Genomic DNA, 57,671 nt, shown 5'->3' on the forward strand with positions numbered 1-57,671 from the left:
CTGGCCGGACGCGATCACACTCTCGATTACCGAGTCATTACCGCTGATGGGCGCTGCCTGTGGGTGCGCGATATCGTCAGCCTGATCGAGCATGGTCATGAACCGGTGATGCGCGGGCTGATGATCGACATCAGCGAGACCAAGCGCACCGAAGAAGCGCTGCGCCTGTCGGAACAGAAATTTGCCTCGGTATTCCAGCAATGCCCGGACATTCTGGTGATCGCGCGACTTTCGGACGGCTGCCTGCTGGAGGTCAACGAAGCGTTCGAGGAACAGATTGGCCTGCGAGCCGAAGATGTCATCGGCCAGACCGCCACCGTACTCAACATCTGGGGCATTCCCGGCGTGGGGCCGGGCCTGTTGCAGCGGTTGCAGGCCGGCAGCATCCGCAACCTGGAGATGCCCTTTCGCCGCAGCAACGGTCAGGTGTTTACCGGCCTGATCTCGGCTGAACCGTTCGACCTCGACACAACCCCGGCACTGGTGGTCGTAGTGCGCGACATCACGCAACTCAAGGAAACCCAGCAGCAACTGCAAACCTCCGAAGAGAAGTTCGCCAAGGCCTTCCATGCCTCGCCGGACGGCTTGTTGCTGTCGCGGCAGAGTGACGGGTTGCTGTTGGAGGTTAACGAGGGTTTCAGCCGCATTACCGGCTTCAACAGCGCGATGTCGGTGGATCGCTCGGCCCTGGACCTGGGGATCTGGGTCAATCTCAACGAACGCAAACAGATGCTCGATCTGCTGCACCGCGACGGTTTTGTCCGCGACTTCAGTTGCCATATTCGCCGCAGCGACGGACAGATCCGCCTATGCGAGGTGTCCAGCCGTCCGCTGCCGATCGGCGACGAGGACTGCATGCTGACCATTGCCCGGGACATCACCGAGCGCCACATGATGCAGGAAAAACTGCAACAGGCTGCCACCGTGTTCGAGAGCACCGCAGAAGGCGTGCTGATCACCGATACCCAGCAACACATCAGCGCGGTCAACCGTGCGTTCACCGAGATCACCGGCTACAGCGAAAGCGAGGCCTTGGGCCACACGCCGCGCCTGCTTGCCTCGGGTCTGCATGACAGCGCGTTCTACGCGGCCATGTGGCACCAACTGACTGCTGAAGGTCACTGGCAAGGCGAGATTTCCAATCGACGCAAGAACGGCGAGCTGTACCCGAGCTGGCTGACCATCAGCGCCGTGCGCAACCGGGATAAATTCATCACCCACTTCGTGGCCGTGTTCGCTGACATTTCCAGCCTCAAACACGCCCAGGCCAAGCTCGATTATCAGGCACACCACGACCCATTGACCGGCCTGCCAAACCGCACGCTTTTCGAAAGTCGCTTGCAGACAGCGCTCAATATCCAGAGGGAAAACGGCGGCCAGGGCGCGGTGCTGTTCCTCGACCTGGATCGCTTCAAACACATCAATGACAGCCTCGGTCACCCGGTCGGCGACCTGCTGCTCAAGGGCATTGCCGTGCGCCTCAAAGAGCAGCTGCGTGATATCGACACCGTAGCGCGCCTGGGTGGCGATGAGTTCATCATCCTGTTACCGGGCCTGCAGCAACCCAGCGACGCCGACAACATCGCCACCAAGCTGCTCAATTGCTTCACCGCACCGTTCCAGGCCGGTGAACATGAGTTTTTCATCAGCTCCAGTATTGGCACCAGCCTTTATCCACAGGACGGCGGCGACGTCGCCACCCTGATCAAAAACGCCGACGCGGCGATGTACCGCTCCAAAGCCAAGGGTCGCAACCGGGTGGAAAGCTATACCCGGGACCTCACCGCGCAAGCCAGTGAACGTGTAGCGCTGGAACATGAGCTACGACGCGCTATCGAGCGCAATGAATTGCACCTCTACTACCAACCGAAAATCAGCCTTAACGACTATCGCCTGGTGGGCGCCGAAGCATTGATTCGCTGGCGCCATCCGACCCTGGGCGACATTCCACCGGAACGTTTCATCTCCCTGGCCGAAGAAAACGGCATGATTCTGCAAATCGGCGACTGGGTGCTCGAGACCGCCTGCCGGCAAATGCGTGAGTGGAGTTCGACCTACGAGGGCCTCGGCCCGCTGTCCGTCAATCTTGCAGGTGCTCAACTGCGCCAACCCAACCTGCTCGGCCGAATCGAACAATTGCTCAAGGACAACCGCCTCAAACCGGACTTCCTGCAACTGGAAATCACCGAAAACTTCATCATGAGCCAGGCTGAGGAAGCATTGGCGGTGCTGCATCAACTCAAGCAACTGGGCGTACAACTGGCGATCGACGACTTCGGCACCGGCTACTCGTCACTGAGTTACCTCAAGCGTCTGCCGCTGGACATTCTCAAGATCGATCAGTCCTTCGTTCGCGGCCTGCCGGATGACCCCCACGATGCCGCCATCGTTCGCGCCATCATCGCCCTTGGCCGCAGCATGCAATTCACCGTGATCGCCGAAGGCGTGGAGACTCATGCGCAACAGCAATTCCTCGCCGACGAAGGTTGTGAGCAAATCCAGGGCTACATCGTCAGCGTGCCCCTGCCCCCCGACGAATTTGCCGCGACGTTTCTTCGTATAACAGTTTCAGACTTTTCGGATAGCACAGCCGCGAAACCGTCGCTATAATCCGCGGCCTACTGAGGGCCTATAGCTCAGTTGGTTAGAGCAGAGGACTCATAATCCTTTGGTCCACGGTTCAAGTCCGTGTGGGCCCACCATTAAAATCAAGGGGTTGTGTTCGCAACCCTTTTCTCAAAAACCCAGCCGTCAATCACCGGTCAATCACCTCGACCTTGAGCAGCAGCTGTGCCGCACGTCCTTGCATCCCGATTTCTCTCAAAACGCCAGCTAGTATCCCGATTAGCTCCTGCTGAGACGTCTTTGCTTTTCCGGGGAGGAGTACGTTTGGCAACTGGCCATGTGCATATCATTACGGTAACTTTCGTAAAGCTAGGCGTAATTTCATTCATGGCCAGTGGCATAAGGCTTTCGCGAAGGATCGACGATGACCACAAGCAGTAACTTTGCCTTCCTCCAAGAACACGACCCAGTATTGTTTCAGCTCGCCAATACGGCCGAGCACGTGTTCTCCAGCGACCCCAACACCACGCTGATAAAGCTCCGGCAACTGGGAGAAGCGTTGGCACAGGATCTGGCCAGTCGCGCTGGCATCGAATTCGACTCCAACACTACGCAGGCTGACTTGCTCTACAAGATCGGCCGCGATATCCAGCTCGATCGCAACATCGTCAGCCTGTTCCACACTCTGCGCATCGAAGGCAACAAGGCCACCCACGGTTTCCACACGCTCCACCGCGATGCTCTGGATGGCCTCAAGGTGGCACGTGAGCTTTGCGTGTGGTTTCACAAGGCGTTAGGCAAAGCAGGCAGCGCCTTCAAACCAGGCCCCTTCGCTACACCGGCAGACCCCAGTGTTCCGCTGCGCGACCTGCAAAGCCAGATCGAACTACTCAAAGCCCAACTCAACGAATCCAATCAACAACTGGAATCGAACCAGCAACTCACCGAGCTGAAAAAGCGCGAGGCCGAGGAGTATGCCGTTCTTGCCGAGCAGATGGATGCAGAGTCACGTGGCCACAAGCAACTCGCCGAGGCACACGAAGCCGAACTAACCAACTTGCGCGATGAGTTTGAACAGCGCGTCAAAGCACTACAGCAGGAGCTTGCAGCCAAACCGCAGACCACGCAGTTGGTCAAGCACAAGACTCAGCAGGCCAGCAGCAGCTTTGACCTCAACGAGGACCTCACCCGCATCCTGATCGATCAGCAACTGATTGAAGCCGGATGGGAGGCGGATTCGCTGGATCTCAAGTACAGCAAGGGTGCACGTCCAGAGAAGGGCAAGAACAAGGCCATCGCCGAATGGCCTACCAGTAAGCCGGGGGAGGATGCCGATTATGTGCTGTTCGCTGGGCTCACACCCGTGGCCGTGGTCGAAGCCAAACGCAAACGCATCAATATTGCCAATCGCATACCCCAGGCAGAGCGCTACTCCCGCCAATTTGTCCTCGCGGGTGAACATCAAAAAGGCTGGCAGCTTTCGGGTCTGAATCAGCCATGGCTCGATGGTCAAGGCGGGAGCTTCCACATCCCCTTCGCCTTCGCCTGCAACGGCCGGCCCTATATCAAACAACTGGCAGAACAATCGGGCATCTGGTTTCGCGATCTGCGCAGCCCGGCATACCTGCGCCGACCACTGCAGGACTTCCATACTCCGGCCGGCCTGCTCGACTTGCTCAAGCGCAGCCGCGAAGAAGCCGAGGCGCAGCTGCAACAGGAAGGTTTCGCCTATCTCAAGCTACGTGACTATCAGGAAAATGCTATCCGTGCAGTAGAGCAGGCGCTAGCTGACAACCAGCGCGACTGTCTGCTCGCCATGGCCACAGGCACCGGCAAGACACGCACCATCATTGGTCTGATGTATCGTTTCCTTAAAGCCGAACGCTTCAAGCGCATTCTGTTTCTGGTCGACCGTAGCGCTCTTGGCCAACAGGCTATCGACGCGTTCAACGAAGCACCACTGGAGCAGAACCACACCCTGGCGCAGATCTACGACATCAAGGAGCCCGGCGACATGGCCGCCGAAGCGGAAACCCGCATTCAAGTAGCCACAGTACAGGCCATGGTGCGACGCATCTTCCAGTCCGACACGCCTCCACCCATTGATGAGTTTGACTGCATCATCGTCGACGAAGCCCACCGCGGTTACACCCTCGACCAGGAAATGACCGAAGGCGAATTGGCCGTGCGCGATCACGGCCAGTACCTCTCCCAATACCGCCGCGTACTTGATTACTTCGACGCCTGCAAGGTCGGCCTCACCGCCACCCCGGCCAAACACACCAGCGAAATCTTCGGCAAACCGGTATTCACCTACAGCTACCGTGAAGCCGTGGCTGAGGACTGGCTGATCGACCACGAACCGCCCATCCGCTATGAAACCCTGTTGAGCCAGAACGGTATTCATTTCGCCAAGGGCGACAGCGTCAGCGTGATCAACACCCAGACCGGGGAAGTCGATGTAGCCGAGCTGGAAGACGAACTCGACTTCAACATCGAATCCTTCAACCGACGGGTCATCACCCCAGGTTTCGACAAGGTGATCTGTGAGCAGCTGGCTCAGGAGCTGGACCCGCAGGGCGAAGAGAAGACCATGATCTTCTGTGTCAACCAGGCTCATGCAGAGCGAGTCAAAAACCTGCTGGACGACGCCTTTAAGGATCTGCACGGCGACCAGTACAACCAAGCGAGCGTGGAAATCATCACCGGACAGAGTGACAAGGTCGAACAACTCATCCGCCGCTACAAGAACGAACGCACCCCGAACATCGCCATTACTGTCGACCTGCTCACCACTGGCATCGACGTGCCGGCGATCTGCAACTTGGTGTTCATGCGCCGCGTGCGCTCACGCATCCTCTACGAGCAGATGAAAGGCCGCGCGACCCGTCGCTGTGACGACATCGGTAAGACCGTGTTCCGCATCTACGACCCCGTCGATCTCTACGCCAGTCTGGAAGAGGTCGACACCATGAAGCCGTTGGTGAAGAACCCCAACGTAACGCTGGAGCAACTGGTCAGCGAGCTGACCCATGGCAGCAGTTTCGATGCCCCCGGCAACGTGGAAGGCAGCAGTCACGCCCATGACGTGCTCGACCAACTCAGCCAACGTGTCATGCGCATCCTGCGCAAGGCCAGCCACAAGGCTGAAACCAAGCCAACACTGCAGAAAAAACTCAATGAACTGGAGGACGCCTGGGGCGTTGCGCCGGCACAATTGCACAGGCACCTGCAGGACCTCGGCCCGCAGCAAGCTGCCAACTTCGTGCGCCAGCACAGCCACCTGCTTGGCCAACTGGCCGAGGTCAGCGCCCTACTGGGCTCGGAAAACTGTCCGGTGATCGCCACTCACAGCGACGAGCTGATGTTGCGCGAGCAAAACTATGGCAGTAACCAGAAACCGCAGGATTACCTGGAGAGCTTCCACCAGTTCATTCACAACCAGCTCAACCAGTCCGTCGCGCTCGGCGTGGTAGTCAATCGCCCCAAAGACCTCACCCGTGAACAGCTTCGCGAGGTCCGCCTACTGCTGGACCAGAACGGCTACAGCGAGGCGAACCTGAGCAGCGCCTGGCGCAACCAGACCAACCAGGAAATCGCCGCCAGCATCGTCGGCTACATTCGCCAAGCTGCCATCGGCGAAGCACTCCTGCCATTTGAGCAGCGTGTTAACAATGCGATGCAGAAAATCTACGGCCTGCATTCCTGGACGCCAGTGCAGCGCAAATGGCTGGACCGCCTGGCCAAGCAACTGACTCATGAAGTGGTGCTCGACCATGAAGTGCTCAACCGAAACTTTGCCCAGGATGGCGGCGCCAAGCGGCTGGATAAGCTACTCGCTGGCCACCTCAGTCACGTCATCGAAGCGCTGAACGACAACCTTTGGCCGCAGACGGGTTGAGCATCCTCGACGACTGCGGCAGTTATTAGTGCACGGCTGCCACCATTGCGAATGAATTCGCGCCTACACCAGCTCATTCAATTTCTACGAGAACCCCATGACCAACAGCGATATCGTCCAAAAACTCTGGAACCTTTGCGACGTCCTCCGCGACGACGGCATCAACTACAGCGACTACGTCACCGAGCTGGTGCTGCTGCTGTTCATCAAGATGGAATACGAGCAGGTGCAGAACAACGCTGACTTCGCCCACAAGTTGCCCGTCGGTGCCCGCTGGCCCGACCTCGAAGGGAAGTCAGGGCTTACCCTGCTCAACCACTACCGGCAGATGCTGCTGGATTTGGGTAAGAACAGCGACCCGCTGATCGCCGCCATATACGCCGACGCTCAGACCCGACTGAAGGAACCGCGACACCTTGAGCAACTGATCAAGAGTCTCGACGGCATCGACTGGTTCAGCGCCCGTGAAGACGGCCTTGGTGACCTCTACGAAGGCCTTCTGGAAAAGAACGCCAGCGAAACCAAATCTGGCGCCGGCCAATACTTCACCCCGCGCCCGCTGATCGACAGCATCATCCGCTGCATCCGCCCGCAGCCCGGCGAAACCATCCAGGACCCCGCCGCCGGCACCGCCGGCTTCCTGATTGCCGCCGACGCCTACATCAAGAATCACACCGACGACCTCTATACGCTCGATGAGAAGGACCGCCGCTTCCAGCGCAGTCGCGCCTTTGTTGGCGTCGAGTTGGTGCCCGGTACCCGCCGTTTGGCGCTGATGAACACCCTGCTACACGGTATGGAAGGAGATGACGAGGGCGTCGTCCACCTGGGCAACGCCCTCGGCCAGGTGGGCGCGGGCCTGCCCAGGGTCGATGTAATTCTCTCCAATCCACCGTTCGGCACCGCCAAGGGCGGCGGAGGACCGACCCGTGACGACCTTACTTACCGCACCAGCAACAAGCAGCTGGCCTTCCTCCAGCATATCTATCGCGGCCTCAAACCCGGCGGCCGCGCGGCCGTGGTACTGCCCGACAACGTACTGTTCGAAGCCGGCATCGGCACAGACGTGCGCCGCGACCTGTTGGACAAGTGCAATCTGCACACCATCCTGCGCCTACCCACTGGCATCTTCTACGCCCAGGGCGTGAAGACAAACGTGCTGTTCTTCCAGAAAGGCAGCCCTGATAACCCGCAACAGGATGAAGGCTGCACCAAGCGTGTATGGGTCTACGACCTGCGCAGCAATATGCCTAGCTTCGGCAAGCGCACCCCTTTCGGCGCCGCCCATCTCAAGTCATTCGAGGATGCCTACGGGAATGATCCGAATGGGAATAGTCCGCGCGCCGAGAACGTTGAAGGCCTCAGCGAATTCAGCCGCTTCCGCGTATTCACCCGTGATCAGATTCGCGAGCGCGGCGACTCACTGGATATTAGCTGGCTCAAGGACGCCGACAGTCTCGACGCCAACGACCTGCCCGCGCCGGAAGTTCTGGCCGGCGAGGCCATGGCCGAACTGACCGAAGCCCTGCATGAGCTAGAAGAGCTGATGAAGGCGCTGGGCGCCAACGATGAAGTGGCGGCGCAAAAGCAACTGATGGCGGAGGTGATGGGTCTGGCGGTGGCTCAGGAGGTTTGCGATGAGTGAGTTGCCAACAAGTTGGGCCTCAGTCCCACTGGAGCTAATTGGCTCATGGGGCAGCGGCGGTACCCCTCCCAAAGGAAATCAGGCGTACTACGATGGCGGAATACCGTGGGCCGTTATAGGTGATCTGCGCGACGGTCCGTTGACATCAACACGTAACTCCCTAAGCGAGTTAGGACTGGCAAATAGTTCAGCCAAAATTGTCCCAGCGGGGACAATTTTGATTGCCATGTACGGTTCAATCGGGAAATTAGCTATAACCAAGATTGAGTGTTGCACGAATCAAGCAATCGCTTTTTGCTATGAAAATGAAAATATCGCAGACAAAAAATATCTATTTTACGCATTGAAACTGGCGAGACCTGAACTTATTGAATTAGGACAAGGAGCAAGTCAGCAAAACATTAGTCAGACCATTCTTAAGGCTTTTGAAATTCCGTTAGCTCCACGCGCCCAACAAACCCGCATCGCACATAAACTCGATGAGCTACTAGCCCAGGTCGCCCCCCTCAAAGCCCGCATCGATACCATCCCTGCCTTGCTTAAACGCTTCCGCCAATCAGTCCTTGCTGCTGCGGTATCTGGGCAATTGACAGAAGACTGGCGTGAGAAAAACACTACTTGCCCGGATATCGCCCTGAACCCCAAGGCGAAAGACCTTGGCATGAAAGAGCTGGCTGGAGCTGAGGAACTCTTGGGAGAACCATTGCCTTCCTTTTGGAGTAAATACGCCTTGGAACAGCTTGTTGAGCCAGAAAGAGGGATTCCTTACGGAATCGTTCAGACGGGTAACGCTGTCAGTAAAGGGGTTCCTACTGTTAGGTGTGGTGACGTAAAGAATCTATTTATTGATACTTCAGGCCTAAAGGTCGTTTCCCCAGATATCGAGCAAGGCTACAAAAGGACTCGACTTAAAGGTGGCGAGGTATTACTGGCGATTCGTGGCTCCGTGGGGAATGTTGGCGTAGCTCCGGAGTCTTTGCGTGACTGCAATATTAGTCGTGAAGTAGCAATGATTCCGACGCTTCCATCAGTTTTGCCATTCTATCTTGCAAGTCTTCTTCAGAGCCCACTTGGGCAGCGTTTACTGGTCGGCAAAGTCCGTGGTGTGGCGCAAAAAGGTATAAATCTGGCCGATGTGAAGAGGCTGCCAGTCGCCTTGCCACCATACGAGGAACAAATCGAAATCCTCCGCCGCGTCGAACAACTCTTAGCCTACGCCGACCAACTCGAAGCCAAAGTCGCCTCGGCCAAGAGCCGTATCGACAATCTGACCCACAGCATCCTGGTCAAGGCCTTCCGTGGTGAACTGGTACCCCAAGACCCCAACGACGAACCGGCCAGCGTGCTGCTGGAGCGCATTCAAGCCCAACACGCCGCCGCGCCCAAGGCCAAGCGAGGAAGAAAAAGCACATGAAGCGAGTGTTCATCGCCAATTTCGGCCGTGAAAACTACGAGTGGCCCAACTGCCTTCGTCGTTCGACCGTTGCCACCATGAACACCGAAAAGACCCATCGCTTTTGGGCTGCAGGCGACCGTGAAGGCTTTATCGAGACGACACTGAAACATGAGAAAACCGCTCGAGGCATGGTTCCGACACTGGGGGTGGCATCACGCTGGTTCAACTTGATGACCATCATTGCGCAAACATCCGGCGATATCTGGATTCACCGCGAGAAGAATGATCTGTGGTGGACCGAGTCGCTACCTGATGCTCCGGCCTTTGAACTTGGCGAAGACCCCAGCGGCAATCCTCCCAAGCCTGTCTACGTGTGCCATAAGCCCTGCAAACCTTGGGCAAAAGTCAGCTTGAGCGGTAGTCGGTTGGAATGGAGTGCACTGCATCCGAAGGCGTGGGACTTCCTTTCAACCGAAGCTACCCTTCAGCAGCTATCCCCCGATTATGCGGAGTACGCATTGGCGCTTGTCCAGGGGAACGACCTGACCCCATGGCATGAGCGCCGAGAGTGGCGAGAAAAAACGGCCGTGCGTAAAGCGGGACTTGTGAGCTCGTTTAGCAACCTCAAAGTTGCTGCATACCGGATGGCACGCACCGCGTGGGAAACAACACAACAGTCCAACGGCCAAGAAGTAGTCCGTTGGGCCAAGAACAAAGATTTCGGCTTCCCAGACGAAGAAGAACTACAGCTCTACATTGAAGAGCTGTACCACATGCAGGAAGGCCTATGCGCGCTCACGGGCATATCGATGCAGCTGGATCGGGCGCAGGACGATGACGAACAGCTGTGTTCTCTCGACCGAATCGACAGCGATGGCCACTATGCCCCCGGCAACCTGCAGATCGTCTGCCGCTTTGCCAACCGCTGGAAAAGCCACAGCAACAACGCTGACTTCATGCGCTTGATCAGACTGATCAGAAGCACCACCAACCTCTAGGCCTTATGCCGCAAAGGATTGCAATGGACACTTTAACCATTCTGCAACCCATACTCGACGCCCTGAAATGGCTGCTGGCCATGCTGCCGCTGGGTCTGCTCAAATCATCCTAGGCCAAGGGCCATATCGGCGACCTGGTACAACTACCAACGCCTCCCTGAACAGCAGTTCGCCCGTGAAGGGCCGTCGCTGGTGACCAGGGCTAGGTCGATCTGGCCGCGGTCGACCTTTGCCCAGAGGCTTTCGGAGTCTTCGCAGACCAATGTGACCTCGACCTCACTGAAGCGGGTCATGAAGCTGTACAGGGCCGACATCTGGTAGGTCAGGGCATAGTCATCCGGCTCACCCAGAGTAACGCGCCCGGAGACCGCGCGCCCGTGCATCGCATCAACCATCGTCGAGTGGGCTTCGAGCACCTTGAGGGCGTGGCCTAGCAGGTCATACCCGGCAGGGGTCAACGTCAGTTGCTTCGGCTCGCGCTTGAACAGCGGCCGATCGAGGCTGTCTTCCAGCTTCTTCAACTGCATGCTCACCGCGGACTGGGACCGGGCGACCTGACGCGCCGCCGCGGTCATAGATCCGGTATCCACGACTGCCAGTAACGTGCGCAACCAGTCGATCTGTAAATCCCTGGAATGAACCAGCGTCCTGTCACGAATGTCAGCTCGGTGCGGCAGACTGGGCAATGGCTATCCCGCGATAAAAGCGGTTACCGATGGTTAGTTTGTCTTCCCAGATCGACATGCCGATTTCTGCCTGCATCAACCGGGCCGGAAAGCTGCTGAAATCTCTAACCTTGATTGCATACGAGGCAGTCCATGCATTGCCGCTTGCGGGGACGGGAATCGTCCAGTCACTCCCATGAAATGACAGCACGGCACCATCAAACCGAATTGAAATCCTGTCGTCTGGGTCATCCTTGCTGACGTGCCCAGCCAGCGTTTTGAACAGCAGGCGCATCCATGAGCGTTCTACCCAGCAATGTGGGCGGGCTGCATGCGCAGCCTGCTGACGAACCCAAGGGAGCGTCGATTGATGTTGCAACCCCAGAATCACCAACTCTTGTTTCATGCTGGCAACAAGCCTTTCATCGCAAAGCTGGTGTTCAAGCGCCCATGCAATCCAAGCCGCACACTGTTCGGCGGAGTCAACCTGCAGTGGCATTTCGAATTCGATTTGTGCGATGGATCGTGATGTGGCGACCAGTCCGGAAAGATGCCAAGCCTCGCGCATCTGCAGGTTCATCATGCGGGCCGCTGTCAGTTGAAAGCTGCCAAAGTCATATGAAAGGCCAGTTTCTTGCTCGGAGTACACCTTCGGCTCAGACCTGAAGCCCAGCGCCTGCAAGGCTGCATGCGTTGAAACCGGATTGACATCCCGTGCGCTCATCCTTTCGCCCTCAGTTATGCCGGGGTGACGTTGCCCCAAGGGTATCCACGGAGTTGCCCCATGGCGGCGGACGCCAAGAAGTCGGACGTTAAGGCGTCCGCTTCAAACCCTTTGCATAGTCGTTTGGTGAACGATAGCCCAGGGGGAATATTGGAGCTGTCCATCGTTGCAGCCGAGGTCGCGGCCAAGCTTTCGCTGGCACCATTCGAGGAGCTGCTGTGGATCGAGGAAAACGTGGCGACCTGATCGAAAATTCCGTCCTCGCCCCTGGGAGCAGTCAGGCGACCCCATTGCTGCTTTTTCAGTCCCCACTAAAAGCTCAGTACTTACTAGCGGGGGATTTGCCGGCGCCGGTTTTGCCGGCGCCGGTTTTGCCGGCGCCGGATTATCCGTCTGCGGTGGAACTGGGATTTCATTGACGATGTAGGCCAGGCCGGAGAACTTACCGCTATCATTTCGGGCCTGGTCTGCTACCAGGTACCCATGGACAGCTCCAGTAGCTTGGCCCATATACTGGACCCTTCGCGCGCGCGCGCGTACTGCTCAAGAAATCATCAAAGTTCCCACGCTCTAGCGCTGACGAAAATCATCCAACTGTTGCAAATACGCTTAGGAGCTACTGAGGCGCGGTTCTGGAACAGAACCACGTCACGCTCCAGCTTCTCTTCGATAGCCAGACGCACGAACTCTGAACGGTTGGCGCTGGGATAACGGATCAGCCGATCAATCGCGGCCACGGTTTCAATTTCAACTGACACAATCAGCCGGGTCTTGGGTGTTTCCTTGAATATCCTGTTTTTGCTCATGGTTTTTAACCTAATCAGAGATGCTCGGCACGTCGTTTAATCATGTGTTTAGCGATGTGTGGATGTCCTCAGGTATGAGGAGATTAGTTGTGATCACTATCGGGTGGAAAGCACTCAGCCAGCCACTCTTCCACTGTTTGTTCTTGTGGTCGCTTGCGCGATTGGGTAGATACGTTGACTGCCGTGTACCCGTCTGTACTGATTACCGTTTTACCGTGGTTTTCAGTCCCCGTGGTTTGATTCCCTTGGAAACCTTGATTTTGCTGGGCTGGAGCAAAATCCTTGTCCGGCACTTTTGTCCGGCAGTTGTCCGTCGCTTGTCCGGCAGTTGTCCGGCAGTTGTCCGGCTGAAAGGCGTTACGCACCTCAGCAGAAGTGATGGAAAGGGGGCGGAGCGATGCGGTGTTCAGCCGGTTTTTTCGGCCGGCTACCATTTTTGCAGCGAACAGGATGCCCCGCAGGTTACCCAGATAGTCATGGAGCGACGAAAGGCGCTTTGGCGTGGGAAGGCCAGTTGACTGCCAGAAATGGTAGAGATGGCTGCGTTTGCCAATGCGAAAGTGCCCTTTCGGCAGATCAGAGCCTTTTGCCCCTGCCTTGGTAGTACGGTCACGATTCAGCTCCGCGTTGAAGATGGCGTGGGAATCCAGACCATCTACAAACGACGGAAGCTGGATCGCCACACCTGGTGCCTGCTGATGACCAAACTTGCCCGTCGAATAACCGCCATACTCATATGCATCGATACCGAGCGTGACCAGGATTTCGCGCAGAAGAGCTGGTTTATGTTTCTGCAACCACTCTTCAGGAACGTCCTTGTCACCGGACGGGCGGATGACAAGCTGACCAAGCTCGATACTGATTTCATCTCCTCGGCGGAGCAATTTCCCGACGGTAACGGTCATTGGAGCACCAAGGCTTTGGTCAGTTTATCCTCCAGTGCGAACAGACCAGCTACAGCGGCCAGCGTCACCAGCTCGACGGCCAGCGGTTGAAGGTGAATCGAAACAGTTACTTTCAACAGACAAGCCGGGACCGTCACCGCCTCTTGGCAGCGTTGAAAATCCTTCATGGTTTAAACCCCTGACTGAATGGCGTTGCGCTCGTTGCAAGCGGCGATATTGGTGTTGGCCTGGGCACCGAAGTAATAAAGCGCCACACCATGACGGGAGCGAGCGTGATCATCGATCAGCGTGATACGTGGGGTTTTGATGGAGGGCTCTTGCACACACAATGCCTTAACAAGCGCAGCAGGCATCGGAATGCTTTGCGCAATCTGGGTGATGACCGTGCCCGCCAGGGCAGTTTTCAGGCGAGTCAGAACGCGGGCGCTTTGTGCGTTAGGACCGGCATGAGTCAAGGTTTTTTTCTTTGGAACGGCCTGTTGGGCGGCCTTGTTTTCCTCCGTCATTTTAGGCGACCTCGCCGGTATGGCCTGCAGTGCGATCGTCCAGAAACTGCGCCAGATCATTTACGCGATAGCGCACCAGACGGCCAACTTTGACGAAGGGCAGGTTGTAGCGGCCAGTGGAGCGCCACACAGCGAGGGTAGTTTCCTTCACCGTCAGGACACAGGAGGCCTCCGAAGGGCCTACGTGAACAGGCGGATTTTTCGGGTCGTAGCCGAGCTGTGCGGCAATCTCGAGTTTGATCACGGCAATATTGGCGGCATGGCTGGTGGTCATGTGAATAGCTCCGTATTAGCTGGTAATGACGGAGTCAAGGATTACGGTCTGCAGTGGGTAAGGCTGACGTACCCAACCCACCACCCACTCACCCACTCACCCACTCACCCACTCACCCACTACAGTGAGGCTCTGCGAGACGCTTGCGGATCGTTTCCACGCTGTCTGGTAGATCGAGACAGTCCTTTACCAGCTCAGCTAGTTGGCGACGGCTGACCGGATTTTGTCTCCCTCGTTTAATCTCCTCCCCAGCGTCGCGCCAGCGTTGATGCTCTACCGCCCGGGCATCTCGTTCCTCGTGGACCCGCACTGAGAAAACTTGTTGTCGCTCGCGTATGTGGGCCCCAAGAGCCGCGTCGGACTCGTTGAATTTTCTTTTAGGATGGGGAGTAGTCAATGCTGATTGTGTCTTCTGAGCAGCAATCAACTGCTCCAGCGCATCCTCATCGATGGGTATGTCATGTCCAACCCGTGCAGCCCAATCAAAAAACACTTTGAGCTCCCGAGGAGTGAAGGGGAAGGCCAACGCTGGCTCTTTCAGGCGGCCCCTAGGGTGCCGGGTGATTGCAGCCCGCTCCTTCGGTGTCAGATCGATACCTTCTGGGGGCTTTTTGATATATATGCCATCGGCTTTGATTTCAAAGCCGTTGCCAAAGTTTTCGGGGTCAAGGTGGCCCGAGCGGTCCGCTTCGGCAAATTCCATGAACTCGGCATACCCCAGCTCCATGCCTTCCAACTCAATGCTATCCAAATCCATATCGTTCCTTCAGGCGTCCTACAAAAGGCAACCAGCCAGGCGGGCAGAAGGTCCGCTTTCGGCCCGTCGGGCTAGGCTGACCGTAACTTGATCATGCGGGGGCGATGCGCCCCATCGCTGCTGTGATCTTCTCCAATGCCTCGCGCACCGGATCAGTGGCTAAGTGGGCATAGCGGGCAGTGGTCACGGTCGTCGTGTGCCCCAACAGCTTGCCAACCATCGGAAGGCTCACGCCTTGGCCGACCAGCCAGCTTGCCGTGGTATGACGAAGGTCATGAATGTGAAGGTCTGGGATTTCAGGCAGCGCCAACTCAGCAGCAAAGGCCTTGAGCACGGCATGCCAGGTCTTGCGAATTTCACCCATATGACCTGCCTTGGTCGGTGCTGGAAAAACCCAATCCCGGCTCACACCGACACGCTGGCGCAGAATTTCCAGAGCAGGCGGTGGCACCGGTATCGTATGGATCAGCTTGTTCTTGTGATGACTGCTGGGTATCGTCCAAATAGCAGTATCCAGGTCCAACTGGTCCCAGCGCATCGCCTTGACGTTTCCAGAGCGTGCCCCCGTGAACAGGCACAACCTGATCATATCCGCTACGTCCCGGTTGCCCACGGCGTCGATGGCCTTGAACAAAGCCGGCATTTGCGAGGGTTTGATCCACTCTTCTCGCCGAACTTCGTGGTTGTCCTTGAGCGTTGACCAAGGATTACGCAGGTCCAGGCCATGATGCTTGATGGCATGGTTCCACATGGCACGGGCCAGCCGTTTCACGTGGTTCGCTTCTACAGGCCCGCTCGCAACTGTCACGTCGCGAAAAATCTTACCGGCCAGGGTGGAGGTGAGCTCGCTTACTCGACGCTTGGCTCGTTCTTTCAAGTGGCAGTCATACAGCCGCTGATCCTTCCTCCAACTGCGCTTGATCGGCTTGTCAGGGGTCGGCCCGACTGCACGCTCGCTTTTCCAGACACCCCATAGGTCGCCAACGGTCAGCTCTTCTTTTCTGGCAGTGGCAGCGGCGCGAACACTCTCGCCGGCATTCAGGCTCTTGAGCTTCTGCCGGGCTCCGACGCGGGCCTGTTCGACGGTCATGTCGGGAAACGTCCCCAGGCGTATGAATTCGTTATTGCCCTTGCGCCCCATGCCCGCGACGCGACGAATTACATAGAAGGCCTTGGAGCCTGCCGGAGTAACACAAAGGGAAAGCCCTAGGGTTTTTGCGTCCCGATACCAAGCACGCTTATCGGTCGGCTTGATTCCGTCCAAGGCAGTCTTGGTGAAACTGAAGGCGGTTTTTGTCGTGTTCACTGCATGCTTTCCGAACTGGGCTGTCAATCACCGGTCAATCACCGACGGTCGAAAACCGTTAAACTTCGTATAGCAAGATTATGACTAAGACCCAATAAATACAAGACTTTATCGATACTGGTAAAACTGGGTAAAACTAGGAAAAAGAGACTCATAATCCTTTGGTCCACGGTTCAAGTCCGTGTGGGCCCACCAAACAAGAAAGCCGCGCAATGCGCGGCTTTTTCGTGTCTGGAGGTTTTTATCGCTCAGTTGGCAAAGTTCTCGATCTTTACCTGGCCTTCGGGGAAGGTGGCAATGATTTCCAGCTCACCTCCCATGGCGCGGATGTAATTGCGCAGCGTGCTGATGTACATATCGGTTCGGCGCTCCATCTTGGAAATCGCCGCTTGGTTGACATGTAGCGTTTTGGCCAATGTGTCCTGGCTCAGTGCCTGAGCCTGCCGCAGTTCATGCAGCGGCATTTCTGCTCGTAGTTTCTGATGCAACGTGTTTACACGCGCTTGAGACTCAGGAGTACGCCGCTCCACTAAATCAGCAAATTTTTTAGCCATTGTCGTTGCCCTCTTTCTTCAATGCTTCCAAGTGCTCGTCGTACAGACGTTCGGCCAGCGGCACATATTCCTGATACCAACGATCTTGACCGCCTTTGTCACCACCGATCAGCAAGATCGCGCAGCGTCGCGGATCAAAGGCATACAGCACACGGTAAGGCCTGCCTGCGTGTTGCACTCGCAATTCACGGAGGTTGCCATGTCGAGCCCCCTTGATATCGCTGGTATGCGGAAAACCCAAGTGCGGTCCGTCATCGCTCAGCAGCATAACCGTGGCCTGGACTGAGTCCTGCTCAGCATCGTTGAGGCGATCCCACCAGGCCTCAAACTCATCGGTATATTCAACGTCCCACTTCATACAAATATGCCACCAAGGGAATATAACCTCAAAGGAATAAATGTATGAGCTTCAATGGCCGTCCGACCAGCCTGATTTGATTGGCAATTGTTAGCGTGAATTTCTGAAGCGTTTTTTGTGAATTCAACGGCGGCGTCGAGAAACTAGCGAAGAATTGGAAGGGGAATGAACCCGGAAAATTCGGGGTTTCAACATTCAAGGCGTGGCTTAAGCCCAACACTCATTGCGGGAATGGCCTGCACTGGACTCAACCGCTCCAGCATTTCACGCGTGAAAACGACCTCATATGTATCCGCCGCTCTTCCCCATTGCTCAACGAGCAGCATGCCGTCGACCAGCGTCGCAGCCAATTCGGCAATCGTTTCGGCCTGATCTTCTATGATTTTTTGCGTCCGAATCCACACGCCATCCGTCATCGCTTTTAGCTGCGAAGCTATGCACTCAGACGACGCCGGGTCAGTATCGGGGTAGATGACATTGCGCAGCAGATGCTGAAGCTCCCTGACTTTTGCGTAATCCTGTTCGGCCCCCTGCTCACCTTTGAGGATGGCTGTGGCTTTCGGCTTGTCGACGCGTTTTGCGGCTGAAGGTTTTGAAGGGAGTGTCTGAGCCATTGCGCCCGCAAGGAGCACCATGATCCGGGCTTCCAGATGCTCCTTCATGACTTCCATCGATGAAATTGGACGCACCAGCGTAATGCAAGCCCCTCCCTGGTGGCGCAGATCCATGGTCACCGTCAGGGTCACGCCGCCCGTGGCAAAGCCCAGCGCGCGGGCCACGACGTAGTGGCCCATTTCGTGATGGGCGATTTGCAATGCGCGTTCGCGTACTGCGGCCGGTAGCTTTGTTGTCATGTCCTTCGCCTCGCGCCCTCGACTGCCTCAATCCTAGCCGATTTCCACACACGCTTTTACGCCCAACGAAAAGCCTCAGCCCTCACTCGCGAGCGTCGTGCAGAAACTGCCTGTAACATGCTTGCGCATCGATCCATGCCCTGGAGACACCGCTTTGCCAGACACCCGCCCGCCCGTTCTTGATGAAATCGACCGCCAGTTGATTGCGGCCCTGCAGATCAACGCCCGGGAAAGCGTGGCCATGCTCGCCCGCCAATTGGGCATCGCCCGTACCACCGTCACTTCGCGCCTGGCACGGTTGGAAAAAGCCAAGGTGATTACCGGTTACGGCGTTCGACTGGGCCAGCGCGTGGTGGACGGTGGGTTGCAGGCATATGTGGGGATTACCGTGCAGCCGCGCTCCGGCAAAGAAGTGCTGCGACGGTTGAGCGCCATGGCTCAGGTGCAGCAGTTGTGTGCGGTGAGTGGCGAATTTGATTATGTGGCGTGGTTGCGCACGGACTCGCCGGAGCAGCTGGATCAACTGCTGGATCAGATTGGCAGCGTGGATGGGGTGGAGAAGACGACGACGTCGATCATCTTGAGTAGCAAGATTGATCGGGGGCAGCCGGTTTGATTGTTTGGCGCTGTTTTTGGTTGTCTGGGCTGACGCCGTCGCGAGCAAGCTTGCTCCTACAGAAGCCTCAATTGTCATATTGATTAGTACGCTCGTCATACCGATCAATTAATTAGCAAAACGACGACACTTTGCGTCTTATTAACGTGTTCTACGCTCTCTAGAATGGCTGGCATCTTTTCCTATACTCAGACGCGCACCCCGCGTCCGGTCGCCAGCAAGGTCAGCCATGAACAAGAACAATCGCCATCCTGCAGACGGTAAGAAACCAGTCACCATTTTTGGCCCGGACTTTCCTTTCGCCTTCGACGACTGGATCGAACACCCGGCGGGTCTGGGCAGTATTCCCGAGCACAATCACGGTGCCGAAGTAGCGATTGTCGGCGCGGGTATCGCCGGGTTGGTGGCGGCCTATGAGCTGATGAAGCTGGGCCTGAAGCCAGTCGTCTACGAAGCCTCGAAAATGGGCGGCCGTCTGCGTTCGCAAGCATTCAACGGGACGGATGGTATCGTCGCCGAGCTGGGCGGCATGCGTTTCCCGGTGTCGTCCACTGCGTTCTACCACTACGTCGACAAACTCGGTCTTGAGACCAAACCCTTCCCCAACCCGCTGACACCGGCCTCCGGCAGCACCGTGATCGATCTGGAAGGCAAGACCCATTACGCACAGAAACTGGCGGATCTTCCTGCACTGTTTCAGGAAGTCGCCGACGCCTGGGCTGACGCCCTGGAAGCTGGATCGCAGTTCTCTGACATCCAGCAAGCCATCCGCGACCGCGATGTGCCGCGCCTCAAAGAGCTGTGGAACACCCTCGTGCCCCTGTGGGACGACCGCACCTTCTACGACTTCGTCGCCACCTCCAAAGCCTTCGCCAAACTGTCGTTCCATCACCGCGAAGTGTTCGGCCAGGTCGGTTTTGGCACCGGCGGCTGGGACTCGGACTTCCCCAACTCGATGCTGGAAATCTTCCGCGTGGTGATGACCAACTGCGACGATCACCAGCACCTGGTGGTCGGTGGTGTAGAGCAAGTGCCACAAGGTATCTGGCGTCATGTGCCGGAGCGTTGTGTGCATTGGCCCAAAGGCACCAGCCTCAAATCCCTGCACCGGGGCGCTCCGCGTTCTGGCGTGAAAAAAATCGCCCACGCCGCCGATGGCCGTTTTGCAGTCACCGACAACAATGGCGACACCCGCGAGTACGCCGCGGTGCTGACCACTTGCCAGAGCTGGCTGCTGACCACCCAGATCGAATGCGACGAAACCCTGTTCTCGCAAAAGATGTGGATGGCCCTGGACCGCACCCGCTACATGCAATCGTCGAAAACCTTCGTGATGGTCGACCGCCCGTTCTGGAAAGACAAAGACCCGGAAACCGGCCGCGACCTGATGAGCATGACCCTCACCGATCGCCTGACCCGTGGAACTTACCTGTTCGACAACGGCGACGACAAACCGGGCGTGATTTGCCTGTCGTACTCGTGGATGAGCGACGCGCTGAAAATGCTCCCGCATCCAGTGGAAAAACGCGTGAAACTGGCGCTGGATGCACTGAAAAAGATCTACCCGAAAGTCGACATCGCCGCGCGCATCATCGGCGATCCGATTACCGTGTCGTGGGAAGCTGACCCGCATTTTCTCGGGGCTTTCAAAGGCGCCCTGCCCGGCCACTACCGCTACAACCAGCGCATGTACGCGCACTTCATGCAGGACGACATGCCGGCCGAACAGCGCGGTATCTTCATCGCCGGTGACGACGTTTCGTGGACACCGGCCTGGGTCGAAGGCGCGGTTCAGACTTCGCTCAACGCGGTGTGGGGCATCATGAAACACTTCGGCGGTGCAACTCACGCCGAGAATCCGGGTCCAGGTGATGTGTTCAACGAGATCGGACCGATCGCCCTGCCCGAGTAAGAGGAATCCGAAATGCGCGTAGCCCTTTACCAATGTCCACCGTTGCCTTTGGATGTCGCTGGCAATCTGCAACGCCTGCATCAGCTTGCACTGGAAGCCAAAGGTGCCGATTTGCTGGTGCTGCCGGAGATGTTCCTGACTGGCTACAACATCGGTGTCGATGCCGTCAGCGTGCTGGCGGAGGTGTACAACGGTGAGTCGGCGCAACAGATCGCGCGCATTGCCAAGTCTGCCGGGATCGCCATTTTGTATGGTTATCCCGAGCGCACCGAGGACGGGCAGATCTACAACGCCGTGCAGTTGATCGACGCCAATGGTGAGCGCCTGTGCAACTACCGCAAGACGCACCTGTTTGGCGACCTTGACCGTTCGATGTTCAGCCCCGGTACCAACGAATTTCCGGTCGTGGAGCTCAACGGCTGGAAACTCGGTTTCCTGGTCTGCTACGACCTGGAGTTCCCGGAGAACGCCCGGCGCCTGGCACTCGACGGCGCCGAACTGATCCTGGTGCCGACGGCCAACATGATCCCGTTTGACTTCATCGCCGACGTCACCGTCCGCGCCCGGGCCTATGAGAACCAGTGCTACGTGGCCTACGCCAACTACTGCGGGAACGAAGGCGATATCCACTACTGCGGCCAGAGCAGCATCGCCGCACCGGATGGCAGCCGTATCGCCCAGGCTGGCCTGGATGAAGCGCTGATCGTCGGTGAACTGGATCGCCAGCTAATGCTCGACTCCCGCGCCGCCAATCGCTACCTGATCGATCGTCGTCCAGAGCTTTACGGCGCGCTGAACAAGCGCTAATCCGCTAGCATTGGCACTTCACTGTTCTGGAAGTGCCCATGCTTGCGCTGAATCACCCTCGCCCCCACACTGAAACCCTGGCCAACGGTCTGCGGGTGACGCTGCGTCACGCGCCTGATTTGAAGCGCTGCGCGGCGGCATTGCGGGTCGCCGCCGGTAGTCATGACGTTCCATTGGCCTGGCCCGGCCTGGCGCACTTTCTTGAGCATCTGCTGTTTCTGGGGACCGAGCGTTTTCCTGCGGGCCAAGGGCTGATGGCCTACGTTCAGGGTCATGGCGGCCAGGTGAATGCGCGCACCAGCGAACGAACTACCGACTACTTTTTCGAGTTGCCGCTCCAGGCGTTTGCGGGTGGGCTGGAGCGTCTGTCAGACATGCTCGCCCATCCGCGTATGAATCTCGACGATCAGCAGCGGGAACGGGAAGTGCTGCACGCGGAATTTGTCGCTTGGTCCCAGGATGCAACGGCGCAACAGCGGTTAGCGCTGTTCGATGGCCTTTCTGAAACGCATCCGCTGCGGGGCTTTCACGCCGGCAACCGCGATAGCCTGCCGGTGACGCAACCTGAGTTTCAGCAGGCGTTACAGGATTTCTATCAGCGCTTTTATCAAACCGGGCAGATGACCCTGAGCCTGGCAGGCCCGCAAAGTCTCGAAGAGCTGAAGGCGCTGGCCCAGGCATTCGCTGATTCCGTGCCTGTGGGCAACACGATCGCTCAGCAAGCGCCTACACGGTTGATGGATTCTTCTGACAACACTTATCAACAGGCGAGCAAGCGCCGCCTGGATCTTCTGTTCGCCTTCGAAGCGCTACCAGACTCATCGCCTGAAACACTGGCATTTCTGTGCCATTGGCTGAACACCTCCAAACCGGGGGGGGTGCTGGCTGGCTTGCGTGCGCATCGTTTGGCAGACCATCTGAAGGCCGAGCCGCTGTATCAGTTCGCCGGGCAGGCCTTACTGCACATCGAGTTCACAGTGCCAACCGATACGCCGGCAAGCGGAATTCGCGAACAATTGCTGGATTGGCTGGGCTTCTTCGCCCGGCAAGACTGGAGCGGTTTGCGCGACGAATACGCCGCCCTGCTCCAACGCCAGCAGCAAGTCAGCGGCGCCCTGCAACTGGCTCGACTGGACATCGAACAGCGTGAGGCCGGGTTATCTGAACAAGGCGTCGCAGCCCTCAGTGAAATACTGCAACAACTCGGCGCTGTGGATAACTTCACAGGTCAATGGCAACTGCCGACGCCCAACCCGTTCTTGCGTTCTGAAACACCGGCGTCGAATGCCGGGTTGATTCGCGGCCAGACCAGCGCCCACCGTGGGCTGCGTACCTTTGCCCAGGATCGTTCACGCAGTCGCCGCGAGCGATCGCCGATGCACTTCAGCGAGGCGTTGCCGGGGAACAGCGCTGAAGGTGCGGTGTATTTGCGCTGGCGCCTCGTTGCAGCGCCGAGCACTCAACTGCAATCCAGTCTGGAAAAACATCTGCAACCGCTGCGCGAAGAGGCCCATCAGGCGGGTGTCGATTTTTCCTTCTGTGCATCGGGCAACGAATGGCTATTGAAGATGACCGGACTGCAGGAACCGATGCCCATGGTCCTGGAACATGCGCTGAAATGGCTGGCAAACCCCGATGTCGATTTTCCACAGGATGAACCGCCGCTGATGCCGATCCGGCAACTGCTCAAGGCATTACCTGCTCACTGCCTTGACCGCACCGCAGACTCGGACGACCTGCGACAAATCTGGTCGAGTGCACGCTGGGATGGGCTGGCAGTGAGTCTGTCCGCTCAAACCCAAGCCACAATGGGCCTGGCATTGAGCCGCATACCTGGCACGCCGGACAATCAGCTCACGTCTGCGCCCTCGATTCGCGAGCAACATCTCTGGAGCACCCTCGATACAGGCTCCACAGAACACGCGTTGTTGCTCTTTTGCCCTACAGCCTCCGCGGACATCGCCGACGAAGCCGCATGGCGTTTACTCGCGCACATCTGTCAGACGCCTTTCTACCAACGCCTGCGGGTGGAGTTGCAACTGGGTTATGCGGTGTTCAGCGCCCTGCGCCAGATGCACGGGCAAACCGGGCTGCTCTTTGGCGTACAGTCCCCGAACGTTGCGCCTCCGGAACTGCTGCAACAGATTGAGCAGTTTCTGAAGGGGTTGCCGGAACTGATCCGCACGATTGATGACGAGAGTTTCATCACCCTGCGCAACGCCTTGGCCGATCAATTCGCCAGTGCGGCAATGCCCACCGTCCAGGCCGCCGAACTGCTCTGGCAGGGCAAACTGGCTGGCCGCTCGTCGGATTATCTGACTCTGCTGCCAGAGGCGATCCTGCAAACAGATCGTTCGGCACTGATGGTCGCGGCCCAACGTTTGAATCAAGCCGAAGGCGGCTGGCGCTGCCTGTCCAACAGGGAGTGCCCCGGCGCACCTTGGCAAGTGACAAAATGATCATTACCGAGGCTGCAATTTACTTTCTCGAACATTTGCAGCCAATTAACCTGAAATTTTAAGTAACATAGCTGCCTAACTATCTGAACATCTCCCGCTGGAGGTGGACTATATGTATAGACCTCAACTGTCCCATCACCTGAAGGAGCGCTCCCATGTCCTGGTCCAAACCGGCTTACACCGACCTGCGTATCGGCTTTGAAGTCACCATGTACTTCGCAAGCCGCTAAGTTTGTCTTGTGGTTTCAACGCCTCGGTTATCCCGAGGCGTTTTTATTTTCAGCGTTGAAATGATGGTGCCCCCATGTATGTCCAGATTCTAGGTTCCGCCGCCGGCGGTGGTTTCCCGCAATGGAACTGCAACTGCGTGAACTGCGCAGGTTTTCGCGACGGCAGCCTGAATGCCAAGGCGCGTACCCAATCGTCCATCGCGATTTCCGATGACGGCGTGAATTGGGTGCTTTGCAACACTTCGCCGGACATCCGCGCCCAACTCCAGGGTTTCGCGCCGATGCAACCGGGCCGCGCGCTGCGTGATACGGGGATCAGCGCGATCATTCTGATGGACAGCCAGATCGACCACACCACTGGCCTGCTCATGCTGCGCGAAGGTTGTCCGCATCAGGTCTGGTGCACTGACATGGTCCACGAAGACCTGAGCACCGGGTTCCCGCTGTTCACCATGTTGACCCACTGGAACGGCGGCCTGAACTGGAACCGTATCGAACTCGACCAGAGCTTCAGCATTCCGGCCTGCCCGAACCTGCGTTTCACCCCGTTGCCCCTGCGCAGCGCCGCGCCGCCCTACTCGCCGCATCGGTTCGACCCGCATCCGGGCGATAACATCGGCCTGATCGTTGAAGACATCAACACCGGCGGCAAGCTGTTTTACGCACCGGGCCTGGGCAAGGTGGATGCGCCGTTGCTGGAAATCATGGCCGGCAGCGATTGCCTGCTGGTGGACGGCACGCTGTGGGACGATGACGAAATGCAGCGCCGCGGCGTGGGTACGCGCACCGGTCGGGAAATGGGTCACCTGGCGCAGAATGGCCCGGGCGGCATGCTTGAAGTGCTGGAGCAGTTGCCCGAACAGCGCAAGGTGCTTATCCACATCAACAACACCAACCCGATTCTTGATGAAGATTCGCCAGAGCGGGCGGAGCTGGATCGGCGCAAGGTTGAAGTGGCGTATGACGGCATGAGTATTGTGCTGTAGCGGATGCCCCCATCGCTGGCAAGCCAGCTCCCACAGTTTTTTGTAGTTCACAAAACCTGTAGGAGCTGGCTTGTCGGGTCTCCGCATCGCAGCGATGACGTCCGATCAGACACCAAAGAATCCACCGGTTTTACTCCGGAGAACCGCAATGACCGACACCCCAATGTCCCCCACCGAATTCGAAGCTGCCCTTCGCGCCAAGGGCGCCTATTACCATATTTATCACCCGTACCACGTGGCGATGTACGAAGGCCGGGCGACCCGCGAGCAGATCCAGGGCTGGGTCGCCAACCGTTTTTACTATCAGGTGAACATCCCGCTCAAGGACGCCGCGATCCTCGCCAATTGTCCGGACCGCGAAATCCGTCGCGAGTGGATTCAGCGTCTGCTCGATCATGACGGCGCTCCCGGCGAAGACGGCGGCATCGAAGCGTGGTTGCGTCTTGGTCAGGCGGTCGGTCTCGACCCCGATCAACTGCGCTCCCAGGAACTGGTGCTGCCCGGCGTACGTTTCGCCGTGGACGCCTACGTTAACTTCGCTCGCCGCGCCAGTTGGCAGGAAGCCGCCAGCAGCTCGCTGACCGAGTTGTTCGCGCCGCAGATCCACCAATCGCGCCTGGACAGCTGGCCGCAGCATTACCCGTGGATCGACCCGGCCGGCTACGAATATTTCCGCACCCGTTTGGGCCAGGCACGCCGCGATGTCGAGCACGGCCTGGCGATCACCTTGCAGCACTACACGACGCGGGAAGGCCAGGAGCGCATGCTGGAAATTCTCCAGTTCAAACTGGACATTCTTTGGAGCATGCTCGATGCCATGAGCATGGCCTACGAACTCAACCGCCCGCCGTATCACAGCGTGACCGAACAACGGGTCTGGCATAAAGGAATCACCTTATGAGTTTCGATCGCAACAAGACCCCGACCTGGCGTCCCGGCTACCGCTTCCAATACGAACCGGCGCAAAAAGGCCACGTGCTGCTGTACCCGGAAGGCATGATTAAACTCAACGAAAGCGCCGCGCTGATCGGCGGTTTGATCGATGGCGAACGGGATGTCGCGGCCATCATCACCGAACTCGATCAGCAATTCCCCGGCGTACCGGAGCTCGGTGACGACATCGAGCAATTCATGGAGGTCGCCCGTGCTCAGCACTGGATCGAACTTGCCTGATCACGCGTCAGACAAGTTACCGCCCAAACCGGAAATCGGCCTGCCGCTGTGGCTGCTCGCCGAGCTGACGTATCGCTGCCCGCTGCAATGCCCGTATTGCTCCAACCCGTTGGACTTCGCCGAGCAGGGTAAAGAACTCAGCACCGAACAATGGATCAAGGTTTTTCGCGAAGCGCGGGAGATGGGCGCAGCGCAGTTGGGCTTTTCCGGTGGTGAGCCATTGGTGCGCCAAGACCTCGCCGAGCTGATCTTCGAAGCGCGCAAACTGGGTTTCTACACCAACCTGATCACCTCCGGCATTGGCCTCACCGAACAGAAAATCAGCGACTTCAAAAAGGCGGGACTGGACCACATCCAGATCAGTTTCCAGGCCAGCGACGAGCAAGTGAACAACCTGCTGGCCGGCTCGAAAAAGGCCTTCGCGCAGAAACTGGAAATGGCCCGTGCGGTGAAAGCCCACGGTTATCCGATGGTGCTGAACTTCGTGACCCATCGGCACAACATCGACAAGATCGACCGCATTATCGAGTTGTGCATCGCCCTTGAGGCCGACTTCGTCGAGCTCGCCACTTGCCAGTTCTATGGATGGGCGCAGCTCAATCGTGTCGGGTTGTTGCCGACCAAAGAACAACTGGTGCGCGCCGAACGCATCACCAATGAATACCGCGCCAAACTCGAAGCCGAAGGGCATCCCTGCAAGCTGATTTTCGTCACGCCGGATTATTACGAAGAGCGCCCGAAAGCCTGCATGAATGGCTGGGGCAGTATTTTTCTGACAGTTACGCCAGACGGAACCGCACTGCCCTGTCACGGTGCCCGACAGATGCCGGTGAAGTTTCCCAATGTGCGCGACCACAGCATGCAGCACATCTGGTACGACTCGTTCGGCTTCAACCGTTTTCGTGGCTACGACTGGATGCCCGAACCGTGCCGCTCTTGTGACGAGAAGGAAAAAGATTTCGGCGGCTGTCGCTGCCAGGCGTTCATGCTCACCGGCGATGCGAGCAACGCGGACCCGGTGTGCAGCAAGTCGCACCATCACGGCGTGATTCTCAAGGCCCGCGAAGAAGCCGAACACGCGACTCAGACCATCGAACAACTGGCCTTTCGCAATGAACGAAACTCACGACTCATCGCTAAAAGCTGAACCTTTCAGCGCCGCCAAAGCCGTCGCGGCCGGCATCGACTTTGCCGAATTGCAGGCCGGTGCCCATGGCCTGTTCTGGAATGAATACCGACCGGAGGATGCCGCTTGCCGTATCTGGCATTGGGGTGATGGCGTAGCGAATTGTCTGACGCCAACTGGCTTCAGTGTGCGCAGTCGGGTGTACGAATACGGCGGTGGCGCGTTTTGTCTGACCGATGACGGGGTGGTTTTCGTCAACGAGGCAGACCAGCAGCTGTATCGCCAATCGCTGCACGGCGAAACACCCGAGGCGCTGACTTCGGGGCGGTGCCGTTACGGCGATTTGCAGTTCGCCAATGGGCAGGCGCTGGCGGTCGAGGAAAACCGCGATCAGCATCGATTGGTGGCGTTCAATCTGGCTGATGGCGCGCGTCACGTACTGGCCGAAGGTGCGGATTTTTACGCGGCACCGACACTGAGTCCGGATGCCCGGCGCTTGGCCTGGATTGAATGGAGTCGCCCGGAACAGCCATGGACCGCGACCCGCTTGATGGTTGCTGAACGCCAGGACGATGGCCACTTTGCCCCTCCCCGCTGTGTCGCCGGTGATGAAGCTCAAGAGTCTCTGCAACAATCTCGGTTCGATGACAGCGGCCGTTTGTTTTGCCTGACGGATCGCGGCGGCTATTGGCAGCCCTGGGCGGAGTCCGAAAAAGGTTTAAGCCCTCTACCAAGCGCCGCCGCCGACCACGGCCCCGCACCCTGGCAGCTCGGTGGCTGCACTTGGTTGCCGCTAAACGACGGCAGTTATCTGGCCAGTTGGACGGAAGGCGGTTTTGGCCGACTGGGCTTGTGCGGCGCCTCGTGCGAAGACTTCACCGGGGACTACAGCCGTTTCCGCCATCTCGCCCTGGATGAGCAATTCATTTACTGCATCGCCGCGTCGCCGATCAGTTCATCGGCCGTTATCGCCATCGACCGCCAGACTCGTCAGGTCAAGGTACTGGCCGGCGGCATTGCGCCATTGCCTGCAGAACAGATCAGCCGCCCGCAAACCCTGCGCTATCCAAGCGGCACGGGCGAAGCTCACGGCTTCTTCTATCCGGCGATGACCGGCGAGGTGAAACCGCCACTGGTGGTGTTCATCCACGGCGGTCCGACCTCGGCGTGCTATCCGATGCTCGACCCGCGCATTCAGTACTGGGCGCAACGAGGTTTCGCCGTCGCAGACCTCAACTATCGCGGCAGCAGCGGCTATGGCCGGGCTTATCGCCAAGCGTTGCATTTGAGCTGGGGCGACGTCGATGTCGAAGACGCTTGCGCGGTGGTCAGCCACCTCGCCGAGCGCGGACTGATCGACGGAGACAAAGCGTTCATTCGCGGCGGCAGTGCCGGCGGTTACACCACGCTGTGCGCGCTGGCGTTCCACAAGGTTTTCCGAGCTGGCGCCAGCCTTTATGGAGTCAGCGACCCCGTCGCCCTGGGTCGGGCGACTCACAAGTTCGAGGGCGATTATCTGGATTGGCTGATCGGCGATCCGGTACAGGATGCCGAGCGGTATGCCGATCGAACGCCCCTACTGCATGCGAGCAACATCAGCGTGCCGGTGATCTTCTTTCAAGGGGAACTGGACGCCGTGGTCGTGCCGCAACAGACTCGCGACATGGTCGAGGCATTGCAAAACAACGGCATTCTGGTCGAAGCGCATTACTACGCGGACGAGCGTCATGGCTTCCGCAAGGCTGGCAATCAGGCACATGCGCTGGAGCAGGAATGGTTGTTTTATCGGCGGGTGATGGGGAATGCCGGCTGAAACCGGTGGTGATCCAATCGCTAGCAAGCCAGCTCCTACAAAACGGTGATTCCCTGTAGGAGCTGGCTTGCCAGCGATCGCTATCTATCTGACGCTACAAAACTCAGCGCTTGGCGATGATATATACCGCATGCACGATCCCCGGAATGTAACCGCACAACGTCAGCAGAATATTCAGCCAGAACGCCCCGCCAAACCCCACCTGCAAAAACACTCCCAGCGGCGGCAACAGAATGGCGATGATGATGCGAAAGAAATCCATGGGGTCAGCTCCTGATTGAGGTCGGCTCGTGCGAGCCTTACAAACAATCGACCTGTGCCGCTGGTCAGGGTTCAGCCAAACTTATCTAGGCCAATATTTCCAAGCCATGTTTCTGGACAATGCTCAGCAGCTTCAATGCCATGCCACTGGGGTGTTTAGCCCCCGCTTCCCATTGCTTGACTGTGGAAGCGCTGGTGTTCAGGTAACGCGCAAACACCGGCTGACTGACATTGTTGCGCTCGCGTAGCGCCTTGATCTGCTCCGCCGGAATCGCGTCAGGCACCGTTGCAAGACATGACTCGTCGAATTCGCGCATGGTCGCTTTGCTGATCGCGCCGATGGCGTACAAGGCACTGGCCGATTCATGGATCGATTCCGCTACTTCACTTTTGAATTTTTTACTCATGATGTATCTCCACAAACTCCTTCATATCCAGCAAATGCTGGACTTCCCACTCAGCCAGCCCTCCATATGTCTTGGCCAACTCGCGTAAGTCAGTCAATTGCTTGGGACCAATATTGCTCTGGTCTTTCTTGGCATACAGAAACTGATAAACCCAGAAACGGCTGCCCTTGGCCAGGATAATCGAACGATGGCGATTGGCATTCAAACGCTTCTTCCACACCCCGCCCCCTAGATTGTCCGCCTGCCCATTGAGTGTTTCGGTGAATGCTTCCCGAAGCTCGTCATCACCAATCCAAGCCTTACCGGCCAGCACCGCAAAGCGCTTTGTCTTGAACAACCTTACTGACATCGGCATCCCTTCCAAAAACATACCACCCAGTGGTATAGATTTCAAAACCAGTTTTTCAATGGTTCACTGACACCGACACTCCTTGCCGGCGCTATCTAAAAAACCACCAACTCAAGCGTTCCTCAAGCGCCGAAATACGTTTGGCAAAACCCAGCCACAAAAAAACGCCCCACGCCAAAAGAATCAGGCCTGGGGCGATGCGTTATACCGCGAGACGGTTCCGGAATTTGTGTAGGGCGCGTCTGATCAGACGGCAATCCCTTTGCGGCACTGCAATTGCGCGGTGCGCACACGGGAGAAGGCGCGGGCCAGGCGCAGGAGCATTTCGTCGATGTTGGCTTTGCTGACGGTCAATGCCGGGGTGAAGCGCAGACAATCGGGTTGCGGAGCGTTGAGCAACAGGCCTTCGTACAAAGCCGCTTTGACTACAGCGCCCGCCGAATCGTCGGACAGCGTCAGCCCCCAAAGCAGCCCTTGACCGCGTAGTTCACCGTGGTCATAGCGATGGGACAACCGCTGCAAGCCTTCGCGCAGGTGCTGCGCGGATTCCTCGACATGTTCGATAAATCCCTTGTCCTGCACACTACCGAGTACAGCCAGACCTGCCGCCGTCATCAGTGCATTGCCGTGATGAGTGCCAGTCATTTCGCCCGTGTCGAAGCAACATGCCTTGCCTCGCGCCAGCAATGCCGCCAACGGCACGCCACCGCCCAACCCTTTGCCGAGCACGACGATATCTGCGCGCACGCCGTAGAACTGTTCCGCAAGCAAGGTGCCGCAGCGACCGATGCCGGTTTGCACTTCGTCGAAGATCAGCAGAATGCCCAGTTCACGACACAGACGCTCGACGCCTTTGAGGTAATGCGCCGTAGCCGGAATTACCCCGGCGTCGCTCTGGATCGGTTCGAGCATGATCGCGACGGTCTGCGCATCCACCGCCGCGTGCAACGCCGGAAGGTCGTTGAACGGCACATGGCTGAAGCCCGGAAGCTGCGGCTCGAATCGGTTGGTCAGCGTCGAACTGTCCGACGCCGAAATCGTCCCCAGACTACGACCATGACAGCCGTTATTGGCGACGATGATCCGCGAAGCGCCGCCGCGATGCTGTTGGCCCCATTTACGCGCGAGTTTGATCGCCGCTTCGCAAGCTTCGCTACCTGTATTGAGCAAATACGCCTGGTCGCTTCCAGTGCTTGAACACAGGCGCTCGGCGAGGTTAAGCATGCCGCGGTTATGCAGGCCGAAGCCGGGATTGATCAACGACTGGGCCTGCGTCGAGATCGCGTCGACCAGTGTCTTGGGCTGTGGCCGAGGCTGTTTGCCCCGCCGCCCTGTGAGAAATCCAGATAGGCGCGGTCGTCACTGTCCCACAACCATGAACCCTGACCGCGGACAAAAACCTGTTTCGGCCGCTCGACACCGGGCATCAGACACTCACTTGAAAGGTTGTCGTCCGTGGACGGAAAGAAAGCATCCTCCAGCAGATCATCCAGACTCGGAGAATGACGACGCAGGTTGAACAGATTCATGCGTTCATCCCTCGATTGAGGTTTTTTGCCTTACCTATGTAAACACCATCGAAGCAAACGGTATTCATCGCGTTCTGTGGCCCTGTAAGCCTTGTGAATGCGGTTAGACTAGGCGCTGACACGGCGTTGAGCCATTTCGATTTCCGAGCATTTTCGATAACCATTACTTATGGATTTCAAGCAACTGCGTTATTTCGTCGCGGTGTATGAAGAAGGTCATGTCGGCCGGGCTGCCGAGCGCCTCTCCATCTCGCAACCGGCGCTGTCCCAGCAGATCCGTCACCTCGAACAAAACCTCGACGTGAGCCTTTTTGAACGCAGCAGTAAACGCCTGTTGCCGACCCTGGCGGCCCACACGCTTTACAACCACGCCCTGCCCTTGCTGGATGGATTGCAACGAGCACGCGAGGCACTGGGCAACTTCAAGGGGCAAGCGTTGCGCACGCTGGCCATTGGCGTGTTGCAAACGGTGCATACCAGCCTGGTGCCGCAGATGCTCGAACGGGTGCGCAAGGCGCAACCGCATCTGGTGGTGCAAATCTATGAATTGACGGGCCTGGAGATTGAGCGTCGACTGCTCAATGGCTCGCTGGACATCGGCATCAGCTACCTGCCGCCAAGGCAACCGGGGCTGCATGGTGTGATGTTGTACGAAGACGAGTTGACCCTGGTCATCCCGGCGGACCATCCACTGCGGGAATTCAAGAAAGTGTCCATGAGTCAGGCGGCCGAGTTGCCGATGTTGCTGCTGGGCGAAGAGTTTCAAGTGCGGCAGATTTGGCAATCGCAGTTGGCCAACCTCGGGCGACGGCCGCAGGTCCAGGCCGAACTGAACAACATGGCCGGGATTCTCGACAGCTTGCCGCACACACGGTTGGCGACTGTGCTACCTGGTCGCTCGCAAAAGGCGCATGGCAATGAAGATCTGCTGTGGAAACCCCTGAGCGAACCGCGGGTGCCGTTGAAAGTCGGATTGGTGTGTCGCGATGTGCAACGGCAACAGGCCTCATTGGCGTTGTTGCAGACATTGCTGGAGGAAGTGATGAATCGGCCTGATGAGCGCTTGAACAGCCCGCCGGCGCTGGATGGGCTGAGCTGAATACTTTTTCGCAGGCATAAGAAAACCCCGCCGAAGCGGGGCTTTGCAGACTGTTTCCCTGACATCCATTTCACTCCGCCACCCTGGCAGAATCCTACGTGTCCGTGTTGTTGCTTTGCGCTTCCTGCGCTACGTCCATGTGAAGTAGATTAGCCGTGGATCCAATCTGCTTCTATGGGAGAACAGCAGCACGTCATGTAAGAGAATGCTTACATGACGTTACATTGTCAGAACTGTGCGGCGTCCAGTAGGAACAGCGACTCGCTACCGGCTTTCACCGACGCGCTCAACGAGTGAATCCGCGGCAGCAGGCGAGCGAAATAGAACCGCGCGGTACCCAGTTTGCTCGCGTAGAAATCGTCCTGCCCTTCTTTGCCGAAAGCCGCTTTGGCCATCAGTGCCCACATGTAAGCGTAAGCCGTGTAACCGAACGCTTGCAGATACTCGACCGACGCCGCGCCGATTTCATTCGGGTTGGATTTGGCCCGATCCAGCAGCCACGCAGTCAGTTCGTCGAGGGTGGTGACGGCATCGTTCAGTGGCTTGGTGAACTCCGCCAGGTCAGCGCTCGCGGTGGCGGTGAAGTGACGAATTTCGTCAGCGAACAGGTTGTAGAACGCACCGCCGGTGCCGACGATCTTGCGACCCACCAGGTCCAGCGCCTGAATGCCGTTGGTGCCTTCGTAGATCTGAGTAATGCGCACGTCGCGTACCAGTTGCTCCTGGCCCCACTCACGGATGTAACCGTGACCGCCGAACACCTGCTGGCCGTGAACGGTGGTTTCCAGACCCAGGTCGGTCAGGAACGCCTTGGCCACTGGCGTCAACAACGCCACCAGATCTTCCGCGCGTTTGCGGGTGGTGGCGTCTTCGCTGAACTTGGCGGTGTCCAGTTGCATGGCCACGTAAGTCGAAAAGGCACGACCGCCTTCGTTCGAAGCTTTCATGGTCAGCAGCATGCGACGCACGTCCGGGTGGACGATGATCGGATCGGCCACTTTGTCCTTGTTCTGCGCGCCAGTTGGCGAACGGCTTTGCAGACGATCACGAGCGTATTCAACAGCGTTCTGATACGAGCGCTCGCCGGTCGCCAGACCCTGGATACCGACACCCAGACGCTCGTAGTTCATCATGGTGAACATCGCCGCCAGGCCTTTGTTCGGCTCGCCGACCAGATAACCCACCGCTTCATCGAAGTTCATCACGCAAGTGGCGGACGCCTGGATGCCCATTTTGTGTTCGATCGAGCCACAGTTGGCCGGGTTACGCGCGCCCAGGCTGCCATCGGCGTTGACCATGAACTTCGGCACCAGGAACAGCGAAATACCCTTCGGACCGGCCGGTGCGTCTGGCAGTTTGGCCAGCACCAGGTGAATGATGTTTTCAGTCAGGTCGTGTTCGCCACCGGTGATGAAGATCTTGGTGCCGCTGACCTTGTAGGAACCGTCGGCCTGAGGCTCGGCCTTGGTGCGGATGATGCCCAGGTCGGTGCCGGCGTGTGGCTCGGTCAGGCACATGGAACCGGCCCAGACACCGGCGTACATGTTCGGCAGGTACGCGGCCTTCAGTTCTTCGCTGGCGTGGGCGTTGATCGACAGACATGCGCCGGCGGTCAGCATCGGATACAGACCGAACGATAGGCTGGCCGAGTTGACCATTTCTTCGACCTGCGCCGAAACCGCCTTGGGCATGCCCATGCCGCCGTAGGCTGGATCGCCACCGACGCCGACCCAGCCGCCTTCAGCGTAAGTCTGATAAGCCTGTGGGAAACCTGCCGGCGTGGTGACGGCACCGTCCGCCCAGTGGCAACCTTCTTCGTCAGCCGCACGGCTCAGGGGTGCGATGCTTTTGCTGGTGACCTTGCCGGCTTCTTCAAGAATGGCTTCGACGGTTTGCGCATCAACGGTCTCAGCCAGTGCAGGCAACTCGGCCCAGAGTTTGGCGACCTCGAAAACTTCATTGAGGACGAAGCGCATATCGCGCAGGGGCGCTTTGTAGTCAGCCATGGCAAACCTCGCAAGATCTAAACAGGTGATTCATAGGAATTGTGTTTTCGTTGGGCCCGAGTGTAACCCAACAACTTTTGCGACACATAGGGTCAGCCAGTGACCGTTTTGTAATGTTTGGTCACTGACTATTTAGTCATAAAAAAAGCCCGCAGTTACGCGAGCTTCCTTTGTGATTCATTTCAAAAGACTAAAGCGCGAACAACTCCGCTGGCAGCGTCATCAGGCAATCGCTGCCTGCCTCGATTGCTGCCCGATGAGCGGCAGTACGTGGTAGCAAACGCTTGAAGTAAAACTCGCCTGTCGCCAGTTTAGCCTTATAGAAATCGGCATCACCGCTGCCCGAATCCAACTGAGCCTGCGCCACCAACGCCATGCGCAACCACAAGTAGCCGAGGATGATGTAACCGCTGTACATCAGGTAATCAACCGACGCGGCGCCCACTTCATCCGGATTTTTCATCGCGGCCATGCCGACTTTGGTGGTCAGCTCGCCCCACTGCTGATTCAGCTCATTAAGTTGCGCCACATAACTGGCCAACTGCGGATGCTCAGCGTTCGCCGCACAAAACTTGTGAACGACTTTGGTGAAGCCGCGCAGCAGTTTGCCCTGACTGCCGAGCACTTTACGCCCAAGCAAGTCCAGCGCCTGAATGCCGTTGGTGCCCTCGTAAATCGGTGCGATCCGGCAGTCGCGAACCAGTTGTTCCATGCCCCATTCACGAATAAAGCCGTGGCCACCGAACACCTGCATGCCGTGGTTCGTTACCTCCAGACCGGTCTCCGTCATGAAGGCTTTGCAGATTGGCGTCAGGAACGCCAGCAAGTCTTCAGCGTCCTGGCGCGCCGTTTCATCCGCGCTCAAGTGCGCAACGTCCAGCAACTGCGCAGTGAAGTAAGTGAGCGCGCGATTGCCTTCGTTGAAGGCTTTCATGGTCAGCAGCATCCGCCGCACATCCGGATGCACGATGATCGGGTCGGCGGCTTTCTCCGGCGCTTTCGGGCCGGTCAGAGAGCGCATCTGCAAGCGGTCGTTGGCGTATTTTATCGCGCCCTGGAAACTCGCCTCGCCCAGACACAAACCCTGCATGCCGGTACCCAGGCGTGCATGGTTCATCATGGTGAACATGCAGTTCAGGCCCTTGTTCGGTTCACCGATCAAAAAGCCCTTGGCCCCGTCAAAGTTCAGCACGCAAGTGGCCGACGCCTTGATGCCCATCTTGTGCTCGATCGAGCCGCAGGAAACGCCATTGCGCTCACCCGCTTCACCTTCGGCGTCGGGCAGGAACTTGGGCACGATAAACAGCGAAATGCCTTTGGTCCCGGCGGGTGCGTCCGGCAGTTTCGCCAGTACCAGGTGAATGATGTTGGCACTCATGTCGTGCTCGCCGGCCGAGATGAAAATCTTGCTGCCGGAGATCGCGTAACTGCCGTCGGCCTGAGGCACGGCGCGGGTTTTGATGATGCCCAGGTCGGTACCGCAATGGGCTTCGGTCAGGCACATGGTGCCGGTCCATTGGCCGGCGGTGAGTTTGCTCAGGTAAGTTTGTTTCTGTTCTTCGGTGCCATGGGCGTGAATCGCCGACATGGCGCCGTGAGTCAGGCCCGGATACATGCCCCAGGAAGTGTTGCTGGAACCGACCATTTCGCTGATGACCAGTCCCAGTGAGCTCGGCAGCCCCTGACCACCGTATGCAGGATCAGCCGCCAGACCATGCCAGCCGCCCTCAACGTACTGTGCGAAAGCCTGCTTGAAGCCTGTAGGCGTTGTTACTACGCCGTTGTCGAAATGGCAGCCTTCTTCGTCACCGCTGCGGTTCAGCGGGGCCAGAACGTTCTCACAGAATTTCGCGCCTTCTTCGAGGATCGCACTGACCATGTCCGGGCTGGCGTCAGTAGCCCCCAGCGCCGCGTAGTTGCCGTGAAAATCGAAGACTTGGTCGATCAGAAAGCGCATGTCGCGCAGGGGAGCTTTGTACTCGGGCATGGTCATTCTCCGTCAGCAGATTGCTCCAACCTACTGCCGGTGACCACACCCCACAATCACAGTCCAGACGCTGAATGCGCCATCATCACTCAACCGTAGCGGCGTCCATCCGAACAGCGCCCCGGCGGTTCTGACCGAACGCCATCACGCAGTTTCGCCCGGCGCCTTTGGCGCTGTAGAGCGCCTGGTCGGCGGACTTGAGCACTTCTTCGGGCGTGCGTTGTTCAAGGCGTTCGGCAACGCCGATACTGACGGTGACCGACACGCTCGAAGCATGTGAACCGGAGCGACGCTGCCGACCCTGACTATCATCCTGCGGGCGGCTGTCCTGATTACGCAGGTGGATGTTGTAGGTCGCGATGGATTCGCGGATGACTTCCAAGTGCGGCATGCACTCTTCGAGGGTCTTTCCTGCAAACACCAAGGCAAATTCCTCGCCGCCGTAGCGATACGCCTTACCGCCACCGCCGATTTTCGACAGCTTGCTGGCGACCAGTCGCAGCACCTGGTCGCCGACGTCGTGACCGTGGGTGTCGTTGAATTTCTTGAAGTGGTCGACGTCGCTCATGGCCAACACATAATTGCGCCCCAATCGCTGCATGCGCTCGTTCAAGGCGCGGCGACCCGGCAGACCGGTCAGCTCATCACGGAAGGCCATTTGATAAGCCTCGTGGGCCACGGCTGCAGCGATCATCAGCATCACCTGGCTGCACATGATGTTCAGAGTGAACGGCAGGATGAAGGTTTTCGGCAACATCCAGAACAACCCGAGTAACCCGACCAATTGCGCGGCATGCAGCGGTCGCGGGTTGCGCCAATACTGGTACGCCAGCAACAGGAACGCAGCGATGAACACCGGGTAGGACAACTGGATCAGACTCATCCACGCGCCGTGCAATGCCGGCCAGCGGATCTCCGACAGCCAAATCAGTAACGGCTGGGGATAACTTTGCTCAAGCCCCAACGCCACGCTGCCCACTGCCAGCAACACGGCGAAGCGCGCCACCATGTCCTGGAACAGATGCGTACGCTCCTGCCACGCCGCGAATACGCCAAACAACAGTGGCAACAACAGGCAACACAGGTGAAAGACCACCGCGGCGTCTTCGCGCACCTTGCCGTTATCGCGGTAATAGTCGGTCTGGGTGTCGAGCAGGAAGTAGGCGATGTACACCGTGACCATCAGAAAAAGCTCACGCTGACGTCGGTAAACCGCACAGTAAGCACCACCGAGCAACAGCACCAGGGTTGGCAGCACGTTGAACAGCGACGTGAAGAACACATTCAGATCCTTGACGTACGCAGCCGCAAGGCCCGCCAGCAACAGCAGCAACGACGGCAGGAAATGACTGAAACGTACAGCGGAAGAACGCGGCAAGGGTAAAGCTCCGACCGTCATAGCAATTGATGGCATTGTGCCCATCACTTTAACGGCAGAACGCCTGATTTGCTGAGCGTTTTGCTGAGGTATTTTTTAAAACGGCGTCGCTGGCGTATTCAGGGTCGCCAGCGACGCGAGGGGATAGCTCGTTAGAGATCATTGTTGAACGGCTGCAACGCACCCTCTTCCGGCCTGCGCCCTTCGGCACCGATCGGCTTGAGCTGGAAAGTAGCGTCCAGTGCCTGCCGGGTGGTGATCTTTGGACTGACCGGTTTTTGTGTAACGGCGTTTTCATCACCCACATGACCCTGGGCAAGCACCAGCGATGGATGATCGAACGGCGCCCGTTCCCAGGCGACTCGCGGGTCGGTCAAGCCAACCTCCATGAATTTGACCAGGGCATCCACTTCATCGGCGGTCAGGTTCAGACTGGTCATGTCCGGATCGAGATTCGAGCCGTTGTGCTGATTGGCCGACGGATGTTCGAAGCCACTGGTGTTGCTTGCATCCTCACCGCGCCGGTCGCCGCCACGGTTGTAGAACTCCATGACCTGTTTCAGCGTCGAGCGGCTGCCATTGTGGAAATACGGCCCGGTCAGCGCGATGTTGCGCAGCGTCGGTGTTTTGAAGGCGCCGTCGACCGCGTCGCGAAAACCGACATTGGGCAGAAGTGTCGCATCGCAGGGAGTCGCGGCACTCAAGGCTGCTTCGAAGGTGCAGACATCGACATCCAGCGGGTCAGGAATTCTCCCACCTTGCAGCAAGGTGTTGTACTGACGGGTAAAGGACAACGGATTGCCCCAGGCATCCGCGCCACCGAGCGCCAGGTCTTCCGAGGTCGGGCGCACGCCGGTGTTGTAGAAGCCGTTGTCGTAGAGCGTGGTCAGGTTGTCCGCCATGACCATGCGCTCGATGCGCTCGCGGGGATGGAACTGCAAACGGCTGGCAGCGTTGGTCAGCTCCGCACCGCCGTGGCAATTGACGCACTTGCCCTTGCCCAGGAACAGATTCATGCCTTGGACTTGCTGCTCGTTCATGGCCGTATGGTCGCCCTGCAAATAAGCATCAAGCGGTGCCTGATCGGAAACCAGCGTAGCTTCGTACATCTGGATCGCCAGCCCGAAGAACAGCGGGAAGTTGGCTTCGATCTGGGCGTACGGCGCACCGCCCACCAGGACTTGCTGCGTGGCGTTCCATAGCCGTGGCTGGAAGGCGTTTTTGATCAGCTCTCGATAAGTGGGCCTGCGCGCTCCAGAAACCGGGCCGAGCACCGAATCGGTGGAGGAAATCCGCTGCTGCTTGAGCATCAGTGTGTCGAGCATGCGCCGGCCAATGTCGGCAAAGGTACGACCGCCGCAGGACATTTCCACAGCGCTGCCGGGAGGTCCCACCGCTTGGGAAGCGGCCGAGGCATCGTTGAGCGCCAGCCGCACTTTGAGCGCTATGCCACTGTTGTCCTTGGTCACATAGATTCCGGCATCGGGATCGCGGTTGCCGAATGGCGAGAAGCCGTTGAACACGTTATTGGCCCGGCCATCCCAGAAGTTGCGCACGTTGAACGCGGCGTTGATTACCGACGGTGCGTTACGTCCGGTGCTGCGGCGAACATTAATGCCGCCGACCTGGAAAATACCGTCCGGTTGCTGCGTGCATTTGTCGAATCGCGCTTGGTTCGGCTTGACGAAATTGGCGTCGAACACGCCTTGGGAGCCGATCACATCGTCGGTCGAGTAGAGAATCAGCGAATTGCGATCCAGCGGATTAGCGAGCACATGGGTTGGAAAGTCGGTTTTCTTGAGCAAGTAGTTCGGGCCGCCCTTGCCTCCGGACTTGGTCGTATACGACGGCACGTCGCCGGGAATGTCGGAGGCCACGAACGGCTTGTTGAAGATCGACGCGACGTTGGCATTGGTGTGCGCCTGACCGGGGTTGATCTGGTTGGTGGTTCGGTGATCGACCCCGGCGTGGTAATGACAAGACGCGCAAGCGGTGGTGCTGTCGCTGCCGACCTCCATGTCCCAGAACAACGCTTTGCCCAGGAGAATCGCCGCCGAGCGATTGAGCACGTAGTCGGTCATCAGGTCGACTTTGCGTCCGCCTTCGGTGCCCGACGGGTCAGGCGGGGTCATGCCGCGTAACGATTGGAGGCTGGGCACTTCGGGGATGGGCGGGTCCACTTCTGCAGGCGTCGCAGCCATTGCATCGACCGCCAAAAAAGAGAGGGATAACCAGGCGGTAAAACGAACAAGTCGACAGATGTTCATGTGCTTCACCCTGACTGTTGTTGTTATAAGTTCGCCGGGCGAGAGGCGTCGTTGAACAGGACAGGATGTCTCGTGAGCGCCGGTTAACCAGCGTGGTGCAATTAATTTGCCACTCCCCACTGAAACATTTTGCATCAATAAATACGAAGATCAGCAGAGGATCTACACCGTTTCTGCTGGGGAATGGGGGCCCATAGTTGGGGCCAAACACAAAAAAAAACCGCCACTCCCAAAGGAGCAGCGGTTTTTTATAGAGGCTTCGTTATGGCTTAGTAGCCCAGGTCGAAGTTCTCTTCTTTCATGTCCATCAGGTTGTTGGCGCCCGACAACATGGTTGCAACGTGAGTGCGGGTACGCGGCAGGATGCGCTGGAAGTAGAAGCGCGCAGTCTGCAGTTTGGCGGTGTAGAACGCCTCTTCGGAAGTGCCGGCAGCCAGTTTCTCGGCAGCCAGACGCGCCATGTCAGCCCAGAAGTAGGCCAGGCAGGCGTAACCGGAGTACATCAGGTAGTCCACGGAGGCCGCGCCGACTTCTTCGCGATCTTTCATGGCAGCCATACCGACCTTCATGGTCAGCTCGCCCCATTCCTTGTTCAGTGCAGCCAACGGAGCGACGAACTCTTGAACCGCTTCGTTGCCTTCGTTGGTCTGGCAGAACTTGTGGACGATCTTGGTGAAGCCTTTCAGAGCCTCGCCTTGAGTCATCAGCACTTTACGGCCCAGCAGGTCGAGTGCCTGGATGCCGGTGGTGCCTTCGTACAGCATGGAAATGCGGCTGTCGCGAACGTTCTGTTCCATGCCCCACTCGGCGATGAAGCCGTGGCCGCCGTAGATTTGCACGCCGTGGTTAGCCGATTCGAAACCGACTTCGGTCATGAAGGCTTTGGCGATTGGAGTCATGAAGGCCAGCAGAGCGTCGGCTTTCTTCTTCTCTTCTTCATCTACGCCGTACTTGACGATGTCGACTTGCTTGGCGGTGAAGTAAACCATCGCACGGTTGCCTTCGGCGAATGCCTTCATGGTCAACAGCATGCGACGTACATCCGGGTGCACGATGATCGGGTCAGCGGCTTTTTCCGGCGCTTTCGGGCCAGTCAGCGAACGCATTTGCAGACGATCGCGAGCGTATTTCAGGCCGCCCTGGAAACCGATTTCGGCGTGGGCCAGACCTTGCAAAGCGGTACCCAGACGTGCGGTGTTCATGAAGGTGAACATGCAGTTCAGGCCTTTATTCGCCGGGCCGATCAGGAAACCGGTGGCCGCGTCGAAGTTCATCACGCAAGTGGCGTTGCCGTGGATGCCCATCTTGTGTTCGAGGGAACCGCAGGACACCGCGTTACGCTCACCGATCGAACCGTCTGCGTTCGGCAGGAACTTCGGCACGATGAACAGCGAGATGCCTTTGGTGCCAGCCGGTGCATCCGGCAGGCGGGCCAGCACGATGTGGACGATGTTGTCGGCCATGTCGTGTTCACCGGCCGAGATGAAGATCTTGGTGCCGGAAACTTTGTAGGAACCGTCGGCCTGAGGTTCGGCCTTGGTGCGCAGCATGCCCAGGTCGGTGCCGCAGTGCGGTTCGGTCAGGCACATGGTGCCGGTCCATTCGCCGGAAACCAGTTTGGTCAGGTAGGCGTGTTGCTGCTCCGGCGTGCCGTGCTCGGAGATGGTGTTCATCGCGCCGTGCGACAGGCCTGGGTACATGCCCCACGACCAGTTGGACTCACCAACCATTTCGCTCACAGCCAGACCCAAGGACTCCGGCAGGCCTTGGCCGCCGTGCTCTACGTCGTGGGCCAGGCTCGGCCAGCCGCCTTCAACGAATTGCTTGTAGGCTTCTTTGAAGCCAGTCGGGGTCTTAACGCCGGACTCGCTCCAGGTGCAGCCTTCGGTGTCACCCACGCGGTTCAGCGGAGCCAGCACCTGCTCACAAAACTTGGCGCCTTCTTCGAGAATGGCGTCAACCATGTCCGGAGTTGCGTCTGCGCAAGCCGGAAGGCTCTGATAGTGCGCTTCGTAGCCGAGCAGTTCGTCACGAACGAAGCGAATATCACGCAAGGGGGCCTTGTAGTCAGGCATAGCGATAAACCTCTGCTGATGTAACCGGGAATGAACGACCGCATTGATTTGTTGTTGCGATCAAACAGTTGTTTGAAACATACGTTTACGCCTAAATCTTGTCAAGCGCCGATCTTTTGCCGCTCGTCATCGCACCAGCAATTGCGACGCGCACAGAGGCGTAACGCCGTTGATTGCGCAACACGTTAAGAGTAGGAAAGATTCGTGACGGAAGAAGGACTTACGCAGAAAAACGCCGCGAACAATCGCGGCGTCAGTGGTGCGGATTCAGCGAATGATCAAGCGAAGGTATCGATCAGCGTACCGAGCACTTCATCGGAAGCCTTGGCGACTTTGACGCCCAGTTCGACTTGAAATTTGCCCTGGGACATTTCGATAACGTTACTGGCCACGTCCGATTGCTGGCTACGATCCACGGAACGCAGACGATCGACCTGAACCTCGGAGGACTGACTGGTGACCGAACGCTCGATCGTATTGTTGGCGATCTGGCCGGCAGCTTGATCGACCCGGTTCTGCCCTGTCTGAATAGTGCTCAGACCGGCATAAAAAGCGGTGTTTCCTGAGATTTCCATGGGAGAACTCGTCCTTGCAAAGGATCAACAGCGATCATTGAAGCAGACGCACGCGCAAAACACCCGACAAAAACACTAATGGCACAGTGCCTTGTCATAGGCAAAGCCTAGTCCAGCAAATCCAGTTGCAGGTGCTCCGCCACCGCCTCGGCCGTCACCACCTTGAGTTTCGGCACGCGCCCAAGGCAGGGTGCCGGGATTCGCTCGGCGAGGGTCGCGAGGTTTTCTTCCAGTCGCGAAGTTTTCGGATCGATGATGTTGGCCACCCACCCCGCCAGTTGCAAACCGTCCCGGGCAATCGCCTCAGCCGTCAGTAACGCATGGCTGATGCATCCCAGACGTACACCGACCACCAGAATCACCGGCAAATCCAGGGCCATCGCCAGGTCTGACAGATTGTCCTGGTCCGCCAATGGCACGCGCCAGCCACCGGCGCCTTCGATCAAGGTGAAATCGGCCTGCATGTCGAGGATCTGCCGCATCGGCGTCAACAACGACTGCACCGTCAACGCCACTCCGGCCTCACGCGCCGCCAAGTGCGGAGCAATGGCCGGCTCGAACGCCACCGGATTGACCTGAGCATAAGTCAGCGGCAGCGAGCATTCCGCCAACAACGCCAGCGCATCGGCATTGCGCAACCCCTTGGGTGTGACGTCGCAACCGGAGGCGACCGGTTTACCCGCCGCCGTACTCAGACCCGCCGAACGCGCGGCGTACAGCAGGCCGGCGGCCACCGTGGTTTTGCCGACATCAGTGTCAGTGCCGGTGATGAAATAGGCTGCGCTCATAAGGGTTTCTCCATAACGGCGTACACCACTTGATAAGTCGCCGGCAGACCTTGGGCCTGACGAAACTGCTCATAGGCCTCAATCAATCCCAGAATCCGCGCCCGTCCGGTCAAGCCGCCCGGCCGCCCGGGATTGAGATTGTGCGCACCCAAGGCCTTTAATTCATGGGTCAAACTGCGCACGTCCGGGTAATGCAGCACGTGGGGACGGGTTTCCAGACTCAGCGCCTGCAACCCACTGTCCGCACACAACTGTTGATAAACGCCGAACTCACGGAAGCGGTTGACGTGGACCATGCCATCCACCTGACGCCAACTGTCACGCAGTTCAATCAACGTGCCCACACACAGACTAGCAAATGCGAAAATCCCGCCCGGTTTCAGCACCCGATGGGCCTCGCTGAGCACCGAGGCGAAGTCCGCGCACCACTGCACCGCCAGGCTGGAAAATATCAGGTCGCAGGTCGAATCGCGCAGCGGCAGACGCTCGGCATCGCCAGCGATAAAGTGCGTGGCGCCGCCCAATGGCCGCGCGTGATTGAGCATGCCTTCGGCGATATCAAGTGCAACGCCGTGACCATCGGCAAACCGCTCGCCCAGCGCACGGCTGAAATGCCCAGTGCCACAGCCAAGGTCCAGCCAACGTGTCGGCGCAAAATCACTGGGCAAACGGCTCAACAATTGGCTTCCAACATCACGCTGCAGCTCAGCCACGCTGTCGTAGCTTGCCGCCGCGCGGGAGAAGGATGCCGCGACCTGGCGCTTGTCGGGCAAACCGCCGGGCACGTTGGGGAGGGATAAATCAGTCATTACCGGACTCATGCAAAAAGGCCTGGATCGCCCCCGCCACACCGTGGGGGTCTTCCAGGAGAAACGCGTGACTGGCCTGTTCAATCAGACCGATTTCGATATCCGGCAGCAACGCCAGCAAGTCACCCGCTGCTTCGGCCGGCACTAGCCCATCGAGGCCGGCGAACAGATGCAGTTGCGGACCGCGAAACGCCTGCAACGCTTGCCGGGTATCCAGTTGAGCGAGCAACTCCAAACCATTCATCAGCACCAGCGCGGTGGTATGCGGCGCGCCGCCCAGCAGCAAGCGCGACAACCCGCGCGGGTCTTCGGCACCCTGCGCGCAGAGCAGCGAAAAGCGTTTCAGCGTCGTGCGCGGGTCATCTGCGCAACCTGCCAGAAACGCATCGAAAGTCTCGCCGGACATCGCGCTCGGCCACTGCTCATGAGCGACAAAGGAAGGGTTGCTGGCCAAGGTGAACAAACCACAGCAACGGTCACCACGACGTGCTGCCAACTCGGACGCGAGCATGCCGCCCAGGGACCAGCCGCCGAGCCAGGCATCCTGCGGCACCGTCGCATCGAGTTCGTCGAGCCATTCTTCCAGATCGCTCGACTCCAGCTCAGGCAACGGCTCGATTTCCACCCGCAGGTGTTCATCCAGCCCCTGCAACGCTGCCGCCAATGGCTCCAGCGGTGAAATTCCGAGCCCCCAGCCGGGCAGCAGAATCAGTCGATCACGCATGGCTCGGCTCCGCTCCAAGTTGTTGAAAACAATCGGCCAATCCTTCTAACAATAGCTGCACCTGCGCTTCGCTGTGGGCGGCCGTCAGGGTCACGCGCAGTCGGGCGCTGCCGGCGGGCACGGTCGGCGGGCGGATTGCGGTCACCATCAGCCCGCGTTCGCGCAGCATCTGCGACAAACGCACCGCGCGCCCGGCGTCGCCGATCATGATCGGCTGGATCGGCGTGAAGCTGTCCATCAGCTCCAGGCCGATCTGCTCGGCGCCCTGACGGAATTGGCGGATCAGCGTTTTCAGGTGCTCGCGACGCCAATGCTCGCTGCGCAGCAGCTCCAGGCTTTTCAGCGTGGCGCAGGCCAGCGCCGGAGGCTGGCTGGTGGTGTAGATGTAGGGGCGGGCGAACTGGATCAGACTTTCGATCAGCTCTTCGCTGCCGGCAACGAAGGCACCTGCCGTTCCAAACGCTTTGCCGAGGGTGCCGACCAGCACCGGCACGTCGGCCTGGCTCAAGCCGAAATGCTCGACGATCCCGCCGCCATGCGCACCCAGCGGACCGAAACCGTGGGCATCATCGACCATCAGCCACGCGCCCTTGGCCTTGGCTTCCCGGGCCAGCGCCGGCAAGTCAGCGATATCGCCGTCCATGCTGAACACACCGTCGGTGACCACCAGCGTATTGCCGGTGGCTTTCTCGAGTCGCTTGGCCAGGCTCGTCGCGTCGTTGTGCAGATAGCGATTGAAGCGCGCGCCGGACAACAGCCCGGCATCGAGCAACGAGGCGTGGTTGAGCCGGTCTTCCAGCACCGTATCGCCCTGCCCCACCAACGCGGTAACTGCGCCGAGGTTGGCCATGTAACCAGTAGTAAACAACAAGGCGCGCGGGCGACCGGTCAGGTCGGCCAACGCCTCTTCCAGTGCGTGATGCGGGCCGCTATGACCGATGACCAGATGCGACGCCCCGCCACCAACGCCCCACTTCAACGCGCCAGCGCGCCAGGCTTCAATCACTTGCGGATGATTGGCCAGGCCCAGGTAATCGTTGTTGCAGAACGCCAGCAGCGGCTGGCCATCGACCACCACTTCCGGGCCTTGTGGGCTTTCGAGCAGTGGACGCTGGCGGTAGAGGTTTTCGGCACGACGGGCAGCAAGGCGTGCGGCGAGATCGAAAGACATGCAGGCCTCGAAAGTCAGATCGCAGGAGTCGGCTTGCGGGCGATGGCATCGTCTCGGTTTGCCTGAATGACCGAGGTGATGCCATCGACAGCAAGCCGGCTCCTACAGGTTCAGCATTGATTAAACGGCGGCGTTGTAGAACTGCTCGCTGCTCTTCTGCTCCACCAGCGCCTGTTCGATCGCGGCCTGGTGCACTTCGTCGGCGTGCTCTTCGCGGGCTTCCGGCAGGATGCCCAGGCGCGAGAACAGTTGCATGTCCTTGTCGGCCTGCGGGTTTGCAGTGGTCAGCAGTTTGTCGCCGTAGAAAATCGAGTTGGCGCCAGCGAAGAAGGCCAGGGCCTGCATCTGCTCGTTCATCGCTTCGCGGCCGGCGGACAGGCGCACGTGGGATTTCGGCATCAGGATCCGCGCAACGGCGAGCATGCGGATGAAGTCGAACGGGTCGACGTCTTCAGCGTTTTCCAGCGGCGTACCGGCGACTTTCACCAGCATGTTGATCGGCACCGACTCCGGATGCTCGGGCAGGTTGGAGAGCTGGATCAGCAGGTTGGCGCGGTCATCGAGGGACTCGCCCATGCCGAGAATGCCGCCGGAGCAGATCTTCATCCCCGAATCACGCACGTAGGCCAGGGTTTGCAGGCGCTCGCTGTAGGTGCGGGTGGTGATGATGCTGCCGTAGAACTCGGGCGAGGTATCGAGGTTGTGGTTGTAGTAGTCCAGGCCAGCCTTGGCCAGCGCTTCGGTCTGGTCCTGATCAAGACGACCGAGGGTCATGCAGGTTTCCAGGCCAAGGGCCTTCACGCCTTCGACCATCTTCAGCACGTACGGCATGTCTTTGGCCGACGGGTGCTTCCACGCCGCGCCCATGCAGAAACGGGTCGAACCGATGGCCTTGGCGCGTGCGGCCTCTTCGAGGACCTTCTGCACTTCCATCAGCTTTTCTTTTTCCAGGCCGGTGTTGTAGTGACCGGACTGCGGACAATATTTGCAATCTTCCGGGCAGGCGCCGGTTTTGATCGACAGCAGGGTCGATACCTGGACGCGGTTGGCGTCGAAATGCGCGCGGTGCACCGTCTGAGCCTGGAACAACAGGTCGTTGAATGGCTGAACGAAGAGTGCTTTGACTTCGGCCAAAGACCAGTCATGACGCAGGGTTGCAGAGGTGCTGGCGCTCATGGGCGTTTCCTTTGTTTTATGCTTGGCTGGCGCTGGGGACGGAATACCCACAGTCGCGACACGGATGTTTGGCATATTTAAGGAAGAGTGATGCGCTGTCAACCACGATACAAAGGTCCGGTTTACATCTGGTTAAAAAACGAACAGACATGTTTGCTATGCAATGAACCCGCCGATGGAAACACACCCATTTGCCTGGCCTGCGAAACCGAACTGCCCTGGCTCGGCGATCACTGCCAGACTTGCGCCCTGCCCTTGCCCGCCGCCGGCCTGACGTGCGGCCAATGCCTGAAGCAACCACCGTCCTTCGAGCGGGTCGTTGCACCCTGGATATACGGCTTCCCGGTCGACAGCCTGATTACTCGCTTCAAACACAACGCTAAATGGCCGTTTGGCCACCTGCTCGGCGAACTTCTCGCTCAATCCCTGCAACATCGCTTCGACGATGAGCTGCCACGACCTGATGCCCTGGTCCCGGTGCCGCTGGCCACCCGACGCTTGCGCAAACGAGGGTTCAATCAGGCAGCGATGTTGGCGCGCTGGCACAGTGAACGACTGCATATTCCTTGCGACGAACGATTGCTGTTGAGGACGCAAGACACCGACGCACAACAGGATCTCAATGCCGAAGCTCGCAGAAAAAACCTGCGCAACGCCTTCGCCCTCATGCCCGAAGCCGCTGTCGCGGGTCGACACCTCGCGCTGGTGGACGACGTGCTCACGACCGGCGCCACGGCCCAAGCGCTCGCACGCCGGTTGGTCGACGCGGGGGCGTCGCGGGTCGATGTCTATTGCCTGGCTCGCACACCCAAACCCGGCGAGTCCTCCTGACTTGACTCCCGGCCCCCGAGCCGCCAACGTCCTCACCGTCGTCACAGCCAAAGCGCCTTGCCATGTCCTTGCCCACGTTGTTGTCCCAGCACATTGTCCGCCGCCCGCAACGCATCGCCCTGCTGCAACACATCGCGGAACAGGGCTCGATCACCCGCGCCGCGAAAAGCGCGGGTCTGAGTTACAAAGCGGCGTGGGACGCCATCGACGAGCTGAACAACCTCGCGCAAAAACCGCTGGTGGAGCGCGTGGTCGGCGGCAAGGGCGGGGGCGGTGCCAAGTTGTCCACCGAAGGCGAACGCGTGTTGCGCCTGTATCAAAAGCTGCAAGCGTTGCAGGCTCAGGTGCTGGAGGCCGCCGAAGAGGCCAGCGACCTCGACCTGCTGGGCCGCTTGATGCTGCGCACCAGCGCGCGTAATCAATTGCACGGCAAAGTCGCCGCCATCGAAACCCAGGGCCACAACGACCGGATTCGTCTGGAACTGGCCGAAGGCTTGAGCATCGATGCGCAAATCACTCACGACAGCACCCTGCGCCTGGACCTGCAACCGGGGACGGAAGTCGTGGCCCTGATCAAGGCAGGCTGGCTCGACGTGCTCGGTTCCGAGGATGACGCAACGCCCGGACACAATTGCCTGACCGGGATCATCGAAGAAATTCTCGACGCCGAAGACGGCCCCAGCGAAGTACGCATCGGCCTGCCCAACCGCCAGACACTCTGCGCGCTGGCCGAGCCCGGGCACCTGCGGTCCCGCAAGCTGAATCCCGGTCAACCGGTGCGCGCGCAGTTCTCACCGTCCAACGTGTTACTTGGCACACCGCTGTAAACGCAACTGCAACAAAACCTTCATCACTGATCATTAAGGTGACTGCAAAAATCGCAGGGAGCCTGATGTGAGCCTATTAGAAGAAAACCAATCCACCGACCTCGAACAAATGATCGGCCTCAGCCGTCGTGGTTTTATCAGCGCCGGCGCCCTGTGCGGCGCCGCGATGTTTCTCGGCGGCAACCTGCTGAGTCGCAGCGTGCTGGCCGCCAGTGTCAGCGCCGGCACCAGCCGGTTATTGGGTTTCGACAGCATCCCCGCCGCCACCAGCGACAGCATCAGCCTGCCGCCGGGTTACAAGTCTTCGGTATTGATCAGCTGGGGCCAGCCACTGCACAAAAATGGCCCGGCGTTCGACCCGAGTGGCAACGGCAGCGCAGAGCATCAGGAACTCCAGTTCGGCGACAACAACGATGGCATGAGCCTGTTCGCCTTCCCCGGCGACAACAACCGCGCGTTGATGGCGATCAACAACGAATACACCAATTACCGCTACCTCTACCCGCACGGCGGCATGCCGCAATCGGCCGAAGACGTGCACAAGGCTTTGGCCTGCGAAGGTGTGTCGGTGATCGAAGTGCACCGCACGAATGGCCAGTGGCAATTCGTCCAGGGTTCTTCCTATAACCGACGCATCCACGGCAACTCGCCGATCAGCGTCAGCGGTCCGGCGGCCGGTCACGACTTGTTGAAAACCAGCGCCGATCCGCACGGCAAAACTGTCCTCGGCACGTTCCAGAACTGCGCCAACGGCAAGACGCCGTGGGGCACCTACCTGACCTGCGAAGAGAACTTCACCGATTGCTTCGGCAGCAGCAACGCCGAACAGAAGTTCGAAGCGCCACAGAAACGCTACGGCGTGGTGGCGACCAGCAAAGAGATCTACTGGCATCAACACGACCCGCGTTTCGACCTGGCGAAGAACCCCAACGAACTCAACCGTCACGGCTGGGTGGTGGAGATCGACCCGTTCGACCCGCAGTCGACTCCGGTCAAACGCACCGCGCTGGGCCGCTTCAAACACGAAAACGCAGCCCTGGCGGAAACCGCTGACGGCCACGCCGTGGTGTACATGGGCGACGACGAGCGCGGCGAGTTCATCTACAAATTCGTCAGCCGCGACAAGATCGACCACAAAAACCCCAAGGCCAACCGCGACCTGCTGGACCACGGCACCTTGTACGTAGCGCGCTTCGATGCGGGCGACGGCAACGCCGATCACCCGAAAGGCCAGGGCGAATGGGTCGAACTGAGCCACGGTAAAAACGGCATCGACGCCAGCAGCGGTTTTGCCGATCAGGCCGAGGTGCTGATTCACGCGCGCCTCGCCGCCAGCGTAGTGAAGGCCACGCGCATGGACCGTCCGGAATGGATCGTCGTCAGCCCCAAGGACGGCCAGGTTTATTGCACGTTGACCAACAACGCCAAACGCGGCGAAGACGGCCAACCGGTGGGCGGGCCGAACCCGCGCGAGAAGAACGTCTACGGACAGATCTTGCGTTGGCGCACCGGCGGTGACGATCACGGTTCGAAAACCTTTGCCTGGGATTTGTTTGTGGTTGCCGGCAACCCGCAAGTGCATGCCGGCACACCGAAGGGCGGATCGTCGAACATCACCCCGCAGAACATGTTCAATAGCCCGGATGGACTGGCGTTCGATGATGCCGGGCGGTTGTGGATTCAAACCGACGGCGATTCGAGCAATGCTGGTGACTTCGCCGGCATGGGCAATAACCAGATGCTGTGCGCCGACCCGGTCAACGGGGAGATTCGTCGGCTCATGGTCGGGCCGATTGGTTGCGAAGTGACGGGGATCAGTTTCTCGCCGGATCAGAAGACCTTGTTTATCGGGATTCAGCATCCGGGGGAGAACGGTGGTTCGACCTTTCCCGAGCATTTACCCAACGGTAAGCCGCGGTCCTCGGTGATTGCGATTAGCCGGGAAGATGGCGGGATCGTCGGCGCCTGATCCGGCCTCATCGCGGGCAAGCCCGCTCCCACAGGGTTCCAGGGTGTGCACACTATCTGTCACACACTGGAGATCACTGTGGGAGCGGGCTTGCCCGCGAAAGCGTCAGCCCAGACACCATACATCTCAAGCCCAGCCACTAAAGGAGCCTCGTCTGCGCTACCATGCCTGGCCGGACGCAGCAGCCTGCTGCGCGCAGGAGTCAGCATGGCCCACCCGTTTGAAACGCTCACCCCAGACCTCGTGCTCGATGCCGTCGAAAGCATCGGATTCCTCAGCGACGCCCGCATTCTGGCGCTCAACAGCTACGAAAACCGCGTTTATCAGGTCGGCATCGAAGACTCCGAGCCGCTGATCGCCAAGTTCTACCGCCCTCAGCGCTGGACCAACGAAGCGATCCTGGAAGAACACCAATTCACCTTCGAACTCACCGAGGTCGAGGTGCCGGTCGTTGCGCCGCTGATCCACAACGGCGAAACCCTGCACGAACATAACGGTTTCCGTTTCACCTTGTTCCCACGTAGAGGCGGGCGCGCGCCGGAGCCGGGCAACCTCGATCAGCTGTATCGCCTGGGGCAATTGCTCGGTCGCCTGCACGCCGTTGGCGCCACCAAGCCCTTCGAACACCGTGAAGCGCTGGCGGTGAAGAATTTTGGTCATGACTCGCTCACGACCTTGCTGGAAGGCAATTTCATCCCCCGCAGCCTGCTGCCGGCCTACGAGTCGGTGGCCCGTGATCTGCTCAAGCGTGTGGAAGATGCCTACAGCAACACGCCGCACCAGAACATCCGCATGCACGGCGACTGCCACCCCGGCAACATGATGTGCCGCGACGAGATGTTCCACATCGTCGACCTCGACGACTGTCGCATGGGACCGGCGGTGCAGGACATCTGGATGATGCTTGCCGGCGACCGTCAGGAATGTCTCGGACAGTTGTCGGAATTGATGGACGGCTATAACGAATTCCACGACTTCGACCCGCGGGAATTGGCGCTCATCGAACCGCTGCGCGCCCTGCGCCTGATGCACTACAGCGCCTGGCTCGCACGGCGCTGGGATGACCCGGCGTTCCCGCGCAGTTTTCCGTGGTTTGGGACGGAGCGTTATTGGGGCGATCAGGTGTTGGCGTTGCGCGAACAACTCGCCGCCCTCAATGAAGAACCCCTGAAACTTTTTTAATCCAGGATCAAAAGATCGCAGCCTTCGGCAGCTCCTACAGGTGTACACCATTTCCCTGTAGGAGCTGCCGAAGGCTGCGATCTTTTGCTTTTCAGAAGCGACACTTCTATACAACCGCCCTACAATCCCCTCTTTGTTAGCTGCCTAAGCAAGGATTCTGCATGCAAGCCGCCAACCCGCGTCGCGGGTACATCCTGGGCCTGAGTGCCTACATCATCTGGGGACTTTTCCCGCTCTACTTCAAAGCCATCGCCAGCGTGCCCGCCGTGGAAATCATCATCCATCGCGTGCTCTGGTCTGCGCTGTTCGGCGCGTTGCTGCTGATGGTCTGGAAACATCCGGGCTGGTGGCGCGAACTGCGGGAGAACCCGAAACGCCTGGCAATCCTGGCCCTGAGCGGCACGCTGATCGCGGCCAACTGGCTGACGTATGTGTGGTCGGTGAACAACGGACGCATGCTGGAAGCCAGTCTCGGTTACTACATCAATCCCCTGGTGAACGTGCTGCTGGGCATGCTGATCCTCGGCGAACGGCTGCGGCGCATGCAGTGGATTGCGGTGGGTCTGGCGGCGGTGGGCGTGGCGCAACAGGTGTGGCAAGTCGGAAGCCTGCCGTGGGTTTCGCTGGTGCTGGCGTTGACCTTCGGTTTCTACGGGCTGATTCGCAAGCAAGCGCCGGTCAAGGCTCTGCCTGGGCTGGTGGTGGAAACCTGGATGCTGGTGCCGATTGCGGTCGCTTGGCTGCTGTTTAATCCGACGGCAGCAAGCGCTCAACCTGAATTCTGGACCACGTCCGAAGCCTGGTGGCTGGTGGCCGCCGGCCCGGTGACGTTGGTGCCGCTGGTGTGTTTCAACGCCGCTGCACGGCATTTGCCCTACACCACATTGGGATTTCTCCAGTACCTGGCGCCTACATTAGTGCTGTTGCAAGCCGTGCTGTTGTTTGGCGAACACTTGTCGTCTAGCACCCTGGTGGCGTTCATCTTTATCTGGGCCGGTCTGGCGGTTTACAGCATCGATGCATGGGTAAGCCTGCGCCGCCGCAACTGATCAAAAAAGATACAATCCTCTACAGGCCACGTCATCCGTGGCCTGCATCGTTCCTTCCCAAGGTTATCCACAGCGTGATCCCCGCCGTTTGTGTGCAAGTTACTGAAACTGCTGGTTTTTTGATCAGATCCTGAAAAGCCCCGGCCGGCGTGGCCTGGCGGGCTGTCTCTACAGGTTATCCACAGGCAGGTGCACGTTTAACTTGGATAACCTCCTTAGGGTTCGCTGCGCAGTACCAATTCGACCATCAGGTCGTCCGCCAGGGTTTCCAGGCGCGATTGCAGTACGTCCAGGGACAGCGTCAACGGCACCGCGAGAATCGCTTCGGCGTGGAACAGTGGCTCGCTGCTCATCGGCGCCGGACGCACTTCAGTCACCAGTCGCTCCAGGTTCACCCCCTGCTCACTCAACAACCGCGTGATATCCCGCACGATCCCCGGCCGGTCATTGCCCACCAGTTCCATGGCGATAGGTTTCCAGGTACACGATTGTTCGATGCCGCTTTCGGCGATCAACACGCGAATGCCATGGGCCGACAACGCCTGTAGGGCATCGACCAGCGAATCGTAGGCTTCTGCCGGCACGCCCACCCGAAGAATCCCTGCGAATTGCCCGGCCATGCGCGACATGCGGCTTTCCAGCCAATTGCCGCCCTGCTCGGCAATGCATTGGGCAATGCGCTCGACCTGCCCTGGCTTGTCCGGTGCAAAAACGGTGAGTACGAGGTGGTCCATGGCGCAGCCCTCTGGTCATGTGTTTTGTTATAGAAAAACAAGTATAGGCAAGAGGATAGATTCAGCGCGGCACAGCTTTTTGTGGCGAGGGAGCTTGCTCCCGCTGGGGCGCGAAGTGGCCCCCTGCATTTTCCAGACAGATCGTATTGGCTGATTTTGCGACTGCTTCGCAGCCGAGCGGGAGCAAGCTCCCTCGCCACGGAAAACAAAGCCCTTAGCAGTGCAGCAAAGATTATGTGTACAACTTTTTATATTTAACTGGAACAATCTCATACTTTTTTGAGAACATCCCGATCCCCGACGTGACTGCAATGCGTCACGGGGTCGCAGAACGACGTACTTAGTCTAATTTTCACAAGCGCAATTCATCATGTAGTATGCCGCAGCGCGCACTACATAACGTTGGATCGATGTCTGCCACAGGCGCAGTCGCATCCCTGAAAGCCCCGTCAGCAAGGCCTCAACGCCGTTGATTGGTCCTCACCCAGCCGTCAGAAATGGCATGCACTGGTCGCAGGGTTTGTGGTTTAAATGCCCAAGGCTTCATTGTTAAATTGAAGAGCTGAAAAGCGAAATAGCTGAGCAGAGTGAGGCAAGCAATGACTGAACACGTTCAAGTCGGTGGCCTGCAGGTCGCCAAAGTCCTGTTCGACTTCGTGAACAACGAAGCCATTCCCGGTACCGGCCTCACCGCCGATAAGTTCTGGGCCGGTGCCGACAAGGTCATTCATGACCTGGCGCCGAAGAACAAAGCCCTACTCGCCAAACGCGATGATTTCCAGGCTCGTATCGATGGCTGGCACCAACAGCGTGCCGGTCAGGCGCACGACGCCGTGGCCTATAAAGCCTTCTTGCAAGACATCGGTTATCTGCTGCCAGAAGCGGCCGATTTCCAGGCAACGACGCAAAACGTCGATGAAGAAATCGCCCGCATGGCCGGTCCACAACTCGTGGTTCCGGTGATGAACGCGCGCTTCGCGCTCAACGCTTCGAACGCCCGCTGGGGTTCGCTGTACGACGCGCTCTACGGCACCGACGCCATCAGCGAAGCTGACGGTGCGGAAAAAGGCAAAGGCTACAACAAGGTTCGCGGCGACAAGGTCATTGCCTTCGCCCGCGCCTTCCTCGACGAAGCAGCGCCATTGGCGGCCGGCTCCCACGTCGATTCCACGCACTACAAAATCGTTGACGGCAAACTGGTTGTCGCCCTCAAAGGCGGCAGCAACAGCGGCCTGCGCAACGATGCCCAGTTGATCGGCTTCCAGGGCGATGCTTCGGCACCGACCGCGATCCTGCTGAAAAACAACGGCCTGCATTTTGAAATCCAGGTTGATGCCAGCACCCCGGTCGGTCAGACCGACGCTGCCGGCGTCAAAGACATCCTGATGGAAGCCGCGCTGACCACCATCATGGACTGCGAAGACTCCGTCGCCGCCGTCGATGCCGATGACAAAGTGGTGATCTACCGCAATTGGCTCGGCCTGATGAAGGGCGACCTGTCGGAAGAAGTCGCCAAGGGCGGCAAGACATTTACCCGCACCATGAACGCCGACCGCAGCTACACCGGTGTCGACGGTAACGCGGTAAACCTGCACGGCCGCTCGCTGTTGTTCGTGCGCAACGTCGGTCACCTGATGACCATCGATGCGATCCTCGACAAAGATGGCAACGAAGTGCCGGAAGGCATCCTTGACGGTCTGGTCACTTGCCTCGCGGCGATGCACAACCTGAACGGCAATACGTCGCGCAAAAACACGCGCACCGGTTCGGTCTACATCGTTAAACCGAAAATGCACGGCCCGGAAGAAGCTGCGTTCACCAACGAGCTGTTCGGTCGCATCGAAGACGTGCTGGGCTTGCCGCGCAACACCCTCAAAGTCGGGATCATGGACGAGGAGCGTCGCACCACGATCAACCTCAAGGCCTGCATCAAGGCTGCGAGCGAGCGCGTGGTGTTCATCAACACCGGTTTCCTCGACCGCACGGGCGATGAAATCCACACCTCCATGGAAGCCGGCCCGATGGTGCGCAAGGCCGACATGAAGGCGGAAAAATGGATCGGCGCCTACGAGAACTCCAACGTCGATATCGGCTTGAGCACCGGCCTGCAAGGTCGCGCTCAGATCGGTAAAGGCATGTGGGCCATGCCCGACCTGATGGCGGCGATGCTCGAACAGAAAATCGCTCACCCGCTGGCCGGTGCCAACACCGCCTGGGTGCCATCGCCGACCGCTGCTGCACTGCACGCGCTGCACTACCACAAGGTTGACGTGTTCGCCCGTCAGGCCGAACTGGCCAAGCGTGCTCACGCGTCGGTCGACGACATCCTGACCATCCCGCTGGCAGTCAATCCGCAGTGGACCGCCGAGCAGATCAAGAACGAACTGGACAACAATTCCCAGGGCATCCTTGGTTACGTGGTGCGCTGGATCGACCAAGGCGTCGGCTGTTCGAAAGTGCCGGACATCAACGACATCGGCCTGATGGAAGACCGTGCGACGCTGCGTATTTCCAGCCAGCACATCGCCAACTGGCTGCGTCACGGCATCGTCACCGAAGAGCAAGTGATGGAAAGCCTCAAGCGCATGGCGCCGGTGGTTGACCGTCAGAACGCCGGTGATTCGCTGTACCGTCCGCTGGCACCAAACTTCGACAGCAACATCGCCTTCCAGGCGGCCGTCGAATTGGTGATCGAAGGCACCAAGCAGCCAAACGGCTACACCGAGCCGGTTCTGCACCGTCGTCGTCGCGAGTTCAAGGCTGCCAATGGCCTGTAACTGAGCGTTTACGCCGGACATGAAAAAGCCCTGATCGAAAGATCAGGGCTTTTTTATTGATCGCGCGTAAACCACCGTGGCGAGGGAGCTTGCTCCCGCTGGGCTGCGAAGCGGCCCCCTTCATTTGCCAGACAGACCACGTTCGCTGACTTTGCGACTGCTGCGCAGCCGAGCGGGAGCAAGCTCCCTCGCCACAACAGCACCCGCCAGCAGATGCAGTTAAGGCTCCATCCCCAACTCATGCTTGACCAACCCCAGCAGCTTGCCGGTATCAACGGGCTTGAGCAGGAAGTCCACCACGCTCAAATGCATCGCCGCAATCGCGTCTTTCACATCGGCATCGCCGGAAACGATGATGATCGGCA

General features: G+C 58.7%; 51 protein-coding genes, 1 tRNA gene and 1 pseudogene (2 of these 53 cut by a window edge). 24 read left to right on the forward strand and 29 right to left on the reverse strand.

What is annotated here, in order from left to right; translation table 11 throughout:
* The 6 genes from NL64_RS06785 to NL64_RS06810 form a co-directional block, all read left to right on the forward strand.
* Positions 1–2,610, forward strand: the 3' portion of a protein-coding gene (locus tag NL64_RS06785) for a bifunctional diguanylate cyclase/phosphodiesterase (protein ID WP_034147386.1). 1,137 nt of this gene lie to the left of the window's left edge; the window shows 2,610 of its 3,747 coding nt (coding positions 1,138–3,747); its start codon lies beyond the left edge, outside the window; its stop codon occupies positions 2,608–2,610.
* A 15-nt stretch (positions 2,611–2,625) separates the two neighbouring features.
* A tRNA-Ile gene (locus tag NL64_RS06790) sits at positions 2,626–2,702 on the forward strand.
* A gap of 287 nt (positions 2,703–2,989) precedes the next feature.
* Positions 2,990–6,466: a type I restriction-modification system endonuclease gene (gene hsdR / locus NL64_RS06795; protein WP_034147387.1), complete on the forward strand. Its 3,477-nt coding sequence runs from the start codon at positions 2,990–2,992 to the stop codon at positions 6,464–6,466.
* Between the two features lie 97 nt (positions 6,467–6,563).
* The gene (locus NL64_RS06800; RefSeq protein ID WP_034147388.1) at positions 6,564–8,111 is read left to right on the forward strand and encodes an N-6 DNA methylase; all 1,548 of its coding nucleotides are present in this window, start codon (positions 6,564–6,566) and stop codon (positions 8,109–8,111) included.
* Positions 8,104–9,525, forward strand: a complete 1,422-nt coding sequence (locus NL64_RS06805) for a restriction endonuclease subunit S (protein ID WP_052321215.1) — start codon at positions 8,104–8,106, stop codon at positions 9,523–9,525. Before NL64_RS06800 ends, NL64_RS06805 begins: the two co-directional genes overlap by 8 nt.
* Positions 9,522–10,505, forward strand: coding sequence for a hypothetical protein (locus tag NL64_RS06810; protein WP_034147389.1), 984 nt, complete (start codon positions 9,522–9,524; stop codon positions 10,503–10,505). Before NL64_RS06805 ends, NL64_RS06810 begins: the two co-directional genes overlap by 4 nt.
* Before the next feature lie 143 nt (positions 10,506–10,648).
* Here NL64_RS06810 and NL64_RS06815 read toward each other — a convergent pair whose 3' ends face one another.
* Together NL64_RS06815 and NL64_RS06820 are read right to left on the reverse strand one after the other, a co-directional pair.
* A complete protein-coding gene (locus tag NL64_RS06815; protein ID WP_253277062.1) occupies positions 10,649–11,116 on the reverse strand; it encodes a LysR family transcriptional regulator in 468 nt (155 codons plus the stop codon).
* 49 nt (positions 11,117–11,165) lie between these two features.
* Entirely contained in the window at positions 11,166–11,894 is a 729-nt protein-coding gene (locus NL64_RS06820; protein WP_034147390.1) for a hypothetical protein, read from the reverse strand.
* Positions 11,895–11,954: 60 nt separating this feature from the next.
* Between NL64_RS06820 and NL64_RS06825 the strand changes: the two genes are divergently transcribed.
* Complete coding sequence (locus tag NL64_RS06825; protein WP_034147391.1) at positions 11,955–12,140, forward strand: hypothetical protein; 186 nt, start codon at positions 11,955–11,957, stop codon at positions 12,138–12,140.
* 308 nt (positions 12,141–12,448) lie between these two features.
* On the opposite strand, the gene NL64_RS06830 is transcribed toward NL64_RS06825, so the two are convergent.
* The 10 genes from NL64_RS06830 to NL64_RS06875 form a co-directional block, all read right to left on the reverse strand.
* The gene (locus tag NL64_RS06830) at positions 12,449–12,700 is read right to left on the reverse strand and encodes a ribbon-helix-helix protein, CopG family (RefSeq protein WP_034147392.1); all 252 of its coding nucleotides are present in this window, start codon (positions 12,698–12,700) and stop codon (positions 12,449–12,451) included.
* An 83-nt stretch (positions 12,701–12,783) separates the two neighbouring features.
* Positions 12,784–13,605 carry a hypothetical protein gene (locus NL64_RS06835; RefSeq protein WP_052321216.1) on the reverse strand — a complete coding sequence of 274 codons (822 nt, stop codon included), beginning with the start codon at positions 13,603–13,605 and terminating at the stop codon, positions 12,784–12,786.
* Entirely contained in the window at positions 13,602–13,772 is a 171-nt protein-coding gene (locus NL64_RS30025; protein ID WP_155292727.1) for a hypothetical protein, read from the reverse strand. Before NL64_RS30025 ends, NL64_RS06835 begins: the two co-directional genes overlap by 4 nt.
* Before the next feature lie 3 nt (positions 13,773–13,775).
* Positions 13,776–14,111, reverse strand: a complete 336-nt coding sequence (locus tag NL64_RS06840) for a hypothetical protein (RefSeq protein ID WP_052321217.1) — start codon at positions 14,109–14,111, stop codon at positions 13,776–13,778.
* Position 14,112: 1 nt separating this feature from the next.
* On the reverse strand, positions 14,113–14,385 hold the full coding sequence (locus NL64_RS06845) for a helix-turn-helix domain-containing protein (RefSeq protein ID WP_034147393.1): 273 nt from the start codon (positions 14,383–14,385) through the stop codon (positions 14,113–14,115).
* 112 nt (positions 14,386–14,497) lie between these two features.
* Entirely contained in the window at positions 14,498–15,142 is a 645-nt protein-coding gene (locus NL64_RS06850) for a hypothetical protein (protein ID WP_034147394.1), read from the reverse strand.
* 91 nt (positions 15,143–15,233) lie between these two features.
* A complete protein-coding gene (locus tag NL64_RS06855; RefSeq protein ID WP_034147395.1) occupies positions 15,234–16,448 on the reverse strand; it encodes a tyrosine-type recombinase/integrase in 1,215 nt (404 codons plus the stop codon).
* A 248-nt stretch (positions 16,449–16,696) separates the two neighbouring features.
* Complete coding sequence (locus NL64_RS06865) at positions 16,697–17,002, reverse strand: XRE family transcriptional regulator (RefSeq protein ID WP_034147396.1); 306 nt, start codon at positions 17,000–17,002, stop codon at positions 16,697–16,699.
* Positions 16,995–17,360: a type II toxin-antitoxin system RelE/ParE family toxin gene (locus tag NL64_RS06870; protein WP_034147397.1), complete on the reverse strand. Its 366-nt coding sequence runs from the start codon at positions 17,358–17,360 to the stop codon at positions 16,995–16,997. Before NL64_RS06870 ends, NL64_RS06865 begins: the two co-directional genes overlap by 8 nt.
* A gap of 188 nt (positions 17,361–17,548) precedes the next feature.
* The gene (locus tag NL64_RS06875; protein WP_034147398.1) at positions 17,549–18,214 is read right to left on the reverse strand and encodes a peptidase M41; all 666 of its coding nucleotides are present in this window, start codon (positions 18,212–18,214) and stop codon (positions 17,549–17,551) included.
* 154 nt (positions 18,215–18,368) lie between these two features.
* On the opposite strand from NL64_RS06875, the gene NL64_RS06880 reads away from it, so the two are divergent.
* From NL64_RS06880 to NL64_RS06920, 10 genes are all read left to right on the forward strand, one after another.
* Positions 18,369–18,830, forward strand: a complete 462-nt coding sequence (locus NL64_RS06880; RefSeq protein WP_007980298.1) for an Lrp/AsnC family transcriptional regulator — start codon at positions 18,369–18,371, stop codon at positions 18,828–18,830.
* 229 nt (positions 18,831–19,059) lie between these two features.
* The gene (locus NL64_RS06885; protein WP_034147399.1) at positions 19,060–20,742 is read left to right on the forward strand and encodes a flavin monoamine oxidase family protein; all 1,683 of its coding nucleotides are present in this window, start codon (positions 19,060–19,062) and stop codon (positions 20,740–20,742) included.
* A 12-nt stretch (positions 20,743–20,754) separates the two neighbouring features.
* Positions 20,755–21,549 (forward strand): carbon-nitrogen hydrolase family protein, encoded by a 795-nt coding sequence (locus NL64_RS06890; protein WP_034147400.1) that lies wholly within the window; start codon positions 20,755–20,757, stop codon positions 21,547–21,549.
* A 38-nt stretch (positions 21,550–21,587) separates the two neighbouring features.
* Positions 21,588–24,008, forward strand: coding sequence for a pyrroloquinoline quinone biosynthesis protein PqqF (gene pqqF, locus NL64_RS06895; RefSeq protein WP_034147401.1), 2,421 nt, complete (start codon positions 21,588–21,590; stop codon positions 24,006–24,008).
* Positions 24,009–24,163: 155 nt separating this feature from the next.
* The gene (gene pqqA / locus NL64_RS29375) at positions 24,164–24,238 is read left to right on the forward strand and encodes a pyrroloquinoline quinone precursor peptide PqqA (protein WP_009045898.1); all 75 of its coding nucleotides are present in this window, start codon (positions 24,164–24,166) and stop codon (positions 24,236–24,238) included.
* A 74-nt stretch (positions 24,239–24,312) separates the two neighbouring features.
* Entirely contained in the window at positions 24,313–25,224 is a 912-nt protein-coding gene (pqqB, locus tag NL64_RS06900; RefSeq protein WP_034147402.1) for a pyrroloquinoline quinone biosynthesis protein PqqB, read from the forward strand.
* A 148-nt stretch (positions 25,225–25,372) separates the two neighbouring features.
* Entirely contained in the window at positions 25,373–26,125 is a 753-nt protein-coding gene (gene pqqC, locus NL64_RS06905; RefSeq protein WP_034147403.1) for a pyrroloquinoline-quinone synthase PqqC, read from the forward strand.
* Positions 26,122–26,397: a pyrroloquinoline quinone biosynthesis peptide chaperone PqqD gene (gene pqqD, locus NL64_RS06910; RefSeq protein WP_034147404.1), complete on the forward strand. Its 276-nt coding sequence runs from the start codon at positions 26,122–26,124 to the stop codon at positions 26,395–26,397. The genes pqqC and pqqD overlap by 4 nt, the downstream gene beginning before the upstream one ends.
* A complete protein-coding gene (pqqE, locus tag NL64_RS06915) occupies positions 26,390–27,544 on the forward strand; it encodes a pyrroloquinoline quinone biosynthesis protein PqqE (protein ID WP_172668650.1) in 1,155 nt (384 codons plus the stop codon). Before pqqD ends, pqqE begins: the two co-directional genes overlap by 8 nt.
* Complete coding sequence (locus tag NL64_RS06920; RefSeq protein WP_034147406.1) at positions 27,510–29,336, forward strand: S9 family peptidase; 1,827 nt, start codon at positions 27,510–27,512, stop codon at positions 29,334–29,336. The genes pqqE and NL64_RS06920 overlap by 35 nt, the downstream gene beginning before the upstream one ends.
* A gap of 103 nt (positions 29,337–29,439) precedes the next feature.
* Here NL64_RS06920 and NL64_RS29380 read toward each other — a convergent pair whose 3' ends face one another.
* From NL64_RS29380 to NL64_RS06940, 4 genes and pseudogenes are all read right to left on the reverse strand, one after another.
* Positions 29,440–29,598, reverse strand: coding sequence for a YqaE/Pmp3 family membrane protein (locus NL64_RS29380; protein WP_034147407.1), 159 nt, complete (start codon positions 29,596–29,598; stop codon positions 29,440–29,442).
* Positions 29,599–29,683: 85 nt separating this feature from the next.
* Positions 29,684–30,004, reverse strand: a complete 321-nt coding sequence (locus NL64_RS06930; RefSeq protein WP_034147408.1) for a helix-turn-helix domain-containing protein — start codon at positions 30,002–30,004, stop codon at positions 29,684–29,686.
* Positions 29,997–30,353: a type II toxin-antitoxin system RelE/ParE family toxin gene (locus NL64_RS06935; RefSeq protein ID WP_034147747.1), complete on the reverse strand. Its 357-nt coding sequence runs from the start codon at positions 30,351–30,353 to the stop codon at positions 29,997–29,999. Before NL64_RS06935 ends, NL64_RS06930 begins: the two co-directional genes overlap by 8 nt.
* A 246-nt stretch (positions 30,354–30,599) precedes the next feature.
* Positions 30,600–31,882 (reverse strand): annotated as a pseudogene (locus tag NL64_RS06940) (aspartate aminotransferase family protein).
* A gap of 169 nt (positions 31,883–32,051) precedes the next feature.
* On the opposite strand from NL64_RS06940, the gene NL64_RS06945 reads away from it, so the two are divergent.
* Positions 32,052–32,981 (forward strand): LysR family transcriptional regulator, encoded by a 930-nt coding sequence (locus NL64_RS06945; protein ID WP_034147409.1) that lies wholly within the window; start codon positions 32,052–32,054, stop codon positions 32,979–32,981.
* A gap of 227 nt (positions 32,982–33,208) precedes the next feature.
* On the opposite strand, the gene NL64_RS06950 is transcribed toward NL64_RS06945, so the two are convergent.
* The 11 genes from NL64_RS06950 to bioB all read right to left on the reverse strand — a co-directional run bounded on the left by NL64_RS06950 (position 33,209) and on the right by bioB (position 47,937).
* Positions 33,209–34,987, reverse strand: coding sequence for an acyl-CoA dehydrogenase C-terminal domain-containing protein (locus tag NL64_RS06950; protein ID WP_034147410.1), 1,779 nt, complete (start codon positions 34,985–34,987; stop codon positions 33,209–33,211).
* Between the two features lie 190 nt (positions 34,988–35,177).
* On the reverse strand, positions 35,178–36,974 hold the full coding sequence (locus NL64_RS06955; protein ID WP_034147411.1) for an acyl-CoA dehydrogenase C-terminal domain-containing protein: 1,797 nt from the start codon (positions 36,972–36,974) through the stop codon (positions 35,178–35,180).
* Between the two features lie 85 nt (positions 36,975–37,059).
* Positions 37,060–38,352, reverse strand: a complete 1,293-nt coding sequence (locus NL64_RS06960; protein WP_034147412.1) for a GGDEF domain-containing protein — start codon at positions 38,350–38,352, stop codon at positions 37,060–37,062.
* 152 nt (positions 38,353–38,504) lie between these two features.
* A complete protein-coding gene (locus tag NL64_RS06965; protein ID WP_034147413.1) occupies positions 38,505–40,619 on the reverse strand; it encodes a cytochrome-c peroxidase in 2,115 nt (704 codons plus the stop codon).
* Between the two features lie 269 nt (positions 40,620–40,888).
* Positions 40,889–42,694, reverse strand: coding sequence for a phenylacyl-CoA dehydrogenase (locus NL64_RS06970; protein WP_034147414.1), 1,806 nt, complete (start codon positions 42,692–42,694; stop codon positions 40,889–40,891).
* A 278-nt stretch (positions 42,695–42,972) separates the two neighbouring features.
* The gene (locus NL64_RS06975) at positions 42,973–43,269 is read right to left on the reverse strand and encodes a hypothetical protein (RefSeq protein ID WP_034147415.1); all 297 of its coding nucleotides are present in this window, start codon (positions 43,267–43,269) and stop codon (positions 42,973–42,975) included.
* 107 nt (positions 43,270–43,376) lie between these two features.
* On the reverse strand, positions 43,377–44,057 hold the full coding sequence (bioD, locus tag NL64_RS06980; RefSeq protein WP_034147416.1) for a dethiobiotin synthase: 681 nt from the start codon (positions 44,055–44,057) through the stop codon (positions 43,377–43,379).
* The gene (bioC, locus tag NL64_RS06985; RefSeq protein ID WP_034147417.1) at positions 44,054–44,866 is read right to left on the reverse strand and encodes a malonyl-ACP O-methyltransferase BioC; all 813 of its coding nucleotides are present in this window, start codon (positions 44,864–44,866) and stop codon (positions 44,054–44,056) included. Before bioC ends, bioD begins: the two co-directional genes overlap by 4 nt.
* Complete coding sequence (locus tag NL64_RS06990; protein ID WP_034147418.1) at positions 44,859–45,590, reverse strand: alpha/beta fold hydrolase; 732 nt, start codon at positions 45,588–45,590, stop codon at positions 44,859–44,861. The genes bioC and NL64_RS06990 overlap by 8 nt, the downstream gene beginning before the upstream one ends.
* The gene (bioF, locus tag NL64_RS06995; protein WP_034147419.1) at positions 45,583–46,761 is read right to left on the reverse strand and encodes an 8-amino-7-oxononanoate synthase; all 1,179 of its coding nucleotides are present in this window, start codon (positions 46,759–46,761) and stop codon (positions 45,583–45,585) included. The genes NL64_RS06990 and bioF overlap by 8 nt, the downstream gene beginning before the upstream one ends.
* 120 nt (positions 46,762–46,881) lie before the next feature.
* Positions 46,882–47,937: a biotin synthase BioB gene (gene bioB / locus NL64_RS07000; RefSeq protein WP_034147420.1), complete on the reverse strand. Its 1,056-nt coding sequence runs from the start codon at positions 47,935–47,937 to the stop codon at positions 46,882–46,884.
* A gap of 90 nt (positions 47,938–48,027) precedes the next feature.
* On the opposite strand from bioB, the gene NL64_RS07005 reads away from it, so the two are divergent.
* The 5 genes from NL64_RS07005 (at position 48,028) to rarD (ending at position 53,795) form a co-directional block, all read left to right on the forward strand.
* Positions 48,028–48,768, forward strand: a complete 741-nt coding sequence (locus NL64_RS07005) for a ComF family protein (protein WP_034147421.1) — start codon at positions 48,028–48,030, stop codon at positions 48,766–48,768.
* Between the two features lie 62 nt (positions 48,769–48,830).
* Entirely contained in the window at positions 48,831–49,595 is a 765-nt protein-coding gene (locus NL64_RS07010) for a TOBE domain-containing protein (protein WP_034147422.1), read from the forward strand.
* A 67-nt stretch (positions 49,596–49,662) separates the two neighbouring features.
* The gene (locus NL64_RS07015) at positions 49,663–51,564 is read left to right on the forward strand and encodes a PhoX family protein (protein WP_034147423.1); all 1,902 of its coding nucleotides are present in this window, start codon (positions 49,663–49,665) and stop codon (positions 51,562–51,564) included.
* A 207-nt stretch (positions 51,565–51,771) separates the two neighbouring features.
* The gene (locus NL64_RS07020; RefSeq protein ID WP_034147424.1) at positions 51,772–52,746 is read left to right on the forward strand and encodes a serine/threonine protein kinase; all 975 of its coding nucleotides are present in this window, start codon (positions 51,772–51,774) and stop codon (positions 52,744–52,746) included.
* Between the two features lie 161 nt (positions 52,747–52,907).
* Positions 52,908–53,795 carry an EamA family transporter RarD gene (gene rarD / locus NL64_RS07025; RefSeq protein WP_034147425.1) on the forward strand — a complete coding sequence of 296 codons (888 nt, stop codon included), beginning with the start codon at positions 52,908–52,910 and terminating at the stop codon, positions 53,793–53,795.
* Positions 53,796–54,010: 215 nt separating this feature from the next.
* On the opposite strand, the gene NL64_RS07030 is transcribed toward rarD, so the two are convergent.
* A complete protein-coding gene (locus NL64_RS07030; protein ID WP_034147426.1) occupies positions 54,011–54,529 on the reverse strand; it encodes a glycine cleavage system protein R in 519 nt (172 codons plus the stop codon).
* A 599-nt stretch (positions 54,530–55,128) separates the two neighbouring features.
* On the opposite strand from NL64_RS07030, the gene NL64_RS07035 reads away from it, so the two are divergent.
* On the forward strand, positions 55,129–57,306 hold the full coding sequence (locus NL64_RS07035; RefSeq protein ID WP_034147427.1) for a malate synthase G: 2,178 nt from the start codon (positions 55,129–55,131) through the stop codon (positions 57,304–57,306).
* 219 nt (positions 57,307–57,525) lie between these two features.
* On the opposite strand, the gene NL64_RS07040 is transcribed toward NL64_RS07035, so the two are convergent.
* Positions 57,526–57,671, reverse strand: partial view of a response regulator gene (locus tag NL64_RS07040; protein ID WP_034147428.1) — the 3' end only. Its footprint extends 301 nt past the window's final position; 146 of the gene's 447 nt are visible here — the last part of the coding sequence; its start codon lies beyond the right edge, outside the window; it ends in the stop codon at positions 57,526–57,528.

It is taken from the genome of Pseudomonas fluorescens, from assembly GCF_000802965.1.
GTDB classification, from domain to species: Bacteria; Pseudomonadota; Gammaproteobacteria; order Pseudomonadales; family Pseudomonadaceae; genus Aquipseudomonas; species Aquipseudomonas fluorescens_A.

Excerpts from the sequence above, each read along its gene's own strand:
- pqqF (WP_034147401.1), top strand. The coding sequence starts at position 21,588 with ATGCTTGCGCTGAATCACCCTCGCCCCCACACTGAAACCCTGGCCAAC.
- NL64_RS06810 (WP_034147389.1), top strand. The coding sequence starts at position 9,522 with ATGAAGCGAGTGTTCATCGCCAATTTCGGCCGTGAAAACTACGAGTGG.
- NL64_RS06885 (WP_034147399.1), top strand. The coding sequence starts at position 19,060 with ATGAACAAGAACAATCGCCATCCTGCAGACGGTAAGAAACCAGTCACC.
- NL64_RS06805 (WP_052321215.1), top strand. The coding sequence starts at position 8,104 with ATGAGTGAGTTGCCAACAAGTTGGGCCTCAGTCCCACTGGAGCTAATT.
- NL64_RS06820 (WP_034147390.1), bottom strand. The coding sequence starts at position 11,894 with ATGAGCGCACGGGATGTCAATCCGGTTTCAACGCATGCAGCCTTGCAG.
- NL64_RS06930 (WP_034147408.1), bottom strand. The coding sequence starts at position 30,004 with ATGAGTAAAAAATTCAAAAGTGAAGTAGCGGAATCGATCCATGAATCG.
- NL64_RS06870 (WP_034147397.1), bottom strand. The coding sequence starts at position 17,360 with ATGAAGTGGGACGTTGAATATACCGATGAGTTTGAGGCCTGGTGGGAT.
- NL64_RS06850 (WP_034147394.1), bottom strand. The coding sequence starts at position 15,142 with ATGGATTTGGATAGCATTGAGTTGGAAGGCATGGAGCTGGGGTATGCC.
- NL64_RS06990 (WP_034147418.1), bottom strand. The coding sequence starts at position 45,590 with ATGCGTGATCGACTGATTCTGCTGCCCGGCTGGGGGCTCGGAATTTCA.
- NL64_RS06935 (WP_034147747.1), bottom strand. The coding sequence starts at position 30,353 with ATGTCAGTAAGGTTGTTCAAGACAAAGCGCTTTGCGGTGCTGGCCGGT.
- pqqB (WP_034147402.1), top strand. The coding sequence starts at position 24,313 with ATGTATGTCCAGATTCTAGGTTCCGCCGCCGGCGGTGGTTTCCCGCAA.
- NL64_RS06955 (WP_034147411.1), bottom strand. The coding sequence starts at position 36,974 with ATGCCCGAGTACAAAGCTCCCCTGCGCGACATGCGCTTTCTGATCGAC.
- NL64_RS07030 (WP_034147426.1), bottom strand. The coding sequence starts at position 54,529 with ATGGACCACCTCGTACTCACCGTTTTTGCACCGGACAAGCCAGGGCAG.
- NL64_RS06865 (WP_034147396.1), bottom strand. The coding sequence starts at position 17,002 with ATGGCTAAAAAATTTGCTGATTTAGTGGAGCGGCGTACTCCTGAGTCT.
- NL64_RS07010 (WP_034147422.1), top strand. The coding sequence starts at position 48,831 with ATGTCCTTGCCCACGTTGTTGTCCCAGCACATTGTCCGCCGCCCGCAA.
- hsdR (WP_034147387.1), top strand. The coding sequence starts at position 2,990 with ATGACCACAAGCAGTAACTTTGCCTTCCTCCAAGAACACGACCCAGTA.
- rarD (WP_034147425.1), top strand. The coding sequence starts at position 52,908 with ATGCAAGCCGCCAACCCGCGTCGCGGGTACATCCTGGGCCTGAGTGCC.
- NL64_RS06800 (WP_034147388.1), top strand. The coding sequence starts at position 6,564 with ATGACCAACAGCGATATCGTCCAAAAACTCTGGAACCTTTGCGACGTC.
- NL64_RS07005 (WP_034147421.1), top strand. The coding sequence starts at position 48,028 with ATGCGCTGTCAACCACGATACAAAGGTCCGGTTTACATCTGGTTAAAA.
- NL64_RS07020 (WP_034147424.1), top strand. The coding sequence starts at position 51,772 with ATGGCCCACCCGTTTGAAACGCTCACCCCAGACCTCGTGCTCGATGCC.
- NL64_RS06945 (WP_034147409.1), top strand. The coding sequence starts at position 32,052 with ATGGATTTCAAGCAACTGCGTTATTTCGTCGCGGTGTATGAAGAAGGT.
- pqqD (WP_034147404.1), top strand. The coding sequence starts at position 26,122 with ATGAGTTTCGATCGCAACAAGACCCCGACCTGGCGTCCCGGCTACCGC.
- NL64_RS06840 (WP_052321217.1), bottom strand. The coding sequence starts at position 14,111 with ATGACGGAGGAAAACAAGGCCGCCCAACAGGCCGTTCCAAAGAAAAAA.
- NL64_RS30025 (WP_155292727.1), bottom strand. The coding sequence starts at position 13,772 with ATGAAGGATTTTCAACGCTGCCAAGAGGCGGTGACGGTCCCGGCTTGT.
- NL64_RS06975 (WP_034147415.1), bottom strand. The coding sequence starts at position 43,269 with ATGGAAATCTCAGGAAACACCGCTTTTTATGCCGGTCTGAGCACTATT.
- NL64_RS06875 (WP_034147398.1), bottom strand. The coding sequence starts at position 18,214 with ATGACAACAAAGCTACCGGCCGCAGTACGCGAACGCGCATTGCAAATC.
- bioD (WP_034147416.1), bottom strand. The coding sequence starts at position 44,057 with ATGAGCGCAGCCTATTTCATCACCGGCACTGACACTGATGTCGGCAAA.
- NL64_RS06830 (WP_034147392.1), bottom strand. The coding sequence starts at position 12,700 with ATGAGCAAAAACAGGATATTCAAGGAAACACCCAAGACCCGGCTGATT.
- NL64_RS29380 (WP_034147407.1), bottom strand. The coding sequence starts at position 29,598 with ATGGATTTCTTTCGCATCATCATCGCCATTCTGTTGCCGCCGCTGGGA.
- NL64_RS06835 (WP_052321216.1), bottom strand. The coding sequence starts at position 13,605 with ATGACCGTTACCGTCGGGAAATTGCTCCGCCGAGGAGATGAAATCAGT.
- NL64_RS07035 (WP_034147427.1), top strand. The coding sequence starts at position 55,129 with ATGACTGAACACGTTCAAGTCGGTGGCCTGCAGGTCGCCAAAGTCCTG.
- pqqC (WP_034147403.1), top strand. The coding sequence starts at position 25,373 with ATGACCGACACCCCAATGTCCCCCACCGAATTCGAAGCTGCCCTTCGC.
- NL64_RS06845 (WP_034147393.1), bottom strand. The coding sequence starts at position 14,385 with ATGACCACCAGCCATGCCGCCAATATTGCCGTGATCAAACTCGAGATT.
- bioB (WP_034147420.1), bottom strand. The coding sequence starts at position 47,937 with ATGAGCGCCAGCACCTCTGCAACCCTGCGTCATGACTGGTCTTTGGCC.
- NL64_RS06890 (WP_034147400.1), top strand. The coding sequence starts at position 20,755 with ATGCGCGTAGCCCTTTACCAATGTCCACCGTTGCCTTTGGATGTCGCT.
- NL64_RS06965 (WP_034147413.1), bottom strand. The coding sequence starts at position 40,619 with ATGAACATCTGTCGACTTGTTCGTTTTACCGCCTGGTTATCCCTCTCT.
- bioF (WP_034147419.1), bottom strand. The coding sequence starts at position 46,761 with ATGTCTTTCGATCTCGCCGCACGCCTTGCTGCCCGTCGTGCCGAAAAC.
- NL64_RS06920 (WP_034147406.1), top strand. The coding sequence starts at position 27,510 with ATGAACGAAACTCACGACTCATCGCTAAAAGCTGAACCTTTCAGCGCC.
- NL64_RS06825 (WP_034147391.1), top strand. The coding sequence starts at position 11,955 with ATGGCGGCGGACGCCAAGAAGTCGGACGTTAAGGCGTCCGCTTCAAAC.
- NL64_RS06970 (WP_034147414.1), bottom strand. The coding sequence starts at position 42,694 with ATGCCTGACTACAAGGCCCCCTTGCGTGATATTCGCTTCGTTCGTGAC.
- bioC (WP_034147417.1), bottom strand. The coding sequence starts at position 44,866 with ATGACTGATTTATCCCTCCCCAACGTGCCCGGCGGTTTGCCCGACAAG.
- NL64_RS06950 (WP_034147410.1), bottom strand. The coding sequence starts at position 34,987 with ATGGCTGACTACAAAGCGCCCCTGCGCGATATGCGCTTCGTCCTCAAT.